Source organism: Sphaerisporangium aureirubrum (assembly GCF_042658925.1).
Classification (GTDB): Bacteria; Actinomycetota; Actinomycetes; order Streptosporangiales; family Streptosporangiaceae; genus Sphaerisporangium; species Sphaerisporangium aureirubrum.
On sequence record NZ_JBHSRF010000077.1, the window covers coordinates 1 to 44,360 of the forward strand.

General features: G+C 73.3%; 37 protein-coding genes. 25 read left to right on the forward strand and 12 right to left on the reverse strand.

Going from position 1 to position 44,360, the window contains the following annotated elements:
* A partial coding sequence (locus ACFP1K_RS33355) for an SCO7613 C-terminal domain-containing membrane protein (RefSeq protein ID WP_380760935.1) occupies positions 1 to 2,073 on the forward strand: 2,073 nt, incomplete at its 5' end.
* 40 nt (positions 2,074 to 2,113) lie between these two features.
* Here the strand turns inward: ACFP1K_RS33355 and ACFP1K_RS33360 are convergent.
* Positions 2,114 to 2,569, reverse strand: coding sequence for a hypothetical protein (locus ACFP1K_RS33360; RefSeq protein ID WP_380760937.1), 456 nt, complete (start codon positions 2,567 to 2,569; stop codon positions 2,114 to 2,116).
* A 271-nt stretch (positions 2,570 to 2,840) separates the two neighbouring features.
* Between ACFP1K_RS33360 and ACFP1K_RS33365 the strand changes: the two genes are divergently transcribed.
* Positions 2,841 to 5,369, forward strand: coding sequence for an NACHT domain-containing protein (locus ACFP1K_RS33365; protein ID WP_380760939.1), 2,529 nt, complete (start codon positions 2,841 to 2,843; stop codon positions 5,367 to 5,369).
* 3 nt (positions 5,370 to 5,372) lie between these two features.
* Here the strand turns inward: ACFP1K_RS33365 and ACFP1K_RS33370 are convergent, their stop codons facing one another.
* The 6 genes from ACFP1K_RS33370 to ACFP1K_RS33395 form a co-directional block, all read right to left on the reverse strand.
* Complete coding sequence (locus ACFP1K_RS33370) at positions 5,373 to 6,434, reverse strand: cellulose binding domain-containing protein (RefSeq protein ID WP_380760941.1); 1,062 nt, start codon at positions 6,432 to 6,434, stop codon at positions 5,373 to 5,375.
* Positions 6,435 to 6,640: 206 nt separating this feature from the next.
* The gene (locus ACFP1K_RS33375) at positions 6,641 to 8,134 is read right to left on the reverse strand and encodes a serine/threonine-protein kinase (protein ID WP_380760943.1); all 1,494 of its coding nucleotides are present in this window, start codon (positions 8,132 to 8,134) and stop codon (positions 6,641 to 6,643) included.
* Positions 8,135 to 8,201: 67 nt separating this feature from the next.
* The gene (locus tag ACFP1K_RS33380; RefSeq protein ID WP_380760945.1) at positions 8,202 to 9,413 is read right to left on the reverse strand and encodes a retropepsin-like aspartic protease; all 1,212 of its coding nucleotides are present in this window, start codon (positions 9,411 to 9,413) and stop codon (positions 8,202 to 8,204) included.
* Positions 9,410 to 10,126: an ArsR/SmtB family transcription factor gene (locus tag ACFP1K_RS33385; protein ID WP_380760947.1), complete on the reverse strand. Its 717-nt coding sequence runs from the start codon at positions 10,124 to 10,126 to the stop codon at positions 9,410 to 9,412. The genes ACFP1K_RS33380 and ACFP1K_RS33385 overlap by 4 nt, the downstream gene beginning before the upstream one ends.
* 38 nt (positions 10,127 to 10,164) lie before the next feature.
* The gene (locus ACFP1K_RS33390) at positions 10,165 to 11,985 is read right to left on the reverse strand and encodes a sensor histidine kinase (RefSeq protein WP_380760949.1); all 1,821 of its coding nucleotides are present in this window, start codon (positions 11,983 to 11,985) and stop codon (positions 10,165 to 10,167) included.
* Positions 11,975 to 12,688, reverse strand: coding sequence for a response regulator transcription factor (locus ACFP1K_RS33395; RefSeq protein WP_380760951.1), 714 nt, complete (start codon positions 12,686 to 12,688; stop codon positions 11,975 to 11,977). Before ACFP1K_RS33395 ends, ACFP1K_RS33390 begins: the two co-directional genes overlap by 11 nt.
* 432 nt (positions 12,689 to 13,120) lie before the next feature.
* On the opposite strand from ACFP1K_RS33395, the gene ACFP1K_RS33400 reads away from it, so the two are divergent.
* The 4 genes from ACFP1K_RS33400 (at position 13,121) to ACFP1K_RS33415 (ending at position 17,127) form a co-directional block, all read left to right on the forward strand.
* Positions 13,121 to 14,263, forward strand: coding sequence for a hypothetical protein (locus ACFP1K_RS33400; protein ID WP_380760953.1), 1,143 nt, complete (start codon positions 13,121 to 13,123; stop codon positions 14,261 to 14,263).
* Positions 14,260 to 14,985, forward strand: coding sequence for an ABC transporter ATP-binding protein (locus tag ACFP1K_RS33405; protein ID WP_380760955.1), 726 nt, complete (start codon positions 14,260 to 14,262; stop codon positions 14,983 to 14,985). The genes ACFP1K_RS33400 and ACFP1K_RS33405 overlap by 4 nt, the downstream gene beginning before the upstream one ends.
* A 5-nt stretch (positions 14,986 to 14,990) precedes the next feature.
* The gene (locus tag ACFP1K_RS33410) at positions 14,991 to 16,391 is read left to right on the forward strand and encodes an ABC transporter permease (protein ID WP_380760957.1); all 1,401 of its coding nucleotides are present in this window, start codon (positions 14,991 to 14,993) and stop codon (positions 16,389 to 16,391) included.
* A gap of 103 nt (positions 16,392 to 16,494) precedes the next feature.
* Positions 16,495 to 17,127: a hypothetical protein gene (locus tag ACFP1K_RS33415; protein ID WP_380760959.1), complete on the forward strand. Its 633-nt coding sequence runs from the start codon at positions 16,495 to 16,497 to the stop codon at positions 17,125 to 17,127.
* Positions 17,128 to 17,146: 19 nt separating this feature from the next.
* Here the strand turns inward: ACFP1K_RS33415 and ACFP1K_RS33420 are convergent, their stop codons facing one another.
* A complete protein-coding gene (locus ACFP1K_RS33420; protein WP_380760961.1) occupies positions 17,147 to 17,740 on the reverse strand; it encodes a peroxiredoxin-like family protein in 594 nt (197 codons plus the stop codon).
* Between the two features lie 74 nt (positions 17,741 to 17,814).
* Here ACFP1K_RS33420 and ACFP1K_RS33425 point away from each other — a divergent pair, with 74 nt between their 5' ends.
* The 5 genes from ACFP1K_RS33425 to thpR all read left to right on the forward strand — a co-directional run bounded on the left by ACFP1K_RS33425 (position 17,815) and on the right by thpR (position 22,241).
* A complete protein-coding gene (locus ACFP1K_RS33425; protein ID WP_380760963.1) occupies positions 17,815 to 18,426 on the forward strand; it encodes a TetR/AcrR family transcriptional regulator C-terminal domain-containing protein in 612 nt (203 codons plus the stop codon).
* Positions 18,427 to 18,537: 111 nt separating this feature from the next.
* Positions 18,538 to 19,803, forward strand: coding sequence for an MFS transporter (locus ACFP1K_RS33430; protein ID WP_380760965.1), 1,266 nt, complete (start codon positions 18,538 to 18,540; stop codon positions 19,801 to 19,803).
* Positions 19,804 to 19,859: 56 nt separating this feature from the next.
* Positions 19,860 to 20,318 (forward strand): MarR family winged helix-turn-helix transcriptional regulator, encoded by a 459-nt coding sequence (locus tag ACFP1K_RS33435; RefSeq protein ID WP_380760967.1) that lies wholly within the window; start codon positions 19,860 to 19,862, stop codon positions 20,316 to 20,318.
* A gap of 14 nt (positions 20,319 to 20,332) precedes the next feature.
* The gene (locus ACFP1K_RS33440; protein WP_380760969.1) at positions 20,333 to 21,730 is read left to right on the forward strand and encodes an MFS transporter; all 1,398 of its coding nucleotides are present in this window, start codon (positions 20,333 to 20,335) and stop codon (positions 21,728 to 21,730) included.
* Positions 21,684 to 22,241, forward strand: coding sequence for an RNA 2',3'-cyclic phosphodiesterase (gene thpR / locus ACFP1K_RS33445; RefSeq protein ID WP_380760971.1), 558 nt, complete (start codon positions 21,684 to 21,686; stop codon positions 22,239 to 22,241). The genes ACFP1K_RS33440 and thpR overlap by 47 nt, the downstream gene beginning before the upstream one ends.
* 144 nt (positions 22,242 to 22,385) lie before the next feature.
* Here the strand turns inward: thpR and ACFP1K_RS33450 are convergent, their stop codons facing one another.
* Positions 22,386 to 23,357, reverse strand: a complete 972-nt coding sequence (locus tag ACFP1K_RS33450; protein ID WP_380760973.1) for an aldo/keto reductase — start codon at positions 23,355 to 23,357, stop codon at positions 22,386 to 22,388.
* A gap of 147 nt (positions 23,358 to 23,504) precedes the next feature.
* Here ACFP1K_RS33450 and ACFP1K_RS33455 point away from each other — a divergent pair, with 147 nt between their 5' ends.
* Positions 23,505 to 24,584: a hypothetical protein gene (locus tag ACFP1K_RS33455; protein WP_380760975.1), complete on the forward strand. Its 1,080-nt coding sequence runs from the start codon at positions 23,505 to 23,507 to the stop codon at positions 24,582 to 24,584.
* 5 nt (positions 24,585 to 24,589) lie between these two features.
* Here ACFP1K_RS33455 and ACFP1K_RS33460 read toward each other — a convergent pair whose 3' ends face one another.
* Both ACFP1K_RS33460 and ACFP1K_RS33465 read right to left on the reverse strand, forming a co-directional pair.
* Positions 24,590 to 25,420 carry a hypothetical protein gene (locus ACFP1K_RS33460; protein WP_380760977.1) on the reverse strand — a complete coding sequence of 277 codons (831 nt, stop codon included), beginning with the start codon at positions 25,418 to 25,420 and terminating at the stop codon, positions 24,590 to 24,592.
* Between the two features lie 160 nt (positions 25,421 to 25,580).
* Entirely contained in the window at positions 25,581 to 25,973 is a 393-nt protein-coding gene (locus ACFP1K_RS33465) for a hypothetical protein (RefSeq protein ID WP_380760979.1), read from the reverse strand.
* A 141-nt stretch (positions 25,974 to 26,114) separates the two neighbouring features.
* Here ACFP1K_RS33465 and lhgO point away from each other — a divergent pair, with 141 nt between their 5' ends.
* The 3 genes from lhgO to ACFP1K_RS33480 are packed head-to-tail and all read left to right on the forward strand — an operon-like array spanning position 26,115 to position 29,540.
* Positions 26,115 to 27,293 carry an L-2-hydroxyglutarate oxidase gene (lhgO, locus tag ACFP1K_RS33470; RefSeq protein WP_380761007.1) on the forward strand — a complete coding sequence of 393 codons (1,179 nt, stop codon included), beginning with the start codon at positions 26,115 to 26,117 and terminating at the stop codon, positions 27,291 to 27,293.
* A gap of 25 nt (positions 27,294 to 27,318) precedes the next feature.
* Complete coding sequence (locus ACFP1K_RS33475; RefSeq protein WP_380760981.1) at positions 27,319 to 28,023, forward strand: response regulator transcription factor; 705 nt, start codon at positions 27,319 to 27,321, stop codon at positions 28,021 to 28,023.
* Positions 28,020 to 29,540 (forward strand): sensor histidine kinase, encoded by a 1,521-nt coding sequence (locus ACFP1K_RS33480; RefSeq protein WP_380760983.1) that lies wholly within the window; start codon positions 28,020 to 28,022, stop codon positions 29,538 to 29,540. Before ACFP1K_RS33475 ends, ACFP1K_RS33480 begins: the two co-directional genes overlap by 4 nt.
* 222 nt (positions 29,541 to 29,762) lie before the next feature.
* Here ACFP1K_RS33480 and ACFP1K_RS33485 read toward each other — a convergent pair whose 3' ends face one another.
* On the reverse strand, positions 29,763 to 31,766 hold the full coding sequence (locus ACFP1K_RS33485; RefSeq protein WP_380760985.1) for an efflux RND transporter periplasmic adaptor subunit: 2,004 nt from the start codon (positions 31,764 to 31,766) through the stop codon (positions 29,763 to 29,765).
* Between the two features lie 147 nt (positions 31,767 to 31,913).
* Between ACFP1K_RS33485 and ACFP1K_RS33490 the strand changes: the two genes are divergently transcribed.
* The 10 genes from ACFP1K_RS33490 to ACFP1K_RS33535 all read left to right on the forward strand — a co-directional run bounded on the left by ACFP1K_RS33490 (position 31,914) and on the right by ACFP1K_RS33535 (position 43,704).
* Positions 31,914 to 33,074: an efflux RND transporter periplasmic adaptor subunit gene (locus ACFP1K_RS33490; RefSeq protein ID WP_380760987.1), complete on the forward strand. Its 1,161-nt coding sequence runs from the start codon at positions 31,914 to 31,916 to the stop codon at positions 33,072 to 33,074.
* Positions 33,071 to 33,865: an ABC transporter ATP-binding protein gene (locus tag ACFP1K_RS33495; RefSeq protein ID WP_380760989.1), complete on the forward strand. Its 795-nt coding sequence runs from the start codon at positions 33,071 to 33,073 to the stop codon at positions 33,863 to 33,865. Before ACFP1K_RS33490 ends, ACFP1K_RS33495 begins: the two co-directional genes overlap by 4 nt.
* Entirely contained in the window at positions 33,862 to 35,136 is a 1,275-nt protein-coding gene (locus ACFP1K_RS33500; protein ID WP_380760991.1) for an ABC transporter permease, read from the forward strand. The genes ACFP1K_RS33495 and ACFP1K_RS33500 overlap by 4 nt, the downstream gene beginning before the upstream one ends.
* 28 nt (positions 35,137 to 35,164) lie before the next feature.
* Positions 35,165 to 35,782: a hypothetical protein gene (locus ACFP1K_RS33505; RefSeq protein ID WP_380760993.1), complete on the forward strand. Its 618-nt coding sequence runs from the start codon at positions 35,165 to 35,167 to the stop codon at positions 35,780 to 35,782.
* An 8-nt stretch (positions 35,783 to 35,790) separates the two neighbouring features.
* Positions 35,791 to 36,480, forward strand: a complete 690-nt coding sequence (locus ACFP1K_RS33510; protein ID WP_380760995.1) for a response regulator transcription factor — start codon at positions 35,791 to 35,793, stop codon at positions 36,478 to 36,480.
* Positions 36,477 to 37,937 carry a sensor histidine kinase gene (locus ACFP1K_RS33515; protein WP_380760997.1) on the forward strand — a complete coding sequence of 487 codons (1,461 nt, stop codon included), beginning with the start codon at positions 36,477 to 36,479 and terminating at the stop codon, positions 37,935 to 37,937. The genes ACFP1K_RS33510 and ACFP1K_RS33515 overlap by 4 nt, the downstream gene beginning before the upstream one ends.
* Before the next feature lie 92 nt (positions 37,938 to 38,029).
* Positions 38,030 to 38,581 (forward strand): hypothetical protein, encoded by a 552-nt coding sequence (locus tag ACFP1K_RS33520; protein ID WP_380760999.1) that lies wholly within the window; start codon positions 38,030 to 38,032, stop codon positions 38,579 to 38,581.
* Between the two features lie 123 nt (positions 38,582 to 38,704).
* On the forward strand, positions 38,705 to 41,038 hold the full coding sequence (locus ACFP1K_RS33525) for an ABC transporter (RefSeq protein ID WP_380761001.1): 2,334 nt from the start codon (positions 38,705 to 38,707) through the stop codon (positions 41,036 to 41,038).
* Positions 41,035 to 42,858, forward strand: a complete 1,824-nt coding sequence (locus tag ACFP1K_RS33530; RefSeq protein WP_380761003.1) for a YfjP family GTPase — start codon at positions 41,035 to 41,037, stop codon at positions 42,856 to 42,858. The genes ACFP1K_RS33525 and ACFP1K_RS33530 overlap by 4 nt, the downstream gene beginning before the upstream one ends.
* Before the next feature lie 414 nt (positions 42,859 to 43,272).
* Positions 43,273 to 43,704 (forward strand): DUF5980 family protein, encoded by a 432-nt coding sequence (locus ACFP1K_RS33535; protein ID WP_380761005.1) that lies wholly within the window; start codon positions 43,273 to 43,275, stop codon positions 43,702 to 43,704.
* Positions 43,705 to 44,360 lie beyond the last annotated feature (656 nt).

Here is a 44,360-nt window from a genome sequence, read left to right on the forward strand (position 1 = left end):
GTGCAGAATCTGTTGCTTGTGCTCGGGGGGCTGTTGCTGACGGTGGCGGCGGTGGTGTTCACGGTGGTGAGCTGGGGGGTGCTGGGGATCGGGGGGCGTGCGGCGGTGCTGGCGGGGTTCACGGGGGTGGTCATGCTGGCGCCGGTGGTGTTGGTCCGGCGGGGGCTCACGGCGACCTCGGAGACCGTGGCTGGGGTCGCGGTGGTGCTGTTGCTGCTGGACGGGTATGCGGCCAGGCAGGTGGGGTTTCTCGGCGTCGACGCCTTCGGGGTGCTGGATTACTCGGCGGGGATGTGCGGGCTGGTCGCGCTGATCCTTGTGGCTTATTCGCGGGTGGTGCCGCTCCGCGGGCCCGCTCCGGTGGCGGTGGTGCTGGCGCAGCCGGTTCTGCCGTTGCTGGCGGGGGAGAGGTCGGCTACCTGGCTGGTGGGCGCGCTGGTGGTCACGGCGGCGCTGGATGTCGTGGTGGTGCGGTACGGCCGGGCGGGGGTGCGGACCACGGGTGCGGTCTGCGGCGGTGCGGTCGCGGCCGTCGCCCTGCTGTTCGGTGCGCCGCACGCGCTCACGGCGGACTTCGCCGGGGAGGCGCTGGGCAGGTCGGTGCCGCTGTTCGGGTTGGTTCTGCTCGGTGCGTTCGTGGTGTGGCGGCTGGCCGGGCTTGGTACGGCGGCTGGGGAGACGTGGGCCTCGCTGGTCACCGTGGGGACCGCGCTCGCGTTGATCGCCGCCCTGGCGGCTCCGGGGCAGGCGGTGCTGGGGCGGCTGTCGCTGGATTGGAGCCCGACGGCCTACCTGGTGTCCGCGCTCGTGGTGGTGCTCGGCGCCACCTGGTCACCCTGGCGCGGGGTACGGGGCGCGGGCATGGCCACCGGCGGGTCGGTGGTCATGCTGGTGGCGTTGACGGTGCTGCCTCGGGTCGCGGTCGCTCTGGCGGGGCCGTCGGTGTGGCTGGACACGCTGTGGACGGGCAGATGGGACGGCGGTGGGCCGTGGCCGGGCGACGCGACGTCGCCGGTCGACGTGGTGGTGCTCGGCATGCTGGCGGCCGGCTTCCTGGCGCTCGCCGCACGCGGCACCCGTGGGCGGCCGGTGGTCGGGGCGCTGGTGTCTGGGGCGCTCATGGTGGCCGTCGTTCCTGCGGCCTTCGCCATGGCCTATCCGGTCGCGGTGGTGGTGCTGGTGGGGCTGGCCGTCGGGGTGGCGGCGGGGGCCGTGCTGGGGCGGGTGGTCTGGTGGGCGGTGGCCTGTGCGGTCGTCGCCGGGGCGGCTTCGGTGGAGGCGGCGGTGTACGCGTTCGGTGGCAAGCCGGCGACTCTGGTCGTGCTGCCGGTGCTGGGGATCGTGGCCGCCGTTGTGGCGTTGGCGGGGAGGGTGACGGTCCTGCGGGGGTGGGGGCTCGGCGGTGCCGTCCTGTTCCTGGGGGTGGACGCCATGGCGGTGGGGCTGGCGGCAGGTCTGCAGGTCAAGGTGGCGGCGAGTGTGGGGTGCGCGGTGGCGGGGGTGCTGCTGCTCGGCGGGTCGCTGTGGGGGGGCCGGCGTGGGGCCGGTTGGGGGAGCCTGAGCGTGGAAGGGCTCAGGTACGCGGGTACCTTCCTGCTGCTCGTGGCCTCGTGGTCGCGGCTGTGGGCCGGGGAGGTCACCGTCGTCGAGGCGTACACGGTGCCGTGCTCGCTGGTGCTGCTGGGGTTCGGGTGGTGGCGGCGCAGGAGCACGCGCGTCTCCTCGTGGGCCGCCTACGGGGCGGGGCTCTCCTTCACGATGGTGCCGAGTCTGCTGGCGGTGTACGCGGACACGGAATGGCGGCGGTCGCTGGCACTCGGGCTGTCGGCGGTGGTGGTGCTGCTCGCCGGGGCCCGGTCCCGGCTCCAGGCGCCCGCGATCGTCGGTGGTGTCGTGCTCGCCGGGGTCGCGGTGCGAGAGCTCGCGCCGTACGTGTCGGAACTGCTGCTCGCGGTGCCGCGCTGGATGCCGATCGCGGTGGGAGGGCTGCTCCTGGTGGTGGTCGGGGCGACGTACGAGGCGCGCAAGCGGGACCTGACGCGGTTGCGCGACACCCTGGCGGCGATGGATTGACGCCGCCCAGGCGCGGGCCTGAGCGGCGTCGGGTGCCGGACTACGCGCATCTGGCGTGGGCCGGTGGGACGCTGCTGAAGGTGATCGACTTCCTGAGGCTCAACCTGGCCCGCAGGACGAGGCATCCGTGCCGGTCGTAGGCGTCGTCGAGGTGGGCCCGGGCCTTGTCGTAGAGGTGGGAGAAGCCCAGCACGCACACCACTGCGATGATCTTGTGGGGGACGCGTAAGCAGATCAGCTGGGCCGCGGCCTGGGTAGTCCATTCCCTGGCGTCGAGCCGGGTCTTGATCCACGCGGTTCGTGCGCGGCTGAAGTAGTAGTGGCAGGTGGTCCCCGAGCAGCGCAGGCCGGAGAGCGCGACGTCGCCCGCGGCGGTGGTGCCGGCCGCGGGTGCCGTCACCTGGGTGGGGACGGCGGAGCCGGCGGACGTGAGGGTGACGGCGCACGTGATGATCAGGCATAGACGGATCAGCCACGGGGAGAGTGTTCGGCGCACGGGACGCGCCCCTTTCTGAACGGCGATGGATCGGTGGCCATGGAGCCGGGGGGCGGCGCGTCGTTCCGGACGCACGGCCGCCGGCGGTACCTGGCCGGAGTGCTCACGGCTCGACGCTCGGTGTCCGGCGCGGTGTCCGGCAACGGACACGGACGGGTTCGCGGGCAGGCTGATGAGCCCGCAGGTGGCGGCCTATGCTTCAGGCACGAGAGGTGTCCGGCGTCGCCGGACACCTGGTTGGGTCGGGGGCGGCTGAGGGTGAGGTACTCAGGTGCGCGACGACTCCGATCCCCGTCTCGCCTTCGCGGAGCGGCTCCGGGCGCTGAAGGACGCCGCTCAGATCTCGGTCCGCGGCCTGGAGGTGGCCAGCGCCCGGACACCGCGGCGCCGCGCCGGCCGGCCGCCGCTGCGGTTGAGCCGCGGCACGATCGCCGGAATGATCAGCCGGACCCGGCTGGGGCGCCCCGAACAGGAGCACGTGGAGGTCTTCGTCGACACCTGCCTGCGCGTCGCCCGGGAATCCGGCCGGACCCTCCCCGGTGACCTGGGCGAGCGCCAGGCGTGGGACGCGGCCTACCGGGAGTTGCTGTTATGGCCCGCCGGGAGGGATGGCGGCAGGCGATCGGCCGATCGGCCGCGCGCGCCCGGGCCGGCGGCGATCGCCGCCCCTCCGGACGCCGGGAGCGCGGGGGACGTGATCCGGCATGGCCGGGGCCCCGCCTCCGGGCCTTCGGCGGCGCCCGCCATCCGCTCGTACGATTCGCCTCCGACGACGCCGCCGCCGCCGCGGCGGCGGTGGAGGAGGAGGACCGCTCCCGTGATGGTGACGCCGGACGCGGTGGCGGTCGCCAAGGAGGTGCTGGCCGGGCTGGTCGGCCAGCAGTGGCGTACGGAGGCGATGCTGCGGTCGCTGGACGATCCCGATCCGATCCCGGTGCGGTGGCGGACGGCCGGTGACGACCGGCTGATGGACCACCCGGCGAACCTCGCCCCGGCGCCGTCGCCGCTGACCGTCTCCAGCGACGACGTCGCCGCCCTGGCCGCGCGGTTTCGCGCGATGAGGCGGCGCCGCCTGGTGATCCTGGGCGGGCCGGGCACCGGCAAGACCACCCTGGCGGTTCAGTTGCTGCGCGAGTTGCTGGCGACCCGGCAGGGCCACGAGCACGAACCGGTGCCCGTGCTGTTGTCGGTGGCGGGCTGGGACGCCGGAGCCTTCCCCCTCCTTCAGGACTGGCTGGCGGCGCGGCTGGCCCAGGACTACCCGGCGCTGCGCGCCACGAGCCTCGGCGCCGAGGCGCCCGCGACCCTGGCGGCGCGCGGCGAGATCCTGCCGGTGCTGGACGGGCTGGACGAGCTCCCCACGGCCGCGCGGGCCGCGGTCATCACCACGCTCAACCGGTCCATGAGCGGGGCCGACCAGCTCATCGTGACCGGCCGCACCTCCGACTACAGGGCCGCCGTCGAGGAGGCCGGGGACGTGCTCACCTCCGCCCTCGTCATCGAACCCGACCCGCTGGACCCGGCCGCGGCGGCCGGATACCTGCGGCGCTGCCTGCCCGTCCGGCCGGGACCGGCCTGGGAGCGGGTACTCACCCACATCGGCACCGCCCACCAGGAGGGCCCCGGGGGCGCGCTTGCCGAGGTCGCCGCCACCCCGCTCGGGCTGTGGCTGCTACGCGCCGTCTACACCACCCCGCACTCCGACCCGGCGGAGCTCCTCGACCCCGTCAGGTTCCCCGGCTCCGCCTCGCTGCGCGCCCACCTGTTCGACCGGCTCATCGCGGCGCTGATCGACACCCGTCCGCCCAGCGTCCATCCGGCCGAGCCGTTCCGGCCCCGCCGCCGCCACGACCCCGCCCAGATGCGGCGGCGGCTCGGCTACCTCGCTCACCACCTCACGCACCCCCGCGACGCCGACGGCTCTCCCCGCACCCGTGACCTGGCCTGGTGGCGGCTGGCCCACGACACCCGCGCCGTCACGCGCACGATCAGGCTCGCCCTCGGCCTCGTGACAGCCCTCGTGATCGCGGCCGTCTCCTCGGTCGGGACCGGGCTCGCCAGCAGCCACTCGCCGGCCCTTGCCGGCCTGGTCTACGGTCTCGCGTTCGGGCTGGCCGCCGGGCTCGTGATCGCGGTGGCGGCGCGCTCCTGGCCTGGACAGTCACCGGGCTTCGCCGATCCGCGGCCGCGTGGACGCGGATCGGGGCCCGCGTTCAGACCGGTGCGCGGGCTGGTCGCCGGCCTCGGGGCCGGCGTCGCGATGGTGCTTCTGATGTGGCTCACCGTCGACTCCATCGCCACCGGTGTCATCGCCGGTGCCGTCACCGGGCTCTCGGTCGGCCTCGCCTACGGTTTCGCGTCCGGATTCACCGCCTGGGCCGAGTCCCCGACCCCGGAGGGACGGGCCGGCACACCGCAGACGAGCTGGCGAGCCGACCGGGCGCTCAACCTCGTGCGCGCCATCACGGTCGGCTCCACCTGCGCCCTGACCGGTGGCCTGGCGGGAGGGCTCGGGGCCGGGTTCACCAACACTCCCGCCTTCGGCGTCGCGGTCGGGCTCTGCTACGCGCTCACCTTCGGTCTCGCCGCCGGTCTCGCGGCCGGCAGCCACCACGCCTGGATGGCCTATCTGATCGCCACCAGCCGACTCGCCTGGAGGGGTCGGCTACCTCGCCGGCTGATGGCGTTCCTGGACGACGCCCACCGCCTCGGCCTGCTGCGCGCGGTGGGCCCGATCTACCAGTTCCGCCACGCCGAACTCCAGGACCATCTGGCCGCCGTCCACCGCTTTGGCCGCTAGGCGTCAGCCGGTACAGGGGACTCCGTTCAGGGTGGATCTCATGGGGGACGGCGGGGTGCCGGTGTAGGAGGCGCTGAAGCCCAGCTGGATGGTCATGTTGGGCTGAATGACTTTGTTCCAGGGCAGGTTCTTGAAAATGATCTTGTTGCCGTCCTGGATCACGTCACCCGACCAGCCGGAGGTGAGGATGAAGTTGGAGGAGGAGAACTCGACAATCAAGATCCAGCCGTCGATGTTGGTCGTGCCGGTGTTCTTCAGCGTGATCGAGGCGGTCAGGCCGTTGTACCAGACGTTCATGGCGTAGCCGACCGAGCAGGACAGGCTCGGCGTGGGGGTGGGGGTGGGAGTGGGAGGCCGGGGGAGACCTTGGCGGGCCAGGGCGCTGAAGGGGAGGGAGGGGACGCTGAGGTTGCCGGCGGCGTCCTTGGCGACCACCACGTAGACGTAGCGGGTGCCCGTGACGAGGCCGCTGCTCTCGTAGAAGTGCAGCGGGAAGGTGCCGGTGGGAGTGGGGACGGTGCCGGCGCGGAGCCAGCCGCCGGGGGTTTCGCGGTAGACGTCGTACGCGGTGACGGCGACGTTGTCGGTGGACGCGTTCCAGCAGAACGAGACGCCGGGGTAGTCGGCGAGGCAGGGCTCGCGCAGGCCGGAGGGCTGCGACGGCGCGGTCACGTCACCGGGAGGGGTCGGGGTCGGCGTCGGGGTGGGTGGCGGGGTGCCGGTGCTCGCGGAGACGGTGATCAGGGTGGAAGGCGGGCTGACGTTGCCCGCCGCGTCCTTGGCGACCACGTACATCGTGTAGTGGCGGCCGTAGACGCCGGAGAAGCCTCCCACGGTGCCGGTGGTGCTCGCCGCCTTGACGAAGCCGGTCTGCTCCAGCCGGTAGATGTCGTATCCGGTGACGGCGACGTTGTCGGTCGACGCGGTCCAGCAGATCGAGGCGTAGGCCGATGAACCCGAGCCGGGCACCGGGCACGCGGTCAGGTTCGTCGGCCGGGTCGGCGGTGTGGTGTCGGCGGTCGTGGCGGCTCGCGCGGCCGGGACGGCCGCCAGTCCCGCGGCCATCAGTGCCGCGGTGAGTATGGCTCTCAGAAGTGATGGCATGCCGAGTTTCATTGCGCCCCTACCGATCGTGATCCGTTCCGGCACGTGTCTCCCGCTGCGATCGTGGGGTGGCTCAGCGTGGGGAGTAAAGCACCGGGCCGTACGGGGCGCCGGACGCGCTGGTCGGCCCTGAACGGTTCAGGCCGAGGCGGAGGCCCGGAGGGGATTCACCTGGGGGGCAGCGTGAGGGTGCGGGTCGGCTCGCCCCAGCCGAACCAGTTCACGGTGAAGGGCTCGCCGCCGTGGCCGGCCAGGGGGAAGTGGCCCCAGCTGTCCCAGGTGCCGCCGGCGGGGACGGTCCAGGTGCGGCCGACGCCGACCTCGCGGCAGACCGTGGCGTCGGGGAAGACCTTCGTGGTGGGGAAGCGGAGGAAGGATCCGCCGAACTCGTCGTCGCAGCGCAGCGCCTGGGCTTGCGTGGTGTTGTTCTCGTAGAGGACGCGCAGGGTGAGGCCGTTCTCGTCGATGTCCATCCGGACGACCGTCAGGCGCCAGCCGTGGGACTCCGCCAGGAGGTAGCGCACCGGGTATCGGCCGGGGCGCGGCGGGTGGGTGGTGTCTCCCGCGCCCACGGAGTAGCCGCTCGTGGCGGCCGGGCTCGCCACGGGGGGCGAGGACGTGCCTCCGCGCACCAGTGTCACCGCCACGGCGCCGGCCACGATGACGGCCACGACGCCCGCGGCCACGAAGCCCTGGCGCCGGGCCGAGGAGGCGACGGTCCGCCGCGGGGCGGGGCCGACGGTGAGCAGGTCGGGGTGTCGCGTGTCGTACCCGGCGGGACGCTGCGTGTCGTACCCGGCGGGACGCTGCGTGTCGTACGGGGTGGCGCGTCGCGTGTCGGACGGGCCGGGGGGGTCGGGGGCGCGGCCGTGGGTGAGGGCGGACAGCAGGGACTCGGCGGTGGGGCGGGCTGCCGGGTCCTTGGCCAGGCAGGACGCGATCAGGGAGCGGAGTGGCTCGGCGACGCCGGACAGGTCGGGCATGTGGTTCAGGACGCCGTACATCACCGAGGGAATGGACGTTCCGGGGAAGGCGGGGCGGCCGGTGGCGCCGTAGATCATGGTCACGGCCCAGCTGAACAGGTCGGAGGCGGGGCCGATCTGGCCGCCCGCGATCTGCTCGGGCGACATGTACGCGGGGGTGCCGATCACGCCGGAGGCGGTGGCCGTGGTGTCGAGCACGCGGGCGATGCCGAAGTCGATGACGACCGGCCCCTCGGGGCCGAGCAGCACGTTGGCGGGCTTGAAGTCGCGGTGGACCACGCCCGCGCGGTGGATGGCCGCCAGCGCGGTGAGGGTCGCGATGGCCAGCCGGTCCAGGCCGCCGCCCTTGCGCGGGCCGTCCTCGCGGACCAGGCGCTCCAGCGAGCGGCCCTCGACGTACTCGCTGACGATGTACATGATCGAGCCGTCCACGTCGGCGTCCAGGACGCGCGTGGTGCAGAACGGCGCCACCCGGCGCATGAGGGCGACCTCGTCCCGGAAGCGGCGGCGGGCGTCGGCGTCCGGGGTGTGCTCGGCGTGCAGGGCCTTCACGGCGACCAGACCGCCCTCGGGGTCGCGCCCGAGGTACACGGCGCCCTGTCCGCCCGAACCGAGCAGACCGAGCAGTTCGTATCGGCCTAGGCGCTGTGGCTGGCCGGGACGCAGCGGCTGGGGCACCAGCCCAGCCTGCCAGGCCGTAACCGGGAGTGTGCCGGACGATACCCAATCGTGAGATCCCGGGTGGTCAGCGGAAGGTGTACTCGTGGCGGTCGAAGTCCAGGGTCCAGGCGTGGCGGGACAGGAAGGCGTGGGAGAGCAGCCCGTCGATCCGGATGCCGCCGAAGTCGTGCCAGGGGGGTCTGCGGGTGGGGGTGGTGGCCACGAACGGGTCGTCCAGGGTCAGCGGGCCGAGGTGGACGGGGACGCCGGGGTGGAAGTGCGGGAGGGCGGCGGTGGCGCGGGGGACGGACCACGAGCGGTAGTGCTTCGCGGTGGTGTACAGGCAGGCCTGGCGCGGGGACGAGCCGTCGTCGTCCGCGATGACGTAGACCAGGCCCGAGTCGATGAAGAAGTTCAGGTCGTGGCGGGTGCCGAAGCCGCCCCGGGCGATCATGTAGTGGTCGGCCCAGAGGTGGAAGGGGACCCGCGCGACCGGCTCCCGCGCGGCCAGAAGGGCTTGGTGGCCGGCGGCGCGGCGCGGGGAGAGGATCAGGCGGCCGCCGGGGGAGTCGATGGTGGTGAGGAAACGCTGCAGGATGTTGGTGCCGATGACGATCACGTCCTGGCTGCCGCGCAGGGTGGGCATGGCCTCCACGGGCACGTTGGCCAGGGTGGCGTCGCCGAGGGTCAGCGTGCCGGCCGTTCCGGTGTACAGGTCGGTGCGGGTCGTGCCGTGGTGCTCCCGTCCGGCCGGGGTCAGCTGGATGCCGAGGGCGTGGGCCCGCTCGGTGCCCATGACGAGGAACGTGCCCCCGGTGTCGATGTGGGCGAGCAGCTCGCGGCCGTCGAGCGTGACCGTGACGGCGGGCAGATAGGGCGCCAGCGGGTGCTCGGCGAGCGGCAGGACGGTCGTGGCGGCCAGGCTCACCTTCAGGGGGTGGTCCACCCGGTTCCGCAGGTCGGGCGGTATCGCTCGCCGCCCGCGCCGCCGCAGCACATGCTCGTACGCCTCGGCCGGGCGGTCCAGGTGGAGCAGCGCGTGGGCCGCCGCCTCGTCCAGGGCGCGGGGGAGTGCGGGGGCCTGATCCGGGCCGCTGCGCTGGAGAGCCGTCCCGTAGTGCGCCAGCGCTCGCTCGTACTCGCCCCGCACGTAGCTGGTGAGGAACGACAGGTGCGCGCGGGTCCGCGGCGCGGCCTCGGCGGCCAGGTGGGCGGCCTCGTCGATGTCGCCGCGTGCCCAGGCGTGCCACGCGGCGCGGGCGTGCGGGTCGAGCCGGTCGCGTAAGGCGGGACTCATCCTTCGGCCTCGGTGGCGGCGCGGTCGGCGTTGGCGGTGAGGTCGTGGGTGGCGGCGATGACGGTGAGCAAGGGGATCAGGGCGTGCGGGGCGAGTTCGTACTCGCCGCGGCGGCGTTGCACGAGCAGCCCGGCGGACTGGAGTTCGCGCAGGTGGTGGTACAGGTGGCCGGTCGAGGTCTCGCCCAGGGCCTCCTGGAGCTCGGCGCGGGTGCGGGGCCGTTCGGTCAGCGCGGTGAGCAGGGCCAGGCGGGCCGGGCTGCCGAGGCATTCCAGCATGGCGGCGGTGGCGGGCCGGTCGGTGGCGATGAGGTCGCTCACCTCGTGCTCCCTGGCCCAGAGGTACTCACGGGAGTCCAGGCCCGCGGCGCCGACGTAGGCGATCCTGCCGGACGGCTCGCCGCGGGCGCCGATGTGCTCACGCATCCGATCCAGCAGGCGCAGCGAGGCGCCACCTCCGGGGCGGGTCTCTGCGGTGTCCCCGGCGGCGTCCCTGGCGCGGGGCCTGGTCGCGGTCCGGGGCTTGGCGGTGTCCGCGGCCTGTGGTCCGGCGGCCTTCTCGGTGGGGGACTCCGCGGGGTCGCCGGGCGGTGCCAGGACGGTGTCCGCGAGGCGTCGCGGGGTCGTGTCGCCCTGGTGGGTCTCGGGGGTGTGTTGTTCCAGGCGTTCCACCCGGCGTTCCAGGGCCGCGAGCCGGTTCTCCAGCGTGTCCATCGCGTACCGCCGTTCCTCCGTTATTACGAAATTCCGGATTAACGTACAAGCGGGCCGGGGGCTGGGTCAACGGGGACGCGGAGGGTGAACGTCGAGCCCTCGCCGGGGACGCTCGTGGCGGACAGGGTGCCGCCGTGGGCCTCGGCGAGTTTGCGGGCGATGGGCAGGCCCAGGCCGCTGCCGCCGGTGCGGCGGCTGCGGGACTTCTCGACGCGCCAGAAGCGCTCGAAGACCACGGGTAGATCCTCGGGGTCGATGCCGGTGCCGGTGTCGGTGACGTCGACGGCCACGTGGTCGCCGTCGCGGCGCGCGGACAGGGTGACCGAGCCGGACGCAGGGGTGTGCCGTACGGCGTTGGACACCAGGTTGCCCACCGCCTGCCGCAGCCGTACCGGGTCGGCGCGCACGCGGGTGTCGCCCTCGGCCCGGGTGACCAGCGTGACGCCCGCGGCGTCGGCGCCGCCCCGGTGCGCCACGGCGACCTGGGCGATCAGGTCGGCCGCGTCGAGGTCCTCGGGGTGCAGGCGCGTCTCGCCCGCGTCGGCCACCGCCAGGTCCCGCAGGTCGTCGATGACGTGCTGGAGCAGGCGGGCCTCCTCCAGCAGGGACGACGTCAGCGAGCCGTCCAGCGGGACGACGCCGTCCTCGGTGGCCTCCAGCCAGCCGCGGATGTTGCTGAGCGGGGTGCGCAGCTCGTGCGCGACGTCGCTGACCATCGCCTTGCGCAGCTCCTCCAGGCGCTCGCGCCGCCGGGCCATGGCGTTGAAGGCGTCCGCCAGCCGGCCGATCTCGTCACCCCTGGTGACCTCCACCCTGGCCGTCACGTCGCCCTCGGCCATCCGCCGGGCCGCGCCGGTCAGCGCGCGCAGCGGCCGTACCAGCGGGACGCCCGCGATGACGGTGACGGTCACGGTGATCAGCAGCACCAGGGCCGCGACGCCGGCGATCCTGGCCTGGTTGGCGGGGGAGAGGTCGAAGATCGTGGACGCGCCGCGGCCGGGGCTGCCGACGAACAGCAGGGCGGTCGGCGCGACGTACGGCGCCAGCTGCTCGCGGCGGCTTCCGGCGATGCAGTCCGGCACGTTGCGCGCGAGGTCGCCCCTGACCGCGGCGGACCGGCTCTGCGCGGCCGGGCCGGGGGTGGGGGTCCAGGTGAAGTCCAGCCCCAGCGTGACGTCGGGCTCGCCGCGGCGGGCCAGGCAGGCATTGACCAGCTTGGTGAGGCGGGCGAGCGCCTTGGTCTCCGTCGGGGTCGGGGTGTCGAGCGTCGGGCTGGCGCAGCGTGCCGCGAGGCCGGGGTTGAGGCTCGGCGTCGCGACGGACGGACGCCCGCTCGGGCCGTACACGATCTTGGTTTCCACTCCGAGGCCGCCGCGCAGGCAGAGGGCGCGGCGTTCGGCGGCCTGGCGGAGCCTCTCGCGTTCGGCGGGCGGCAGGCGGAACGGGCCCACCGCGCGCGGGTCGATGTGGTCGGACGGAGTGTTCGCGGCGAGCGCGGTGTCCACGGCCAGCGGTTCGATGACGGCCGTGGGCCTGGCCGGGAGCGAGGCCGCGCCGGAGGCGGCGATCGGGGCGCGGTCCGCGCGGGTCAGCGTGACGGGGCGGCCGATCCGCTGCGCGAGGCGGCGCACGGTGGCCGTGGCGCCGGTCCAGTCGTGGTGCCCGGCCGCGTAGCCGAGCAGCGTGTCGTAGACCATCGCGTCGTCGGCCAGCGCCTGGCCCTGCTCCTGCCGGATCGCCACGGTGGTGCTGCGCGCGGTCAGCCAGGCGGTCGCCGCGATGGAACAGACGGAGACCAGCACCGACACCGCGAGCAGCCGCATGAGCAGGCTCCGGCGCAGCGGCAGGTCACGGGCCATCGGGGTCGCTCCACGGGTCGCCGTCGGTGAGCTTGTAGCCCACGCCGTACACGGTGACCAGCCGGACGGGGCGTCGCGGCTCCGGCTCGATCTTCTTGCGCAGGTTCATCACGTGCACGTCGACGGTGCGCGAGGTGATGTACCGGTCGAACCCGTGCAGGTGCCCGAGGATCTGCTCCCGGGTGAAGACCCGCTCCGGCTCGGCCGCCATCAGCTCCAGCACCCGGAACTCCCCCGGCGTGCACTCCACGGCCCTGCCGTCCACGCTGACCTGGTGCCGTACCGGATCGACCGCGAGTGCCCCCACCCTGAGCGCCGGCTCCGGCCGCGCGCCTCCCGCCCCGGTGCGCCGGAGCAGCGTGCGGACCCGGGCCATCAGCTCCCTCGGGCTGTAGGGCTTGGTCATGTAGTCGTCCGCCCCGAGATCGAGCCCGAGCAGCAGGTCGTCCTCGGTGGACCGCGCCGTCAGCATCAGCACCGGAAGGTCGGACTCGCCCCGCAGGATCCGGCACACGTCCAGCCCGTCCACCTTGGGCATCATCACGTCGAGCACCAGAAGATCCGGCATCCGCCGTCGCGCCGCCTCCAGCGCCGCCCGCCCGTCGTGCACCGTCCGAACCGAGTGCCCCTCACGTTCCAGGTACAGACGCACCAGCTCGGCCTGCTTGACGTCATCCTCGGCCACCAGGACATCTGCGCACATATCCCCCGAGGGTAGGTCGGCCGCCCCACCACTGTCCGCCACAACCACCCCCTGGCGTGCGCTTTCACCAGACCACTAAGACTTCCTAACAGCTTCCTGACATCCCCCCACCATCCTCATCGCCATGCCAAACCCCACCACCCCTCCACCCACCCCGCCGCCCTCCCACCCGAGGCGGGTTGCGTCGTCGGGTGCGCCGCCTTCCCGCGCGAGGCGGGTTGCGTCGTCGGGTGCGCCGCTTTCCCGCGCGAGGCGGGTCGCGCCGTCAGGTGCGGCGCCCTCCCGCCCGAGGCGGATCGCACCGTCAGGTGCGGCGCCCTCGTGCCCGAGCGGCGTCCGCGGGCTTCGCGCGGCCACGGCCTCGTTTTATCGGCGCCGGTACGGCGGGATGGGGTGCGGCGAATTCGGCGCCGTTGTGCGGCGGGTGGCCCGGTGAGTGAGCGGGGGGAGCGTGACGGGGACGGGGTGGGGGAGAGCGGGCGGCAGTGGCGGCGGGTGGTCGTCGGGGTGGGGGTGCTGGTCGTTATCGGTGGGGCGGGGGCGGGGGCGGTCGGGCTGGCCAGGTATCAGGCGCCGGTGCCGGTGACGGCGGGCCGGGTGCCGGTGGAGACGGTGACGGTGGTGCGGACGGATCTGGCGGACACCCGGTCGCTGCCCGGGGCGCTGGGGTTCGGCGCGGAGCGGGTGGTGCGAGGGGCGGGTGAAGGGGTGGTCACGAGGCTGCCGAAGCCGGGGGCGCCGGTGAGCCGGGGGCGGGCGCTGTACTGGGTGAACGACCGCCCGGTACGGGTGTTCTTCGGCGACACCCCGCTGTTCCGCACGCTAGGCAAGATCGGCGTCCAGGGGCGGGACGTCACGGTGGTGGCCGCGAACCTGCGGGCCCTCGGCTACGACCCTGGGCCGGCGTCAGCCGCGGCCTCCGTCCCGAGGAACCGCCCGGCGCTGCCCGGCGAAGTGTTCACCGCCGGCGTGCGGTCGGCCCTGAAGCGGTGGCAACTGGACGCGGGCCTGTCCCCGACCGGCACCCTGCGCCCCGGCCAGATCGCCGTCCTCCCCGGCGCCGCCCGGATCGGGGTGGTGAAGGCCGCCCTCGGCGACCCCGTGGCGGCGGACCTGATGACGATCACACGGGTGACCAAGGTGGTGACCGTCCCGGTGGACGCCACCGACGTGGGCACGATCCGCCGCGGGGACCGGGTGACCGTCACCCTGCCGTCCACCAAGAGGATCTCCGCGACGGTGACCTCGGTCGCCCGCACCACCACCGAGGGCCCCTCGGACGGCTCCGGCGGTTCCGGCACCCCTCAGGTGACCGTCACGGCCACCCCCCGCCGCGCCAAGGACGTCAGAAGCCTGGACTCCGCCGCCGTCCAGGTCGACTTCACCACCGAACGCCACAAGGCAGTCCTGGCCGTCCCCGTGAGCGCCCTCCTCGCCCTCCGCGAGGGCGGATACGCCCTGCAACTCCCCGGCGGCAAGCTCGTCGCCGCCGAGACGGGCCTGTTCGCCAGGGGAATGGTCGAGGTCGGCGGCCCCGGCATCACCGAAGGCCTCACCGTGGTGACGAGCTCATGAGCGCGTCCGAGATCACCGGATCCGCCGGGAAAGCGGAACGCGCCGTGCTGCGGCTCCACCGGGCCCGCAAGGTCCACCCAGGCGGCGTGGTGGCCCTGGACGACGTGTCGCTGGTGATCGAGCAGGGAGAGCTGCTGGCCATCGTCGGCCCCTCCGGATCGGGGAAGTCGACCCTGCTGAACATCATGGGAACGCTCGACCGGCCGTCCGGCGGCACCGTGGAGATCGGCGGGCAGGACGTGGCCGGGCTGAGCGACCGGCGGCTGTCGGCGCTGCGGGGCCGGCGCCTGGGTTTCGTGTTCCAGCAGTTCCACCTGGCCGACGGCCTGACCGCCGTGGAGAACGTCGCCACCGGCCTGCTGTACGCAGGAGTGCCGCACCGCGCCCGCCGCCCCCGCGCATTGGAGGCGCTGGCCCGGGTGGGCCTGGCACACCGGGTGGGCCACCGCCCTCACCAGCTCTCCGGCGGCGAACGCCAGCGCGTCGCCATCGCCAGGGCCCTCGTCAACGACCCCGCCCTGGTCCTGGCGGACGAGCCCACAGGTTCCCTCGACTCGGCCCACGGCCAGGCCGTACTCGACCTGCTCCTCGACCTGAACGCCCAGGGCACCACCATCGCGATCGTCACCCACGACCGTGACATCGCCGCCCGGGTACCCCGGCGAATCGAGATCCTGGACGGCCGCATCCTGGCCGACACCCACCAAGAAAGCGTGAAATGACGGAAATGCCGCCACAGCAGGGGGCCAAGAGAATGCTGCGGCCCACCGACGTGCCCGCGTCCAGGGAGGTGCCCGCGTCCGCCGAGGTGCCCGCGTCCGCCGAGGTGCCCGCGTCCACGAGGGTCGCGTCCACGAGGGGGGTCGCGAACAGGGACGTGCTGGTGGCCGGGCCGGGTGTCGTGGGGGCGTCGAGGGGGGCGGTCGGGGGTGTGGTCAGGCCGGTGCGGCTTTCCGGAGTGGACGTGGTGCGGCTCGGGGTGGTGGGGATTCGGACTCGGCGGGTTCGGGCGGTGTTGTCGGCGGTGGGGATATCCATCGGGATCGCGACGTTGATCATCGTCATGGGGATACCGGCGTCCAGTCAGCAGGCGCTGACGGAGCGGCTGGCGGCGCTCGGGACCGACATCCTGCGGGCCGAGCCGATGCCGGGACAGGATCCGCCGGTGCTGCTGCCGGAAGCGGCCGATCGGATGGTCGCCAGGATCGGGCCGGTCACGGTGGCGAGCGCGGTGGCGAACACCCATGCGCTGCTCGGGCGGTCCGAGAGGGTGGACCCGGGGGACGCGGTGGGGATCACGGTGCTGGCGACCCGTCCGGGGCTGCTGGCGGCGGTCGGGGGAGCCGTGCAGGAGGGACGGTTCCTCGGGCCGGCGACCGAGGCGTTCCCCACGGTGGTGCTGGGGCACGTGGCCGCGGGGCGGCTCGGGATCGACCGGCTGCCCCGGGGGCAGGAGCCGCCGCAGGTGTTCGTCGGCGGACGGTACTTCACGGTCATCGGCATCCTCGGGCCGATGCCGCTGGCCCCGGAGATCGAGCGCTCGGTCCTGGTCGGCTGGACGGCGGCGCGAGACCACCTGCGCTTCGACGGCCATCCCACCGTCGTCTACCTGCGCGCCAGGGAGGACGCGCTGGAGGACGTGCGCGCGGTGCTGCCCGCCACCCTCAACCCGCGGGTGCCGGGCCTGGTACAGGTCAGCAGGCCCGCGGACGCGCTGGCGGCCAAGCAGGCGGCGGAGAGCACCTTCTCGGCGCTGTTCCTCGGCCTGGCGGGGGTCGCCCTGCTGGTCGGCGGGATCGGGGTGGCCAACACGATGGTGGTCTCGGTGCTGGAGCGCCGCCGCGAGATCGGCCTGCGCCGGGCGCTCGGCGCCACCCGCGGCCACATCAGGGCCCAGTTCCTCACCGAGTCGGTGGTCCTGTCCGCGCTCGGCGGCGCGCTCGGCACCGTCCTCGGCGTCTCGGCGACGCTGGGCTACGCCGCCTATCAGGGCTGGCCACCCGTCGTCCCGCCCGTGGCGGTGGCCGGCGGGATCGCCGGAGCGGTCCTGACGGGCGTGGTCGCGGGCGTCTACCCGTCGATCCGCGCCTCCCGGCTGCCCCCGACCGACGCCCTCGCCGCCTCCTGAGCCATTCACCGGCGCACTGCTTCGACGCGGCCTCCCCGGAGAGAAAACAGAACCTCACCGGCTCCTGACAGGTTCCTCACATCAGCCGCCCATCCTCGGTCGCATGATTCACCTCAACGGCACCCGGCCTTCCGGGAAACGCTTCCTCGGGTTCGCGACCGTCGTCCTCGCGGGCTCCTGCGCCCTCGTGGCGTGTACGGGCGACCCCCAGGGAGCGGGCGGTACGGCGGCGGCCACGAAGGACAGCGGGGTCGCCTCGCTGGCCACCGCCACGGCGACCCCGGGGAACACCCCGAAGGCCTCCCCGTCCAGGCGGGCCTCGGACGGCGGGCGCCCGCAGCTGCGCCTGGACAGCTCGCCGGAGGAGATCACGCGCTTCCGGCAGGCGTACGCGGCCTGCCTGAGGAAGCACGGGATGCCGGAGAGCGGGGAGTGGACCGCCGCGCGGGAGAAGGCGGGCCGCAAGGCGTGTGAGGACAAGATGCCGCTCCTGCCGCCGGAGATGGACCCGCGGACCAACCCGCACTACGCCGACGCCGTCCGTACCCAGGTGAAGTGCCTGAAGGAGCGAGGGCTCAAGGCCCGCCTGGTCCCCGCCCCCGGCTCGGACCCGGGCGACGTCTCCTGGACCCTGGACAGTCTGCCCGGCGAGGACGTGGACCTCCAGGACATCCAGGACGACTGCCGCGAGAAGGCCTTCGGCGGCGGACGGGCCCTGGCTCCCGGCCCGATGTGAGGCCAGGACCCCGGGACGGTCAGGAGGAAAGGACGTCCTGGTGGGTGCGGGCGAGGGTCAGCAGGTGGCCGACGGACCACTGGTCGTAGGCGTGGGAGCCGTAGTACGCGGCGAGGACGCGGCCGCCGGGGGCGATGAGCAGGTCGGCGGGCAGGCCGAGGCGTCCGTTGGGCTGCTTCGGCGCCGGCAGGGGACGGCGGCCGCGCAGGACCGGGCCGAGGTCGCGCAGGACGCCCCAGACGATGGGGCCGTAGGCGCGGGGGTCGAGCAGGGCCCGGCGGGCGGACTCGACGCCGAACTCGGTGTACAGCTCCTTGCCGGGGTCGGCGACGACCGCGAACGGCAGGTCGTCCACGTGCGGCAGCAGCTCCTGCGCCGGGGAGTGGAACATCACGACCTCCCGCACCCCGGCCGCCTCGATCTCCTCGTGCCGCGCCACCACCGTCCGCAGGTGCAGGTTGCACACCGGGCACCCCGCGAAGCGCCGGAACTGCATGTGGATCATCCGTCCCGGATCCGGGACCGGCACCGTCTCCCCGGTGACGGCGCGCAGCTCCCGCCCCGCGATCACGTCACCCGCCGCGATCTGCTTCCCCCGAACGCCTCTGGCCATGACAGGCCCTCCATTCGTAAGCGTGCGATGTACGCCTACGAACGCTATGAGCGTATGCTGTACGCTGTCAACCCGTGCCCCGCCCGCGTTCGCTGACCCACACCGCCCTCGCGACCGCCGCCCTGGCCGTCATCGACCGCGACGGCCTCGGGGCCCTCTCCATGCGCGCCGTGGCCACCGAGCTCGGCATGGCCACCATGTCCCTCTACCGCTACGTCACCGACCGCCACCAGCTGGAAGGCCTGGTCGTCGAGCTGGTCCTGGCCGAGGTCGACATCACCCCTCCGCCCGGCCTCCCCTGGCAGGCCCAGGTGACGGCCCTGGTGGACCGCGTCAGGGCGGCGGTCGGCGCCCACCCCGAGGTCGTCCCCCTCACCATGACCCACCGCCACACCTCGCTGAGCCTGCACCGCTGGACGGAGGCCGTCCTCACCGTCCTCACCGCGGCGGGCTTCACGGGAAGGCCCAGGGTCCTGGCGCTGCGCGCCGTCCTCGCCCACACCGTCGGCTCGCTGCAGATGCAGCACCTCGGCTCGCTGGCCGGCCCCGGCACCGCCGTCATGACCGCCCTCTCGCCCGACGACTATCCCCTGCTGGCGGAGACGGCCCGCACGGCCCGCCCGATCCCGCCGGACGAGGAGTTCCACCACGGCCTCGCCGCCCTCCTCACGGGCCTGGCCCGCTGAAAAGGGATTGCTGGCGCCCGGGTGGATGGCTTAGCGTCGAGAGCCCTCCTATGAGGCCTTCTTCGTGTCTATTCGCCCGTTTTGTAACGAGGCGCTGATCGGACGGTAGTCATGTTCGGCCTGGGACGCCGTTTTCCCGTGCTCATGATCCGGGACTTCCGGCTGTTGCTGGCGGACCGGCTGCTGGCGCCCGCCGCGGCGGCGTTCTCGCTGGTCGGGGTGTCGTTCGCGGTGCTGGACCTCACGGGGTCCACCGCCGACCTGTCGTACGTGCTGGCGGCCCAGATCGCGCCGTCGCTGGTGTTCACGCTGATCTCCGGGGTGTTCGCGGACCGGTTCCCGCCGCAGCGGGTGATCATCGCGGCGAACGTGCTGATCGCCGTCAGCGAGGGCGGCCTGGGGCTGCTGGTGCTCACGGGGCACGCGGTGCTGTGGCACATGATCGTGCTGGAGACGCTCACAGGCGTGGGGATGGCGGCGTTCTGGCCGGCCTCGCAGGCGCTGCTGCCGCGGATCGTGCCGGGCGAGCTGCTCCAGGAGGCGAACGCCGTCAGCAGGCTCGCGATGAACCTCGCGCAGATGGGCGGGGCGGCCGTCGCCGGGGTCGTCGTGGCGGTGGTGGGGCCGGGATGGGCGATGACGGTGTGCGGGATCGGGTTGTTCGGCACCATCCCGTTGCTGCTGGGCATCCGGGCCGGTGCGGGTGAACGGGTGCCGGGCACGGGGATGGTCCGCGAGCTGCGGGAAGGGTGGTCGGAGTTCGTCAGCCACACCTGGCTCTGGGCGATCGTGCTGCAGTTCGCCGTGACGCTGTCGGCCTGGTACGGCGGTTTCCAGGTCCTCGGCCCGGCGGTGGCCAAGGCCCATCTCGGCGGGCCGGCCGCCTGGGGGACGATCATGGCGGCGGAGGCGGCGGGGCTGATCCTCGGCGGCCTGCTCTCCCTGCGCTTCACCCCGAAACGGCCGATGCTGGTCGTGGTGTGCATCGGCGGGGCCATGGCGATCTCGCCGCTGTCGCTGGCGGCGCGCTGGCCGCTCGCGGTGGTCTGTGTCACCGCGCTGCTCCTCGGCGTCATCATGGAGATCATGGTGGTGCAGTGGAGCGTCGCGCTGGCCCGCAACATCCCCCAGCAGAAGCTGGCCAGGGTCTCCGCCTACGACGCGCTGGGCTCGGTCATGGCCATGCCCCTCGGCGCTCTGGTCGCGGGGCCGCTGGCCGACCGTGTGGGATTGGCGGCCACGCAGTACGGCGCCGCGGCACTGATGGTGCTCTCCGCCGCATTCACCCTGCTTTCCCGGGAAGTACGCACCATGCGCGCCCCCGAGAAGGCCGGTACGGACCTCACTCCCGCCCCGGCCGCGTCGGGCCTGAATTGACCCCCGGATCCCAGGAATTACGACGTGGCCCATATAGTTAGCAAAGGTAATGACTCATGCTAACGAATCCCAAGATCGCAAGCCGCTCGGGCCTGCGCAGCGACCCCGGACTGGCGTCCGCCCTGCGCGTCTCCCTGGCGCGGCTGAGCAGGCGGCTCCGGCGGCAGGCCGGAGCCAGCACGCTGACGCCCACCCAGCTCGCGACACTCGCGGCCGTCGAACGCCATTCCGGAATAACCCCTGGCGAGCTCGCCGAGTACGAAAAGATGCAGCCGCCTTCGATGACCAGGGTGATCGCCGCGCTGGAGGAACGGGGCCTGCTCGCGCGGACTCCGCACCCGACCGACCGGCGTCAGGTGACCGTGAGCGTGACGGAGGCCGGCCACACGCTGCTGGCGCAGGAGCGCCGGAGCAAGGAGGCGTGGCTCGTCCACCGGCTGAAGGAACTGACGCCGGAGGAACGGGCGACGCTGCGGGCCGCGGCGCCCATTCTGGAAAAGCTCTCGCAGATGTGACCTCTCCACAGGGTGTGGACGGAGAGAGCGCAGACCCTCCGGAACCTGCCAGGCCCGCCGCCGGGCGGGTCCGCGAGCAGGACGAGGTCCAGGAGGCCGAGCTCGCCGAGCTGCAGGCCACCGAGACCCGGGGGGCCAGGCCGCTCGGCGGGGACACGGGCGGGATGTTCCGGTCGCTCCGCAACCACAACTACCGGCTGTACGTCTCCGGCAGCGTCATCTCCAACGTCGGCACCTGGATGCAGCGCACCGCCCAGGACTGGCTGGTCCTGGAGCTCACCCACGGCAGCTCGGCCGCCCTCGGCGTCACCACCGCACTCCAGTTCCTCCCGATCGGCCTGTTCGGGCTGTGGGGCGGCGTGCTCGCCGACCGCTACTCCAAGCGCCCGCTGCTCATGGTGGCGCAGTCGCTGATGGGTGTGCTGTCGCTGACGCTCGGCCTGCTCACCGTCACTGGGCACGCGCAGGTGTGGCACGTCTACGTGATGGCCTTCCTGCTCGGCACGGTCTCCTGCGTCGAGGTGCCCACCCGGCAGTCGTTCGTGGTCGAGATGGTGGGCCGCGCCGACCTCTCCAACGCGATCGCGCTGAACAGCTCCACCTTCAACCTCGCCCGGGTCGTGGGCCCGGCCGTCGCCGGTGTGCTGATCTACGCCATGGGCGGCACCGGCCCCATCTTCCTGCTGAACGCGGCGTCGTTCGCCGCGGTGATCGCGGGCCTGTCCGTGATGCGCACGTCCGAGCTGCGCACCCCCGAGCGGGTCGCCCGCGCGAAGGGTCAGCTGCGCGAGGGCCTGCGGTACGTGTGGCGCCGCCCCGAGCTGCTGATGCCGATCCTGCTGGTGGCGTTCGTCGCGATGTTCGCCACCAGTTTCACGATGAGCATCGCGGTGATGGCCAAGCAGGTGTTCGGCCAGGGCGCGTCGTCGTTCGGCGTGGCGTCCAGCGCCTTCGCGATCGGCGCCCTCGGCGGCGCGCTGCTGGCCGCGCGGCGGGGCCGCCCGGACCGGCGGTTCCTGATCGGCGGCGCCATCGCGTTCGGCTTCGCGGAGATCGCCGCCGGGCTCGCGCCCGGCTACCTGCCCTTCCTGTTCCTGCTGGTCCCGGCCGGGATCGCGATGATCACCACGAACACCACCGCCAACTCCACCGTCCAGCTCGCGGCGTCGCCGGAGATGCGCGGCCGGGTCATGGGAATCTATGTGCTGGTGTTCACCGGCGGAGCCCCGATCGGCGCGCCGCTGATCGGCTGGATCGGCGAGCTGGCCGGGCCCCGCCTCGGCATGGTGATCTGCGGGGTCATGTGCCTGGTCGGGATCGGGCTCGCGATGCTGCTGACCAGGTTCGCCGCGGGAAGGACGCAGGGTGCGGTTGTTCGTGGCGTTGTCGCCTCCCCGGGAGGCGCTCGCTGAGGTGGCCGGGGCCGTCCGGTCCGTCGGGGACCGGTGGCCGGAGCTGCGCTGGATCGCCCCCGAGTTGTGGCACGTCACGCTGGCGTTCCTCGGCGAGGTGCCCGAGCGCGCGCTGCCGTCGCTCACGACCCGGCTGGCACGGGCCGCGGGCCGCTACCCCCCGATGACGCTCGCGTTCGCCGGGGCGGGCGCCTTCCCCTCGGCCACCCGGGCGAACGTCCTGTGGTGCGGCGTGCGCGGCGGCGGGACCGTCCTGCCCAAGCTGGCCGCCTCGCTCGCCGCGGGCGCGCACCGGGCGGGCGCCAGGGAGCCCGAACGCAGGCCGTACCACCCCCACCTGACCCTCGGCCGGGCGCGCACCGGCCCGGACGTGCGGGAACTGGTCGAGTCGCTCGCGTCGTTCGAAGGCACGCCGTGGCCCGCGGACGCCGTGCACCTGATCAGCAGCCACCTCGGGCCGCACGTGCGGTACGAGCCCGTGGATGCGTGGCCACTGACCGGACGCCGCTAGGCTCCTGAAGCGTGGACCGTCCCCGCCGCTGGCTGCTGCCCCTCGTGCTCGCGCTGCTGGTGCTCATCGTCGTCGCCGGCGCGTTGCTGCGCTGAGACGGCGAGGAGCCATGGCCGAGGCCATGGCTCCCGCGTCCGACGATCCCTACCAGGCGTAGGCCTCCGGGGCGGTGCCGCCGGGGCCGGGGAAGATCTCGTCCAGCCGGGCGAGCGCCTTCTCGTCCAGCTCGATCTCCAGGGCGCGCAGGCTGCCGTCGAGCTGCTCGGCGGTGCGCGGGCCGATGATCGGGCCGGTCACGGCCTGCTGCTTGAGCAGCCAGGCGAGCGCCACGTTGGCAGGGTCCTCGCCGAGCTCGTCGCAGAGCGCCTCGTACCGCTCGATCTTGTCGCGGTGCTTCTCCAGCTCGCTCAGCATGTGCTCCGAGGCCGAGCGGCCCTTGTCGATCTTGCGGAGCACGCCGCCGAGCAGGCCGCCGCCGAGCGGGCTCCACGGGATCACGCCGATGCCGTAGTCGTCGCAGGCGGGGAGCACTTCGAGCTCCACCGTCCGCGTGAGCAGGTTGTAGTGCGACTGCTCGGAGACCAGGCCGCCGAAGCCGCGGCGCGCGGCCGTCTCCTGCGCCTTGGCGATGTGCCATCCGGCGAAGTTGGACGACCCGGCGTAGATGATCTTGCCCTGCTGGCGGAGGACCTCCATCGCCTCCCAGACCTCGTCGAACGGGGTGTTCCTGTCGACGTGGTGCATCTGGTACAGGTCGATGTAGTCGGTCTGCAGCCGCTTCAGCGACGCGTCGCAGGCGCGGCGGATGTTCAGCGCCGACAGCAGGTTGTCGTTCGGCCAGTCGCCCATCGAGCCGTAGAGCTTGGTGGCGATGACCGTCTTCTCGCGGCGGCCGCCCCCCTGGGCGAACCACCGCCCGATGATCTGCTCGGTGACCCCCTCACCCTTCTTCCATCCGTAGACGTTCGCCGTGTCGAAGAAATTGATGCCCAGCTCGTGAGCCCTGTCCATGATCGCGAAGGAGTCCTCTTCCGAGGTCTCCGGCCCGAAGTTCATGGTGCCGAGGCACAGTCGGCTCACGGAGATGCCGGCGCGTCCGAGATGCGTGTACTCCATACCTCCACCCTAGGAACCTGGAGTGCACTCCAGCACAGCCCCGGGGGGTGATTTCCGCCGCACGCAGACCGGTCCTATCCAAAGTCGGGCCGGAACCCGCACCCGCGCCCCGGCGCGGCGCGGAGCGCGCCGGGGCATGATGAGCGGGTGGGGAGCAAACGGCTGGTGAACGCGGCACGGGTCCTGGCGGTCCTGGCGCTGGTGCTGGCGCCTGCCGCGCCCGCGGCGGCGGGAAGCGCGGGGCGTCCGGCCGCGGCGGGGAGCGAGAGGCGTCCGGCCGCGGCGGCGGAGAAGCTGCTGTTCCGCTTCAAGGACGCCCGCATCACCGAGTCCAGCGGCCTCGCCGTCTCGCCCACCCACCGCGGCGTCGTCTACACCCACAACGACAGCGGCGCGCAGCCGATGTTCTTCGCCGTCGGCACCGACGGGCGCACCCGGGCGGCGTTCACCGTGGCCGGGGCACAGGCCCGTGACTGGGAGGCCATGGCCGTGTCGGTCGACCCCGCGACCCGGCAGGGCGTGCTGTGGTTCGCCGACATCGGGGACAACCTCAACGGCGCCTGGGCCGACTACTCGATCTACAGGGTGCCCGAGCCGAGGAACCTGCGCGACGCGACGCTCCAGGCCACCCGGTACCGCTTCCGGTACAAGGACGGCGGGCGCAACGCCGAGGGGATCATGGTGCATCCCCGCACCGGGCGGCTGTACGTGATCAGCAAGGAGTTCTCCGGCTCGATCTACCAGGCGCCGGCCAGGCTGCGCACCGACCGCGTCAACATCCTGCGGCGGGTCGGGCCCGCGCCCATCATGGCGACCGACGCGGCGTACGCGCCCGACGGGTCGAGCTTCGTGATCCGCACCTACCTCTCCGCGTCGCTGTACCGGGCGCCGGGGGAGCTGATCTCCCGGGTCACCATGCCGTCCCTGCGCCAGGCTGAGTCGATCGCCTACACCCGGAACGGCAAATCCCTGCTCACCGGCAGCGAGGGCGTCAACAGCCCGGTGTACGAGGTGCCGCTGCCCGCGCAGGCGGCCCCGCGCCGCCTCACCGCCGACCCCGTGCCCACCCCCGCCCCCCGGCCGACCGGCGCGGCCGGCGGCGCCCTGGTGCGGCACACGGAGCCGGACACCGACCGCGGGGTGCCGGGCGGGCTCATCGCCCTGTGGCTCGGCATCGCGCTGGGCGCGACGGGCATCATCGCGATCATCGCCCGCCGCGCCCAGTGAGCTGATCAGCTCCCCATGGGGCCCGTGCGGGGCAGCGGCCCTCCGGCCGGCCGCGGGATCACGGCCGGGCCGGCCGGGAGGACGGACGGGGCCTGGGGCAGCGGGACGCCGAGGATGTCGCAGCCGCGACGCTGGAGCCGCACCTTCCTCGGGCAGGGGCGGGTGCAGGCGACCGAGATCGAGTCGACGAAGTTGCCGTACGTCGGGCCGCCGGCCGAGGAGACCGATTCGACGGCGATCCGGGTGATCCGCTGGCCGCGCGGCACGCGGTACAGCCCGACGTGGTGGCCCCACTCGGTGCCGCCGTCCGCGATGTCCGGGGTGCGCCGGCCGAGCGGGACCTGCGCCGTCGTGGCGCCCGGCGCGCCGACCCGCACCCGGATCACGTCCATCTGCTCGGGGGCGGTGCCGCGCGCCCGGTGCGCCACCCGCCACACCAGGATGGTCCGGGGATGGGTCACCACGTCCTGGTAGAGGGTGGAGGCCTGGGTGCCGTTCAGCTCGGCGAACTGCCCGCCGGAGTCCGCGGGCACCTCGACGCCGCCGTTGGCGTCCGCGTTGCCCGGGCCCCACAGTTCGACGACGCCGTCGGCGGAGGTGGTCCTCCAGCCGGGGACGTGGGTCGTCTGGTTGCCCGGGCCCGTCAGCGGGCCGGGCATCTCGTAGCCGCCGTTGCCGAGCAGGCAGGCGGGCCGCGGCGGGAGCTCGGCCGCGGGGAGGCTGCGCGCCTGTGCCGGGCCGCCGAGCGCGAGGCCCGGGACGGCCGCCAGGGAGGCGGCGGCGGTGAGAAGGAGGACACGCTTCGGCAGGGAAGCCAGAGCATGGCGATTGATCACGGATTTCCCCTCGATCGGCGGGCCGCCCCGGAGGGGTCCGGGGCGGGGGCGCGCCGGAACACCTGTACGGATCATGTCGGCGTGCCGGTCGATCTAATGCCCTGCTCGGACGCGTGGCCGTGGGCCGGGGAAGACTCTTGAGCCGGAGGATCCGAGGCTTTTACCTGGGGGATCTCCTATTTCCTGACGTGTCCATGCGCGGCGTGAACGGCTCGCCGCGCAGCGCCCGCTCGACCAGCTCCACCGCCTCCGCCAGCTCGACGAGCCGGGGGCCCTCCCTGCGGTAGGTCGCCAGGACCGCCTCGATGGCGTGCGGCGGCAGATGGTCCTTCAGGTCCACCGCGGCGCCGCGGTACCCGGTGCGGGCCGCCTCGACCATGGCGTTGACGTGGTGCCGCGCCATCCGGGCCAGCGCGAGCGGGTGCCGCCGCAGCACGCCGTAGGCGCGGTAGTCGGGCGGCACGGCGTCGAGCAGCCAGGCCACCGCGGAGCCCTCCCAGTCCGGGCTGCCCGGCGGGCGGACCTCCGGTGGCCATCCGGGTGGCAGGTACACAGGAAAATCCTACCCGAATGTCTGTTCGAAAGCTTAAAGAGCTTAAAGTCACGTCTGTTGCGGTTTGTAGCGATCGGGGCGGTAGGGGCACCGCCGTGTGGCGCACCGCGGGCAAACCATGGGAGATTTCCCTATGTGAGCATGCGAATCGGGGTCGTCGGCGCGGGCATCGTGGGACTGGCGGTGGCGCGCGAACTCGCCGCGCGCGGCGCCACGGTCACCGTGCTCGACAAGGAAGACCGCGTCGCCGCCCACCAGACCGGGCACAACAGCGGAGTGGTGCACGCGGGCCTCTACTACACCCCGGGCTCGCTCAAGGCGCGGCTGTGCCGGGACGGCGTCGCGATGCTGCGGGAGTACTGCGCCGAGCACGACCTGCCGTACGAGGAGGTCGGCAAGCTCGTCATCGCCTCCACCCACGCCGAGCGGGCCGGGCTCAGGCGCATCGCCGAGCGCGCCAGGCAGAACGGCGTGCCCGACATCGCCGAGCTCGACGCGATCGGGCTGCGCGAGGTCGAGCCGAACGCCGTCGGCGTCGCCGCCGTCCACTCCCCGCGCACCGCCATCGCCGACTTCCCGGCCATCGCCCGCCGCCTCGCCCGCGACCTGGCCGACCTCGGCGGCTCGGTGCGGCTGGCGCACCCGGTCCGCGCGGTGCGCGAGACCGCGGGCGGCGTCCAGGTGCTGGCGGGGACGAGCCGGCTGACGTTCGACCGGCTGGTCTGCTGCGCGGGCCTGAGCTCCGACGCCGTCGCCGCCATGGCCGGAGGGGCCGGGGAGGTGCGCATCGTGCCGTTCCGCGGGGAGTACTACCGGCTGGCCGGGCACGCCAAGGACCTGGTGCGCGGGCTCGTCTACCCGGTGCCCGACCCCCGTTACCCCTTCCTCGGCGTGCACCTCACCCGGCGGATCGACGGCGAGGTGCTGGCCGGGCCGAACGCCGTCCTGGCGCTCGCCCGCGAGGGCTACCGCTGGCGCGACGTGTCCCTTCGCGACCTGCGCGACATCGTGACCTGGCCGGGCACCCGGCGGCTGGCCGCCCGGCACTGGCGCACCGGCGTCGCCGAGGTGTACGGCTCGGTCGCCAAGCGGGCGTTCGTGTCCGCCGTCAGCCGGTACGTGCCGTCGCTGACCGGGGCCGACCTGGTGCGGACCGAGGGCGGGGTGCGGGCGCAGGCCGTGGGGCGGGACGGGAGCCTCGTGGACGACTTCGTGGTGGACGTGCACGGGCCGGTTGTCCTGGTGCGCAACGCGCCCTCACCTGCGGCCACGTCCAGCATGGCCATCGCGCGGCACATCATGGGTTTTATCCCGGCCTGAGGTGAACGGGGTCACTATAGGGTGCGTGACCGATGTGCCAGAAGCCCGACTGCTGATCGTCGAGGACGACCCGAACATCCTGGAGCTGCTCGCCGCCAGCCTGCGCTTCGCCGGGTTCGAGGTGCACCCGGCGTCCAACGGGGCCGACGCGGTCGCGGCCGCCCAGCGTCACCGTCCCGACCTGATCGTGCTCGACGTCATGCTGCCCGACATGGATGGGTTCGACGTCGTACGCCGGTTGCGCGGCGGCGGCGCGCACACCCCCGTCGTGTTCCTCACCGCGCGGGACGCCACCGAGGACAAGATCCGGGGTCTCACCCTCGGCGGGGACGACTACGTGACCAAGCCGTTCAGCCTGGAGGAGGTCGTGGCCCGCATCCGGGCCGTGCTGCGCCGCACCGCCGGGGACCCGATGGTGCCGCCGCCCCGGATGACCTTCGCCGACATCGAGCTCGACGAGGAGAGCCACGAGGTGTGGCGGCGCGGCACCGTGGTCCCGCTGTCGCCCACCGAGTTCAAGCTGCTGCGGTACTTCATGGCGAACGCCGGGCGGGTGCTGTCCAAGGCGCAGATCCTCGACCACGTGTGGGACTACGACTTCCGGGGCGACGCCGGCATCGTCGAGTCGTACGTCTCCGTGCTACGCCGCAAGATCGACAACACCACGCCCCGCCTCATCCACACCCTGCGCGGCGTCGGCTACGTCCTGCGCATGCCGCCGGTGACGTGAGCCCCGCCCGGGTGGCCGCCGTCGTGGGCCGGCGGGTCGCGGGGCTGCGGGCCGTGGCCGCGCGGATACCGGCGCGGGTCAAGCCGTCCGTCGTGGTGCGGCGGACGCCGCTGCGGGTGCAGCTGATCGCCGCGCTGCTGGCGCTGGTGGCGATCGCGCTCGCGGGCATCGGGGTCAGCAGCGTGTCCGTGCTGCGCGGGTATCTGGTGGACCGGATCGACCAGCAGCTCGGCATGTTCACCCGGGACGTCGGCCGGTCCCTGGTCCGGGGCGCCGGGCCCGGGTCGCGGGTGCCGCCCAACGGGCTGATCCAGGTGCGTGGACCGGACGGCAAGGTGCTCGCGGCCCTGGCCGGGGTGGAGGCCGAGAAGCTGCCGGGGCCCACCCTGCCCGGCCCGGACGTCCCGGCCCGGGAGGCCGTGACGGTGCCCGCGGAGTCGGGCGGCGGGAGCTGGCGGACCCGGGTCGTCACGGTGAACGGCGAGGGCAGCGTCCTCATCGCGATCGACCTGTCCTCGGTCGACCAGATCACCACGCGGCTCGCGCTGACCGAGCTACTCGGCGGCGGGGTGGTCATGGTGATCCTCGCCGTGGTCGGCGTCGTCATCGTGCGCAGAAGCCTGCGTCCCCTCGTCGAGATGGAGCACACGGCCGCCGCCATCGCCGCCGGGGACCTCGCCCGGCGGGTACCCGACGCGGACCCCCGCACCGAGGTCGGCAGCCTCGCCTCGTCGCTGAACGGCATGCTCGCCCAGATCGAGACCGCGTTCCGCGCCCGCGAGGTGTCCGAGGCGGCGGCCCGCACCTCCGAGGAACGCATGCGCCGGTTCATCGCCGACGCCTCCCACGAGCTGCGCACCCCGCTCACCTCGATCAGGGGCTTCGCCGAGTTCTACCGCCAGAACCCCGCGGGCGACCCCGCCCGCCTCATGCGCCGCGTGGAGGAAGCCGCCGCCCGGATGGGCGTCCTGGTGGAAGACCTGCTCCTGCTCGCCCGGCTGGACCAGCAGCGCCCGCTGACCGTACGGCCGGTGGACCTGCTCGCGCTGGCCGTCGAGGCCGTCCAGGACACCCGTATCCTCGCCCCCGACCGCGAGATCGCCCTGGAGGTCACCGGCGAGGTCGCCCCCATCGTCCCCGGCGACGAGATCCGCCTCCGCCAGATCCTCGCCAACCTCCTCAACAACGCCCTGACCCACACCCCCACCGGCACCCCCGTCACGGTCCGCCTCGGCACCACCGGCCCCCACGCCTATATGGAGGTCACCGACAAGGGACCCGGCCTCACCCCCGCCGAAGCCGACCGCGTCTTCGAACGCTTCTACCGCGCCGACCCCTCCCGCACCCGCTCCCCCGACTCCGGCGGCACCGGCCTAGGCCTCGCAATAGTCGCCGCCCTGACCACCGCCCACAACGGCACCACAACCCTGAAAACCACCCCCGGCTCCGGCTCCACCTTCCGAATAACCCTCCCCCTAACCCCCGACCTCCACCCGGACACCCCCGCTTCCCCCTAGCCCCTCGGCGCCGCTCATCCACCCTCATCATCAACCGCCCCGAAAATGGTGCCTTCGGCGCTGTCTTTTTTTTGAGCGACTCTCACCCAGCCCGCGACCCGCCACCGCGCGTGAGCGGGCGCAACGGATACGGCCATGGACCGCATCGTGCTCGCCGAGGTTGCCGCTGACCGGGTTGACGCGTGAGCGGGGTACAGCCGGGCGCTTTGTGCCCCTGGGGGATTAGAGGCCGGGGAAGCCCTCGCTGGGGAAGCCGTTTGAGGTGGTGCTTGTGGGGAGTTCGATCTGGTCGCCTTCGGAGAGGCCGGAGCGGATCTCTACGTAGCGGTCGCCGCGGACGCCTATCTCTACCGGGCGCTGGACGGTTGTGGTGCCATTACGGGTCAGGACGGTGGTGGTGCCGTCGGGGCGGGTCGTTACCGCTTGGGCCGGGACGTAGACGGCGTCCTCGGCTTCGCCGACGGTCACCTGGACGGTGGCGGTCTGGCCTAGTATCAGGCCCTTTGGCTGGGGGGTGAAGGAGATCAGCACGCCGTACTGGACGAGACGGTTCGTGGTGGTCGCGGTGACGTCGATGTGCGTCACGGTTCCCTCGTAGCGGGCCCCGAGGCGGGTGGCCAGGCCCACTGAGGCGTGCTGGCCGAGCTTGAGAAGCCCTACGTCGGTCTGGGAGAACAGGGCCTTCACCTGGAGTTCGTCCAGGTTTCCCAGCGTGATGAAGGCCGTCGCGGCCGTGGCGGTCTCTCCTACGGTGCCGGCCACGGTGAGGATCGTGCCCGCGGTGGGTGCTTTGATCCTGACCCCGGCCACGGCGTCCTCGGCTGCCCGCAACGTCGTCTTCGCCTTGGCCACCTCGGCCTCGGCCTGCGCCACCGTGGTGATCGCCTGCCCTCCGCCGCGGCCCGCGCCTCCCTGGCCGCCACCTCTCCCGAACCCTCGCCCGCCCTGCGGCGGGCCGCCACCGGGCCTCCCGGTCGGAGCGGCGGTCGGGGGGCCGCCCTGCGGCGGCGCACAGTCCGTCGGTCTCCCGGTCGGCTCCGGCGATCCGGTGGGCGTCGGGGGGACAGGCGGCGTGCTCACCGTCGGCGACGGTTTCCCGGTGGGATGCGGCCACCGCGTCCGGGTCGGCGACGGACTGGCCGTGGGCGACGGGTCGGGGGACGCCGTCGGAGACGGGGAGGCGGTCGGAGATGTCGTCGGGGACGGGGAAGCGGTCGGCTTTCGTCCTGAAGGAGTTCTGTGCTTGCGGGACGGTGTGGCCGTCGCGTCCCCGCGTGTCTCCGGGCTGGACGACCTGGACACGGTGGCGGGCGGGCGCTCCACCTGGGGGGTCCGCTTGGGGGTGGGCGTGGACGTGTGCTTGGGCGTCGGCGTGGCCGTACGAGTGGGGACCGGCTTCTGTGTACGGCTCGCCGTAGGTGTGGGGGACGGCGTCGGTGTGGGGGACGGGGGGGCCGTGGTGGTGGCGAGGTCGCCAGGCGCCGAGGAGGCGGTGATCGGCTCCTCCAGGGCGGCGAGCTTCACCGAACGGGGTGCGATGGTGAACTCGATCGGCGGCCTGGTGCCGTCACTCGCCGACGGCGTCGGCGTGGGATCCGGGCGGCCGGAGCCTGTCGGCCGGGGACTGGCGGACGGCGTGGGCGTACACGCCGGAGCGCTCCCGGACGGGCGCCCGGTCGGCGCACCGGCCCCTCCACCGTTGCGGCCCCCGTTCCCTGAGCCGCCACCCGACCCGGAACCGTTTCCCGAGCCGGACCCGCCAGAGCCGGACCCGCCAGAGCCGGACCCGCCCAAGCCGGCCCCACTTCCGCCACCTTGCCCCGCGCCGGAAGCACCCCCGGAAGCGCTCCTGCCCGCCGCGATGTCGTCCCGGGTCTCCTCGGCCGCCGCGAGGGCCGCCTTGGCGGCGGTGAGGCTCTCCTGAGCCTCGGTGTCGTCGATGCGGGCCAGGACCTGGCCCTTCTTGACCTTCTCGCCGGGCTCGACATACACCTTCTCCACGGCGCCGGACGCCCCGAAGGCCAGGTCCCGGACCCCGGTGTCCACTGTGGAGCCCGCCGCGGAGACCTCGCTGACCACCGTTCCCCGCCGCGCGGCGGCCAGTTCGATCGGCGTCGCGGGGCTGGTCCCGTCCCCGGCGTAGACCATCCCGGCCCCGGCCAGGACGATCCCGGCCAGCGCCAGCGCTCCGATCCGCACGACGGTCGGCACGGTGCTCAAGCTCATGGCGCCCATACTGCTGACCCCATGTCACTCCCAGCTCAGCCGTGCCTGAGAGTTTCCTGTAAATGGCGCGGGGCGGGCGGAGGTTGTCAGGAAACCTTCAGGGACGGCGGAGGTTGGTCCAAGCGGGGTGGGCCAGGCTCTGGTGTCGTGAAGTTGTCGACGAAGCGCAGGGCGCTGATCGTGAACGGCGTGCTGGCGGTGTTGCTGGTGGGCGGTGCGGGTGTCGCCTTCGCCTCCTTGAGAGGGGGGGCGTCGGGGGAGGTCGCGCCGCAGACCGCCACGGTCGCCCGCGGGAGTGTCATCTCGGCGGTGTCCGCGGCCGGGGCGGTGGAGAGCGCGAGGACGCGGTCGCTGAGCTTCGGGACCAGCGGGACGGTCGAGAAGATCTACGTGGACGAGGGGGACAAGGTCTCCAAGGGCCAGATCCTCGCCCGGGTGGACGACACCGCCGCCAGGGAGGCCGTGGACGCCGCGCGGGCGAGCCTCGACGCGGCGGAGGACGGGGACACCTCGACGGCGCAGGGGTACTCGCAGTACATCCAGGCGAGGAACTCCTACCGCGAGGCCCAGCGGACCCTGACCGGCACCGTCATCAAGGCACCGTTCGCGGGGACCGTCACGGCGGTGAACGGCACGGTCGGCGGCGGGTCGTCGGGATCCAGCGGATCCAGCGGATCCAGCGGGGCCGGCGGGTCCGGCAGCGGGGCCACGGGCGGAACCGGGAGCGGCTCGGGGAGCACCGGGACGTCGTCCGGGGGGTTCATCGACATCGCGGACGTCGGCAGGCTGCGGGTCGTGGGGGACTTCACCGAGTCGGACGTCACCAAGCTGAAGACCGGCCAGCCCGCAACGGTGAGCTTCGACGCGCTGCCGGGCGTCTCCGCGGGCGGGAAGGTCACGCTGATCGACCCCGTAGCCCAGACCAGCAACAACGTGGTGCAGTACGCGGTGACGATCTCGCTGACCGACGTCCCGAAGACGGTGCGGCTCGGCCAGACCACCAGCGTGCAGGTGGTGGTCGACAAGGCGGACGACGTCCTCACCGTGCCCACCTCGGCGATCACCACGGCCGGCGGGCAGAACACCGTCACGGTCTACAAGAACGGCCAGAGGATCCCCACCCGCGTGGAGGTCGGCGTGCGGGGCGACGGCACCACCGAGATCACGTCCGGGCTGGCCGAGGGCGACCAGGTGGTGCGCACGGCCGCTGGCACGGGTGGCGGCCTGCAGAACGGCTTCCCGGGCGGAGGCTTCCCCGGTGGCGGCGGCTTCCGCCTCGGCGGCGGCGGTGGCGGTGGCGGCAGGTGACCGTCACGCTCCAGGAGACGGCCCCGGTGCTGGAGGTCCGCGCGGTCACCAAGACGTACGGCACGGGGGACACCGCGGTGCGCGCCCTGCGCGGGGTGTCCCTCACGGTCCGGCACGGGGACTACGTGGCCATCATGGGCGCGTCCGGCTCGGGCAAGTCGACGCTGATGAACATCCTCGGCTGCCTGGACATCCCCACCGACGGCACCTACCACGTCGACGGCACCGACGTCGGCGTGCTGGACGAGCGGCAGCTCTCGATCCTGCGCAACCGGAAGATCGGCTTCGTGTTCCAGTCGTTCAACCTGATCCCGAGGATGAGCGCCCTGGCCAACGTCGAGCTGCCTCTGGCGTACGGCGGGGTGGGCGCGGCCGTGCGCCGCCGCCGCGCCCTGGCCGCGCTGGACCAGGTGGGGCTGTCCGACCGGGTGCACCACGAGCCGAACGAGCTGTCCGGCGGGCAGCAGCAGCGGGTCGCCATCGCCAGGGCGCTGGTCACCGCGCCGTCCCTGCTGCTCGCCGACGAGCCGACCGGCAACCTCGACACCGCGTCCACCACCGAGGTGCTGCGCATCATGGACGGCCTGAACGCGAGCGGCAGGACCATCGTGCTCATCACCCACGAGGACGACGTGGCCTCCCACGCCAAGCGGGTGGTCCGCCTGGTGGACGGCCAGGTGGTCGAGGACCGCCGCCAGGCCGAGGTGGAGGACCCGCCGCCGCGCCACTTCGAGCAGGCCGGCTACTTCGGCGACGAGCCGGGACACCCCGGCGGGGGAGCGGGCAGATGAACGCCCTTGAGGTCATGCGGTTCGCGGTGCGCGGCCTGACGGCCAACAAGATGCGCAGCGCCCTCACCACGCTGGGCATCCTCATCGGCGTCGCGGCGGTCATCCTGCTGGTCGCGGTGGGCGAGGGCACCTCGCGCACGATCCAGGAGAACATCCAGCGCCTCGGCGCCAACACGCTGACCGTGATGGAGTCCTTCAACCAGCGCGGCGTGGGACCAGGAGGAGGCGGCGTCGCGGGCGGCGCGGCGGAGGGCCGGTCCCAGCAGGCCGCCGGCCCCCGTACCCAGGCCAAGGACCTGAGCCTCGCCGACGCCAGGGCGCTGGCCGACACCGCCAACGCCCCCTCGGTGAAGAGCGTCTCCCCGGTGGTGAGCGCGCAGTCCCAGACCGCGACCTACCAGGGGGCGAGCCACTCCATCGGGCAGCTCGTCGGCACGTACCCCAGCTACTTCGAGGCGTCCAACAAGCCGATCGCCAAGGGGTCGTACTTCTTCAACGACGACGTCCTCGCCGCCCGCAAGGTCGTCGTGATCGGGCAGACGGTGGCGGAGAACCTGTTCGGCTCGGTGGACCCGGTCGGCAAGCAGATCGGCGTCGCCGGGGTGCCGTTCACCGTCGTGGGAGTGCTCAAGGAGGCCGGCTCGGCGGGCTTCCAGGACGCCGACGACATCGCCGTCGCGCCGCTGCCCGCCGTGCAGCAGAGCCTGACCGGGTTCGGCTCCCTCGGCCAGATCATCGTGCAGGCCAAGGACGCCGCGTCGGTGGACGCGGCACAGGCGGAGATCACCGCGGTGCTGAACGAGCGGCACGGCATCACCGGCACCGCCGCCGCCGACTACCGCATCCAGAATCAGGCCACGCTGCAGGAGACGGTGGCCACCGTGACGGGCACGTTCACCGTCCTGCTCGGCGCGGTGGCCGCGATCAGCCTGCTGGTCGGCGGCATCGGCATCACCAACATCATGCTGGTGACGGTGACCGAGCGGACCAGGGAGATCGGCATCCGCAAGGCCATCGGCGCGCCCCGGGGCGCCATCCTCGGCCAGTTCCTCGCCGAGGCGACCATGCTCAGCCTGGTCGGCGGCATCCTCGGCGTGATCATCGCGGTGATCGGCAGCTCGTTCACCATCGCGGGTTTCAAGCCGGTCGTCGTGCCCGGATCGATCGTGCTCGCCCTCGGCGTCTCGGTCGCGATCGGGTTGTTCTTCGGCAGCTATCCGGCCAACCGCGCCGCGAAGCTGCGCCCCATCGAGGCGCTGCGGCACGAGTGACGGACCGGCACCGGATCTAGGAGAGAGCATGAGTCTGAGCAGGCGAAAGCAGGAGCCGGACGCGGACGCCGGGTTGCGGGACTCGCCGTTCGGCGGCGACCTGGACGCCGAGCTGACGCCGCGGCCGAGGGCACGGCGCGCGCCGAGGCTGACGATGGTCCTCGGCGCGGGCGTGCTGCTGGTGGCCGGCATGGTGATCGGCATACAGGCGCACAAGACGTTCGGCGGCGACGGCCGGGCCGGGGCGGTCCAGGCTCTACTGGCGGGCGGCGGGGTGCGCGGCGGCGGCGCGGCCAGGGCCGGAGGGCCCGGCGCGGGACAGGGGCCCGGCCAGGCCCCCGGGCAGGGGCGCGGCGGCGCCGGAGGGCAGGCGGGCGGCGCGTTCGGCGACGTGACGCTCGGCACGGTCAAGCTCGTGGACGGCCGCAAGATCTACGTGGAGACCGCGACCGGCGATCTGGTCGTCGTCACCACCACGGGCGACACCAAGGTACAGATCAGCAAGGAGGGCGCGGTGAAGGACCTGAAGCCGGGCAGCACCGTCGTCGTGCAGGGCAAGCGGGGCGCGGACGGCACGGTGGCCGCCACCACCGTCAACCAGGGCGGGATCGCCGGCCGGGGCGCGGGTACCCGAGGCGGCAGGTGAGCGGTGGCATGAACAGGGAGGCGCGGTTGCTCGTCGTGGACGACGAGCCGAACATCCGCGAGCTGCTGTCCGCCTCGTTGCGGTACGCCGGGTTCGACGTGGTGACGGCCGCGGACGGCAGGGAGGCGGTGCAGCTCGCGGAGCGGATGCGCCCCGACCTCGTGCTGCTCGACGTGATGCTGCCCGACATGGACGGCTTCACGGTGGCGGGCCGGCTCGGCGCGGCGGGCCGCCGGGTCCCCGTGCTGTTCCTCACCGCGCGGGACTCCACCGAGCACAAGATCACCGGCCTCGGGCTCGGCGACGACTACGTCACCAAGCCGTTCAGCCTGGAGGAGCTGCTGGCGCGCATCCGCGCCGTGCTGCGCCGCACCCGGGCCGACCTCGGCCTGCCCTCGCGGCTCCAGGTGGCCGACCTGGAGATGGACGAGGAGGGACGCGAGGTCTGGCGGGCCGGCGTGAAGGTGAAGCTGTCACCCACCGAGTTCAAGCTGCTGCACTACTTCATGGTCAACGCCGGGCGGGTGCTGTCCAAGGCGCAGATCCTGGACCACGTCTGGAACTACGACTTCGGCGGCGACCGCAACGTGGTCGAGTCGTACGTCTCCTACCTCCGCCGCAAGATCGACACGGTCGAGCCCCGCCTGATCCACACCCTCCGAGGAGTCGGCTACGTCCTTCGCGCGCCTCGCCAATGAGGCTTTCGCGCACCCCGCTGTGGTTGCGGCTGGTGGCGGGAACCCTGCTGCTGGTCACGGTGGCCGTCACGGTCACCGGCGGGTTCGCGGTGCGGCTGCTGCGCGGCTACCTCGTCGAGCGGATCGACCGGCAGCTCGGCGTGGCCGCCGGGGCGCTGCGCGACGACCGCGAGCCCCCGCCCCGCCCCCCGGACGCGCCCGGCGCCGCCCGGCAGTTCGGCCTGTTCTACATGGCGATCCTCGGGCCGGACGGCACCGTGGGCACCACCTTGCAGGAGAGCCCGGACAGCGAGCCGCCGAGGCTGCCCCGCATCACCCCGGACGGCCTGGCCGGCGTGTTCGCCCGGCCGTTCACCGTGACGTCGCCCTCGGGCGTCCCCTGGCGGGCCCAGGCCGTGATGGCGAACGCCCGGATCCGGGTGATCGCGATCCGGATGGACGACGTGGACGCCACCGTGGCCCGGCTGGAGGTGATCGTGGTGTCGGTGGGCGGCGGCGTGCTGGTCGTCCTCGGCTTCGCCTGCCACTGGCTGGTGCGCCGCAGTCTGCGCCCCCTCGCGGAGATCGAGCGCACCGCGGAGGCCATCGCCGGAGGCGACCTGTCCCGGCGGGTGCCGCCCCGGCACCGCCGCACCGAGATGGGAAGGCTCGGCCGGGCGATCAACGGCATGCTCGCCCAGATCGAGACCGCCTTCCGCGACCGGGAGGCGTCCGAGACCGCCGCCCGCCGCTCGGCGGTCGAGGCCCGCCGCTCCGAGGACCGCATGCGCAGGTTCGTCGCCGACGCCTCGCACGAGCTGCGCACCCCCCTCACCTCGATCAGGGGATTCGCCGAGCTGTACCGCCACGAGCCCCCGGACCTGGACGAGGCGGCCCGCCTGCTCGGACGGATCGAGGACGAGGCCGCCCGGATGGGCCTGCTGGTGGACGACCTGCTCCTGCTCGCCCGCCTGGACCAGCGGCGCCCCCTGGAGCGCCGCCCGGTGGACGTGCTCAGCCTGGCCGCCGGCGCCGTCCTCGACGCCCGCACCTTGGCGCCCGACCGCGAGATCGACCTGCTGCGTCTCGACGACGCGGACACCCCCGTCACCGTGACCGGCGACGAGCCCCGCCTGCGCCAGGTCCTCGGCAACCTCGTCGGCAACGTCCTGCGCCACACCCCCGCGGGCACCCCCTTCCAGCTCGGGGTGGGTGTGGTGGCCGGCGCGGTCGTCATCGAGGTCACCGATCGGGGCCCCGGCATCGCCGCCGAGCACGCCGACCGCGTCTTCGAACGCTTCTACCGCGCCGACCCCTCCCGCACCCGCTCCGACGCGAACGGCGGCACCGGACTCGGCCTGCCCATCGCCGCCGCCCTGGTGGAGGCGCACGACGGCCGCATCACCCTCGCCAGCACCCCCGAGGGCACCACCTTCCGTCTCGCCTTCCCCGTTCCCGCGCCGGTTCCGGGAGGTTGACAGCGGATGTTCAGGTCGGCCGCACGTAGCTCTGAGATTGGCGGGCTGGGATGAGTACGCCGAAGTTCCCCGATCCCCCGAGGAGCCATGCCGTGATCGCGCTGTCGCGAGTACTCGGTGTCGCCACCGTGGCATCCGCTGTCCTGCTGGCCTCCGGCTGCGGTGGCGTGGCGGGCGGCACGGCCGGTGCCAAGGCCTCGCCCGCCAGGTCCGGTGATGGGCGCGCGGCGTTCGCCGAGTGCCTGCGCGAGCACGGCGTGACCATGCCCACCGGCCGCCCGGGCGGCGCGCCGACGGCACGGCCGAGCGGTGCTCCGTCCGGCAGGCCGAGCAGGGGAGCGGGGGGCTTCGGCACCATGGGTCCCGAGGCGCGCGAGGCGCTGGAGGCGTGCCGTTCGCTGATGCCCGAGGGCGGCTTCGGCCGGGGAGGCGGGCCGCGCGTCAACGCCGGGGCGCTCCAGGCGTTCCGCACCTGCATGAAGGACAACGGCGCCGAGGTCACCGGGGACAACCTCCGCGACCTGACCGAGAACGACGACCCGGACGTGGCCGCCGCGCTGAAGAAGTGCCGTCCCCTGCTGCCCACCTCCCGCCCGCGCGGCCCCGGGAGCCCGGCCCCCACGGCGGCGCCGAGCGCCTCCTGACCTTCCGCGCGCGGGGCCTGCCCGCGTGGCATAGTGATCAGTGAGCGTCGCCTTTCGTATGGGGTGACCTGGGGAAGCGTCGCCGATCAAGCTGGCCGGCGGATACCTTGCGGCGGGTGGGGCATGACCGTTCGTATGTCGGCGAACCACGGGCTGCACGCGGCCCTCGAAAACCTGCGACGCCGGCTCGATCACGATCTGTTCCCCCTCGCGATCGGCGACGTCGCCTCGCATCGCCGTGACCTGAGAGAGCTCAGGGGCCAGCTGGACGACTACCTGCTGCCCCGCGTCGCGGCCATGGACGCACCCCTGCTCGCCGTCGTCGGCGGCTCCACGGGCGCGGGCAAGTCCACCCTGGTCAACTCCCTGGCCCGAGCCGACATCACCGAGCCGGGGGTGCTGCGTCCCACCACGCTGGCCCCCACCCTGGTCGCCAGCCCGGCCGATGAGGCGTGGTTCCAGCGGCCCAACGTCCTGCCGGGCCTCGCCAGGAGGACCGGCGGCGGGCGCGGCGAGCCCGGCACCCTGCGGATCGTCACCTCGGGCACCCTGCCGCCCGGCTTGGCCCTGCTGGACGCCCCCGACATCGACTCGGTGGTCATCGCCAACCGCGAGGTCGCCGCCCAGCTGCTCGCCGCCGCCGACCTGTGGTTGTTCGTCACCACCGCCGCCCGGTACGCCGACGAGGTCCCCTGGGGCTTCCTGCGGGTCGCCCGCGAGCGGAGCACGGCGCTCGCGGTGGTTCTCGACCGGGTGCCACCCGAGGCGGACGGCCCGGTGACGGCCCACCTGCGGCGCCTTCTCGACGCCAACGGCCTGGAGGGCACGCCGCTGTTCCCCGTCCCCGAGGTGGAGCTGCCGCAGGAGAACGCCAGGCTGCCCGAGGAGGCGGTGCGCGCCATCAGCGGCTGGCTGGCCGAGCTGGCGGCCGACGCCCACTCCCGCGCCGAGGTCGTGCGCAGGACGCTGTCCGGGGCGCTGGACAGCCTCGCGGTCCGGGTCCCCGCGCTGGCGGACGAGGTGGAGCGGCAGCGGGCCGGACTCGCCGACCTGCGCGGGTCGGTCGAGTCGGCGTACGGGTCGGCGATGGCCGGGTTCGACGACGGCATCAGGGACGGCTCGCTGCTGCGCGGCGAGGTGCTGACCCGATGGCAGGACTTCATCGGCACCGGCGACTTCATGCGGTCGCTGGAGTCGCGGATCGGCCGGCTGCGCGAGCGGATCGTGTCGGCCTTCACCGGCCGCCCCGCGCCGGACGCCCAGCTCCGGGTGGCCCTGGAAACGAGCGTAGAGGCCCTGATCCGCTCCGCCGCCGACCAGGCCGCCGAACGGGTGATGGAGTCATGGTCCGGCATGCCCGCCGGCAGGGACGTCCTGGAGCGAGCCGGCGCGGTGTCCGCGGGCCGCCTCGGCCGCGCCTCCAACACGCTCGCCGCGCGTGCCGAGGCCGCCGTGCGGGCCTGGCAGGGTTACGTCCTGGAGCTGGTCGCCAAGGAGGGCGCGGAACGGCGCACCACCGCCCGCGTCGCGTCGTTCGGCGTGAACGGCGCCGGCCTGCTGCTAATGCTCGCGGTGTTCGCCTCCACCGGCGGCCTGACCGGCATCGAGCTCGGCATCGCCGGCGGCACCAGCGTCCTGAGCCAGAAACTCCTGGAAGCCATCTTCGGCGACCAGGCCGTCCGCTCCCTGACCCAAGCAGCCCGCGACGACCTCCGCAGCCGCGCCCACACCTTGTTCGAAGAGGAATCCACCCGCTTCACCACCCTCCTAGCCGCCGTAGAACCACCCCCCAACGCCGCCACCACCCTCCGAGAAGCAGCCCAGACCATCCGATCCCACCAAAACGAGGTAAACACCCCACCGTCCCCCGTGGACACCCCTCCGCTTCCCGTGGACGGAACCCTCAGAGACGCGGGTCCGACGCCCGGTTCCGATCGGACGGGCGGGACAGCGCCCGATTCCGATCGGACGGGCGGGACAGCGCCCGATTCCGATCGGCCGGGCAGGACAGGGTCCGGTTCGGATCGGACGGGTGGAACGGCGTCCGATCGGGCGGGCAGGACGGCGCCCGGTTCCGATTCGACGGGCAAGATAGCGCCCGGTTCCGATCGGACGGGTGGAACGGCGTCCGATTGGGCGGGTAAGACGGCGCCCGGTTCCGATTCGACGGGCAAGATAGCGCCCGGTTCGGATCGGGCGGGTGGAACGGCGTCCGATTGGACGGGTAAGACGGCGCCCGGTTCGGATCGGGCGGGTGGAACGGCGTCCGATTGGACGGGTAAGACGGCGCCCGGTTCGGATCGGGCGGGTGGAACGGCGTCCGATTGGACGGGTAAGACGCCGCCCGGTTCCGATCGGACGGGTAAGACGGCGCCCGGTTCGGATCGGGCGGGCGAGAGGGCGGATGGGCCCGATGACGAAGGGCCGGGGGGTTTGACCCCTGTGGATGGGCGATGAGGACGATACGGCGGTCGCGGGCCGTCTCTCTGGATGATCGGCTGGGGGCGCTGGCTGAGGCGGTGGAGCTTGCCGAAGGGCGGCTGGAGGCGGCGCAGGTTGGGCGGGCGCGGGCTGTCGTGGAGCGGGCCGGGGTGCGGCGGGGGCTGTCGGTGGACCACACCGTGGTGGCGCTCGCAGGGGCGACGGGCAGCGGCAAGTCGTCGTTGTTCAACGCGCTGTCCGGCACGTCGCTTTCCACCGTCGGGGTGACCCGGCCGACGACGTCCGCGGCCCAGGCGGCCATGTGGGACCCGGAGGGGTCGGGCGGGCTGCTCGACTGGCTGGAGGTCCCGCGTCGCCACGCGGTCGACGGGGACGCCGACGCGCTGTCCGGGCTGGTGCTGCTGGACCTGCCTGACCACGACTCCATCGAGTTGGCGCACCGGCTGGAGGTGGACCGGCTGGTCGAGGTGGTCGACCTCCTGGTGTGGGTGCTCGACCCGCAGAAGTACGCGGACGCCGCCGTCCACGAGCGATACCTGCGCAGGCTGCGCCGCCATCAGGACGTCATGGTCATCGTGCTGAACCAGGTGGACCGGCTGTCCCCCACGGCCGCGGACCGCTGCCTGGCCGACCTGCGGCGCCTGCTGGAGGAGGACGGCCTGTCCGGCGTCCCGGTCGTCGCCACATCCGTCACCACCGGGGCCGGCCTGGACGAGCTGCGCACGACCCTGGTGAAGCGGGTGTCCGACCGGCGCGCGTGGGCCGCCCGGCTTGCGGCCGACGTGGGCACGGCGGCGGACGCCCTGGCGGCCGGTGCGGGAGAGGGCGGCACGGCGGACGGCTCCATGATCGCGGTGCCCGCACGCACAGGCGCGGCCGCGGCGGCCGGTGGAAGCGCGGCGGCTGAGGGGAGTGCGGCGGCGGCTGGGGGGAGCGTGGCGGCGGCCGGGGGGAGCGCGGTGAAGGGCGCCGGGCGTCCGGTGAAGGCTGCGGGGCGTCCGGTGAAGGATGCGGTGGCCGGAAGGAGTGCGGTGAAGGGCGCGGGGCGTCCGGTGAAGGGCTCGGTGGCCGATCAGGTGCGGCCGCTGACGGTGGCGCTGGCTGAGGCGGCCGGGGTGCCGGTGGTGGTCGCGGCGGTGGCCAAGGCTCATCGGCACCGCGCCGTGGCCGCTACGGGATGGCCGGTGACGCGGTGGCTCCGGCGGCTGCGCCCCGACCCGTTGCGGCGGTTGCGGCTCGGCGGACCGGCCGGGGGCCGGGCGACCGTCACCTCGATCCCACGCGCCGACACGGTGCAGCGCTCACGGATGGACCTGGCCGTACGCGACGCGGGCGCCGCCGCCTCGGCGGGCCTCGCCGAGCCGTGGGCTACCGCCGTACGTCGTTCGGCGCGGTCACACACCGACGAGCTGGCCGACCGCCTGGACCGGGCGGTCGCGACCACCACGGCGGGCGCGGGCCGCCGCCCCCGCTGGTGGCGGGCCGTAGGAGTCATGCAGTGGCTCCTGTTCGCCACCATGCTGGCAGGCGCCCTCTGGCTGGCAGGCCTGTTCTTCGTCGACTACCTACGCCTCCCCGAAGTCCCCACCCCCACCCTGGGCCGCCTCCCCTGGCCCACCGCGATCCTCGCCGGCGGCGCCCTCGCCGGCCTCCTCGTAGCCCTGCTCTCCCGCCTGGCCGCCGCCCTGGGCGGCCGCCGCCGCGCCCGCAAGACCCGCCGCGCCCTCACCCAGGCGGTCGAAACCGTCGCCCGCGACCTGGTCCTCACCCCCGCCCAGGAGGAACTGACCCGCGCCCACCGCTTCAGCGACCTCCTCGCCATCGCCCGAGGCTGACCCCCACCCTCACCGCCGTACGGCGGACAACCCCTGGGTGCGGACGGCGCCGGTGAAATGGTCCTCACGGCGGGGCGTGTTTCGCGCGGATGGCGCAACGGCTGTTCTCCTGCGCGGAACAGCCCCGCACTCCCGGTCCTGCCGGATTCATGGTGCTCCACCGCGATGGGTTTCGGTCCATGCCCCCCGTTGGGCTCAGAGCAATCCCAGAGGTGGGGACCGTGCCCCCGGGACCGGTCGTTGATCACGGTCCGGCAACGGCTCCTTTAGTGCCTGACCGGAAACGTCGCGGGGTTGGTGAAACTTTCAAAATTGCTCAGAAACTTGCCGTAGATCCTTTAACTGTCAATAATTGACGATGTAAGCACACGATGTAAAGCAAGGGTCCGAAGCACAAGCACCATGGAGGCAGCCGTGAAAACAATCCACCGTGCCGCCAGGATGGCACTCGGTGCGACCGCCGGGCTGGCGCTCGCGCTGTCCGGCACGACACCGGCCTCGGCGGCGACGTGGGAACTGCGCGACTTCCAACAGCGGATCTGCGTCACGTCGAGCAGCGGCCACCCCGGGACGTACTTCGTAGCCGCAGTTGTCGGAAGCTGGTCGACGACCGTTCAGATCGCACTGCAGAACCTTCCCCCCGGTGTGACCAGCATGGGCGGCACGCCGATCCCCCCCGGATCCAATTACCCCAAGAACGGGTCGACAACGATAAACGGCTTCGTCCAGATCTCGATCCCGCCGCTCCCGGTCGGCGAGTACACCCCGCTGCTGACGGCCTCGGACAGTACGGAGACGCAGTCCGTCCCCGTCACCATCAGCGTCAAGCAGCAGAGCTGCTACTAGCCTCGCCTTTCACACGTGCCGTTATGCCGGGCCACGGAGCCGGGTCGAGGGCGTGGGCCGGCATGACGGACATGGCGCCGCACGTATCGCGGTGTGAGCCCGGCAGGCCCGGGGGTGCGGGGGTGTCCCCCGCAGAACAGCCCTTGCATCTTCGCGCGGAGCGCGTCCATCGCTAGGACCATTTCACCGGCGCGCACACACGCGGGTTCGCCGCCGTACGGCGGCGCCGATTTCGCCGTACACCGTCCCGCCGTCGCGGCGCCGTCAGAGCGTTCCTGGCAGTGGCGGGACGGTGGCTGCGGCGCCGTTGCCCCGCTAGCCCGGGCCCGGTAGCCCGGCCGCGGGACCGTGGCCGCGGGGCCGTGGCCGCGGGGCCGTGGCCGCGGGGCCGTGGGCCCGGGTGCCTGGCCGTGGGTGCCTGGCCGTGGGTGCCTGGCCGTGGGTGCCTGGCCGTGGGTGCCCGGTCGCGGGTGCCCGGTCGCGGGAGCTCGGCCGCGGGAGTTGTCCCGGTAGCCCGGCCCCCCGGAGACCCTTGCCCGGGGGGTGGCCTCGGCTGGCTGTTGGCGTGGGTCGGGTGGTCAGGGCTGGGGGTCGGGTTTGGTTGCTGGGGCGGCGTTCTGCGTGGGGAGGTGGGGGGACAGGGGGTCGAAGGGTTG

Bases quoted from the DNA above. Each gene is read 5' to 3' on its own strand.
- ACFP1K_RS33385 (WP_380760947.1), bottom strand. From the start codon at position 10,126: ATGGACACGCTGGAGAACCGGCTCGCGGCCCTGGAACGCCGGGTGGAA.
- ACFP1K_RS33430 (WP_380760965.1), top strand. From the start codon at position 18,538: ATGTTCGGCCTGGGACGCCGTTTTCCCGTGCTCATGATCCGGGACTTC.
- ACFP1K_RS33380 (WP_380760945.1), bottom strand. From the start codon at position 9,413: ATGAGTCCCGCCTTACGCGACCGGCTCGACCCGCACGCCCGCGCCGCG.
- ACFP1K_RS33405 (WP_380760955.1), top strand. From the start codon at position 14,260: ATGAGCGCGTCCGAGATCACCGGATCCGCCGGGAAAGCGGAACGCGCC.
- ACFP1K_RS33510 (WP_380760995.1), top strand. From the start codon at position 35,791: ATGAACAGGGAGGCGCGGTTGCTCGTCGTGGACGACGAGCCGAACATC.
- ACFP1K_RS33395 (WP_380760951.1), bottom strand. From the start codon at position 12,688: ATGTGCGCAGATGTCCTGGTGGCCGAGGATGACGTCAAGCAGGCCGAG.
- ACFP1K_RS33500 (WP_380760991.1), top strand. From the start codon at position 33,862: ATGAACGCCCTTGAGGTCATGCGGTTCGCGGTGCGCGGCCTGACGGCC.
- ACFP1K_RS33390 (WP_380760949.1), bottom strand. From the start codon at position 11,985: ATGGCCCGTGACCTGCCGCTGCGCCGGAGCCTGCTCATGCGGCTGCTC.
- ACFP1K_RS33530 (WP_380761003.1), top strand. From the start codon at position 41,035: ATGAGGACGATACGGCGGTCGCGGGCCGTCTCTCTGGATGATCGGCTG.
- lhgO (WP_380761007.1), top strand. From the start codon at position 26,115: ATGCGAATCGGGGTCGTCGGCGCGGGCATCGTGGGACTGGCGGTGGCG.
- ACFP1K_RS33505 (WP_380760993.1), top strand. From the start codon at position 35,165: ATGAGTCTGAGCAGGCGAAAGCAGGAGCCGGACGCGGACGCCGGGTTG.
- ACFP1K_RS33420 (WP_380760961.1), bottom strand. From the start codon at position 17,740: ATGGCCAGAGGCGTTCGGGGGAAGCAGATCGCGGCGGGTGACGTGATC.
- ACFP1K_RS33415 (WP_380760959.1), top strand. From the start codon at position 16,495: ATGATTCACCTCAACGGCACCCGGCCTTCCGGGAAACGCTTCCTCGGG.
- ACFP1K_RS33450 (WP_380760973.1), bottom strand. From the start codon at position 23,357: ATGGAGTACACGCATCTCGGACGCGCCGGCATCTCCGTGAGCCGACTG.
- ACFP1K_RS33485 (WP_380760985.1), bottom strand. From the start codon at position 31,766: ATGAGCTTGAGCACCGTGCCGACCGTCGTGCGGATCGGAGCGCTGGCG.
- ACFP1K_RS33515 (WP_380760997.1), top strand. From the start codon at position 36,477: ATGAGGCTTTCGCGCACCCCGCTGTGGTTGCGGCTGGTGGCGGGAACC.
- ACFP1K_RS33525 (WP_380761001.1), top strand. From the start codon at position 38,705: ATGACCGTTCGTATGTCGGCGAACCACGGGCTGCACGCGGCCCTCGAA.
- ACFP1K_RS33410 (WP_380760957.1), top strand. From the start codon at position 14,991: ATGCCGCCACAGCAGGGGGCCAAGAGAATGCTGCGGCCCACCGACGTG.
- ACFP1K_RS33370 (WP_380760941.1), bottom strand. From the start codon at position 6,434: ATGGCCGCGGGACTGGCGGCCGTCCCGGCCGCGCGAGCCGCCACGACC.
- ACFP1K_RS33435 (WP_380760967.1), top strand. From the start codon at position 19,860: ATGCTAACGAATCCCAAGATCGCAAGCCGCTCGGGCCTGCGCAGCGAC.